We start from the raw sequence: 55824 nt of genomic DNA, 5'->3' as shown, positions 1-55824 counted from the left end.
GGCGCTCAAGGCCGATGCCGACGCGATGCTCGACCAGTTGATCGCGGAAAAATGGCTGACCGCGCGCGGCGTCTGCGCCTTGTGGCCCTGCGCGCGCGACGGCGACAGCGTGACGATCCATATCGCCGAGGAAGAGCGCCATGTGACGCTCCCCTTCCTGCGCCAGCAGATCAAGAAGAGCCGCGACCGCGCCAATATGTGCCTCGCCGACTTCATCGATCCGGCGGGCGACTGGATGGGCGGCTTCGCGGTCGGCATCCACGGCATCGAGCCTTTTTCGGAACGCTTCCGCGCCGACAAGGACGATTATTCGGACATATTGCTCAAGGCCCTCGCCGACCGCTTCGCCGAAGCTTTCGCCGAGCGGCTGCACCAGCATGTCCGCACGACGCTGTGGGGCTATGCCCCCGGCGAGCAGCTGACCAACGAGGCGCTGATCAAGGAGGAATATCGCGGCATCCGTCCGGCGCCCGGCTATCCGGCGTGCCCCGACCACAGCCTGAAGCCGATCCTGTTCGAGCTGCTCGCGGCCGGCGACAATGCCGGGCTGATCCTGACCGAAAGCTTTGCGATGCTGCCCACCGCGGCGGTCAGCGGCTTCTATTTCGGGCACCCCGAGAGCCAATATTTCGGGGTCGCGCGGATCGGCAGCGACCAGCTTGCCGACTATGCAGAGCGGCGCGGGGTCGATATCGAGACCGCGACGCGCTGGTTGCGCCCCAACCTCGACTGACGAAAGTTCTTCCATGGCCGAAATGCCCGACGTCGCCTGCCTCGAGGAATATTGGGCGTCGCATACGGGGAACGGCCCGCCGCTCGACGAGATGGTCGGCAAGCTGCTGCTCGACACGCTGGGGCTGGGCAACCAGCAGGTGTTCGAGCAGCTCTATCTGGTGAAGCCCGATTTCGCGGGCTTCGTCCGGTGGATCCTCGACACCGCGGGGCCGCCCGACCCGCGCCTGCTCGACCGCTATCACGCCTGGCTCTACGAAATACCGCCGGGCGCGGAGGCGCAAGCGCAGCTCGATGCGATCGCGGCGATGCCCGACGTGCTCGATGCCGACGCGCTCGCCCATTGGGGCGCGCAGGGCTATGTCATCCTGCCCGACGCGATTCCCCCCGCGGAGATTGCGGCGGTGAAGACGCTATTGTGGGACGTGATCGGCGCTTCACCCGCAGATCCCGAAAGCTGGTACAGCGCCAAGACCAGCGGCATCATGGTGCCGCATTTCCAGCATCCCGCGCTCGAAGCCGCGCGCCGCGGCCCCCGCGTGCACAAGGCCTTCGCACAGCTGTGGGGCAGCGAGAATCTGTGGGTCACGATCGACCGCATGGGCTTCAACCCGCCCGAACGCGAAGAGCATAAATTCAGCGGGTCGGACATCCATTGGGACGCGAGCCTGGTCCAGCCGATCCCCTTCGGCACCCAGGCCGTGCTCTATCTGTCGGATACCGAAGCCGATCAGGGGGCGTTCCGCTGCGTCCCGGGCTTCCATCGCCGGATCGATGGCTGGCTCGCGGGACTGAACGGTGCCGACCCGCGAAAGGTCGACCATTCCGCCGAGGTCAAGCATGTCGCAGGCAAGGCCGGCGACCTGGTCATCTGGCGGCAGGACCTGCCCCATGCGGCGAGCCCCAACCGGTCGCACAAGCCGCGACTCGCGCAATATCTGACCTATTATTCGCCCGACATGGTGATCCGCCGCTGGCGTTGACGGGCTGACTTCGGGCGGTTGCGGACATAAAGGTCCTCCCCGCTCGCGGGGAGGGGGACCGCCCGCGAAGCGGGTGGTGGAGGGGGCTATCGGCCTGACGCGCCGCTTGAGGGCGAGAGCCCCCTCCGTCAGCGCTGCGCGCTGCCACCTCCCCACAAGCGGGGAGGATCGTCTTGTTCCCACCCCAAGGCTGTCATCCGCAAACGCGGCTCAGATCAGGCCGCGGCCCCGCCGCGCGCCGATCCCGCGACCAGCCGCGCGACCAGTCCGGGCAGGCCGTCGTAATTCGCGCCATGATATTGCGAATCCGCGGGCAGCGCGTCCTTCAAGCGGCGGTGCGCCTCGGCGAGCGCGTGGTACGGCACGCCGGGCAGCAGATGGTGCAGCGCATGGTAGCGCAGCCCGACCGGCGCCCATAGCTCGGGCAGCAACCCCGGCGGCGGCACGTTGACGCTGTCGAGGAACTGCGCGGTGACCGTCAGTTCGCCGCCGTCATTTTCCCACAGATGCGCGACGAGGGTGCGGATCTGGTTGAGCACCACGCTCGCCGACGCGATGGCGCCGAAGATCAGCAGCGCACGCAGCGGCACCCAGCCGAAGACGCCCGCGGCGACGAGCAAGGTCGACCAGGCCCAGGCGCCGCCCTCCTGCCACGCCCATTGACGGCGAAACTCGCCCTCGGGCGCGCGGCGGCGGTACAGCGGGTTGATGATCAGCCCCGAATAGCGCGCGACCACCAGCCCCCGCAGCGACGGGATCGCCAGCGACAGCGGGGTCAGCACCGCGAAGCGGAAGATGAGGGCGAGCGGCGCGAACGCGGCGACGATCACGAACAACGGCACCGTCCACGGCTTCATCAGCGCCAGCGGCAGATATTCGGGGTCCTCGACCGTGCCATATTTGGTGCGGTTGTGATGGGTGCTGTGGATGCCCTCGTACATGAAGGACGGGATCAGCATCGGCACGCCGATCAGCACATTCCACGCGAGGCGGAAGCCCGGCAGCGCGTTCTTGCGGATATGCGTGAGCTCATGGATGAAGCTGCCCGCGCGATAGAGCGCGAGCACCGCGACCAGCGCCGCGGCGAGCATCAGGGGCAGCGACGGCGCCAGGATCGCCCCGGCGACGCCGGCATAGCCGAGGAAAGCCGACGCGAGGAAATCGGTCCAGTAGATGCGCGCGCTGGGGTTGACGAGGTCGCGCGTCAGCTCCGACGCCGCGCGCAGCATCGCCTTGTCGTCCGCTATGGACGACTTTGCATTCTTGCCGGCGTCCGCCGACGGGGCATTCTTGCCGGCGTCCGCCGACGGGGGTGCCTTGGCCGCGGCCGGCGCAAAGGGGGTCGTGAGCCGATCGGCGGGGGGATTGATCGTCGTCATATCCATGTCTTCACCATGATTTCATGGCAGCAAAATGGCTAAATGCGGGTCGCCAGCGCCACAGCTATGCCCTAATGCCTCGCCAGTTATATAGGCATCATCACTCGGGAAACCACCATGGCCGCACATCACGAAGGCGCCGTCACCGTCCATCCGGTCAAGACCAAGGCCGACACGCGCGAATTCGTCGAGCTTGCTTACCGCCTCAACCGCGGCGATCCGGCGTGGGTGCCACCGCTGAAGGGCGAGGTCTATGCACTGCTGACGCCGGGCAAAAATCCCTGGTTCGAACATGGCAAGGCGCAGCTATTCACCGCGCGCCGCGACGGGCGGACGGTCGGGCGCATATCGGCGCATATTGACACCCTCGCGCTCGAACAACCCGTCGAGCAGGGCATGGGTCCGGGCACGGGCAATTGGGGGCTGCTCGAGGCCGAGGATGCCAATGCAACCCGCGCGCTACTGGTCGCCGCCGAGGACTGGCTGCGCAGCCAGGGCATGCACCGCGCGCTCGGACCGCTGTCGATTTCGATCTGGGACGAACCGGGCCTCCTGATCGAAGGATTCGAAAATCCGCCGACGGTGATGATGGGGCATAACAGCCCGCTGTATCAGGCGTGGATCGAGGCCGCGGACTATCGCCCGGTCAAAAAATTGATCAACTACGACCTGCCCGTCGAAGAAGGCTTCCCGCCGCTGATCAACCGGATCGTCGCGGCGGGCGAGAAGAATGAGCGCATCCGTGTCCGCCGCGTCGACAAGAAGAAATTCGACGCCGAGGCGGCGCTAATCATGGGACTGCTCAACGAAGCCTGGTCGGAGAATTGGGGCTTTGTTCCGCTCACCGACAGCGAGATCGCCTTTGTCGGCAAAAAGCTCAAGACACTCGTTTTCGAGGATTTCGTCCGCGTCGCCGAACTCGACGGCGAAGCCGTCGCCTTCATTATCGTGCTACCCAACATCAACGAGCTGCTGATCGACATGGAGGGCTCGCTGCTGCCCTTCAACTGGGCACGGCTGCTGTGGTGGCTCAGGAAACCCAAGAGCCGGACGCTGCGCGTGCCGTTGATGGGAGTGGCGAAAAGCCTGCACAACAGCCGCATGGCGAGCCAGCTCGCCTTCATGATGATCGAGTTCATCCGCCGCGACGCGGTCACGCATTATGGCACGAAGCGCGGCGACCTCGGCTGGGTGCTCGACGACAATCAGGGGATGAATGCGGTCGCCAAGGCGATCGATGCCAGGGTCAACCGCGTCTATCAAATCTATGACAAGCCGCTCGGCTGAGACGAACCGAGGCCAGGCGCGTCCCTTCTTCGTCATTCCGGCGAAGGCCGGAATCTCTCCGCCGCGCCATGACGCGCCGTCGAGATCCCGGCCTCCGCCGGGATGACGGGTTCATCGGTACGTGGAGCGCTTGGGACGGTTTTGCGACAAAAGGGACCGATAATGCGTTTCTGACGGGAGAGGCATAGCCATGGCGATCCAATATCTTGCCGCCAACCGCTTCGGCCTCGGGCGCCGCTGGGACGATCCCGCGATCGATGATCCCGAGGCGTGGCTGGTACGCCAGCTTGCCGAATTCGACCCCGCGCCCGCGCCGATCGCGACGCTCGAAGGTCGCGCGGCGATCGCCGCCGCCTATATCGACTATCGCGAGGATCGGCAGGCGATGCGCCGCGAGGCCGCCGAAGCCGCGCCGATGAGCGAGGAGGAAAAGGGCATGGACCCCGAACTCCGCCGCCTGTCGCGCTCGGCAATCCGCCGCCATTATGTCGATGGCGCCGCGGCGCGCCTCGCGACCGCAGTTGCCTCGTCCACCCCTTTCGCCGAGCGGCTGACCTATTTCTGGGCCAATCATTTCGCGGTTTCGGCCGACAAGCTCGTCGCCATCGGCTTCGCCGGCAATTACGAATTCGAGGCGATCCGCCCGAACATCATGGGCAAATTCGCCGACCTGCTGATCGCCGCGGTGCGCCACCCCGCGATGCTGCTCTACCTCGACCAAGCACAGAGCTTCGGCCCCGACAGCCCGGTCGCGGCGCGCGTCCGGCGGCGGCAGAATCGCCCCGGCCCCGGGCTCAACGAGAATCTGGCGCGCGAGATATTGGAGCTGCACACGCTCGGCGTGCGCACCGGCTACACCCAGGCCGACGTCACCGCCTTCGCCAAGGCACTGACCGGCCTCACCGTGGCCGGGCTCGGGCGCGGCGCAGGGCAGCGGCTGATGCCCGCGGGAGCGGAGCCCGGCGAGACCGTCTTCATTGCGCAGCTTCACCAGCCGGGCGAGCAAATGATCCTCGGCAAGCGCTACTCCGATAACGGCGCGAAGCAGGCCGAAGCGGTTCTCCGCGACTTGGCGGTCCATCCCGCGACCGCACGGCATGTCGCCACCAAGCTTGCGCGCCATTTCACCGCCGACGATCCGCCGCCCGCGCTCGTCGAGCGGCTGTCGGCCGATTTCCTCAAGACCGGCGGCGATCTCCCGTCGCTCTATCACACGCTCATCGCCTCGCCCGAGCCGTGGCGGGCGGCCCCCGCGATGTTCAAGTCGCCATGGGACTGGACGGTGTCGCTGATGCGCGGGCTCAAGCTCCCTGCGCTCGGCGAGCGGCAGAATATTCCCGCGCTCTTCACCCAGCTCGGCCAGCCGGTGTGGCGGCCTGGATTGCCCGCGGGTTACGACGACAAGGTCGCGACCTGGGCGGGGTCGGCGGCGCTGATGCAACGCGTCGAGCTCGCGAGCCGCATCGCGGGGCGGATCGGCGACCGCACCGACGCGCGCTGCCTCGCGCCCTTGCTCCTCGCCGACGCGCTCGATCCCGGCACGAGCGAGGCGATTGCGCGCGCCGACAGCCCGGGCCAGGGTCTCGCGATGCTGCTCGCCAGCCCGGCCTTCCTGCGGAGATAGACGATGATCCTCACCCGCCGCACCGCCCTCGCCGCCGGCCTCGGCACCCTCGCCGTCGGGGCCTTCCCCGCGATGGCCTTCGGAGCCGCGCCGACCAGTCGCCGCCTGCTCTTCATCATCCAGCGCGGCGCCGCCGACGGGCTGGCGATCGCCGCGCCGACCGGCGACCCCGCCTTCGCCGCGGCGCGCCGCGCGCTCGCCGACGAAGCGACGACCGGCACGAAGCTCGACGACATGTTCACCCTGCACCCGGCGCTGACGGGCGCAGCGACCCTCTTCGCCGCACGCGAGGCGCATGTCGCGCACGCCGTCGCGACCGCATACAGGGACCGCTCGCACTTCGACGGGCAGAATATGCTCGAGGGCGGCGGCACGCGCCCCTATGGCCGCGACGACGGCTGGCTCAACCGGCTGCTCACCCTGCTCCCCGCCAGCGAACGCGACGCGCTCGCCATCGCCCCCGCGGTGCCGCTCGCGCTGCGCGGCGCGCTCCCCGTCGGCACCTATGCGCCGAGCCGGTTGCCGCAGGCCGACGCCGACCTGATCGCGCGGCTGTCGGCGCTCTATGCGAAGGACGAGCTGCTCCATCCCTTGTGGGACAGCGCGATCAGGACGCAGGAGCTGGCGGGCGATATCGGCGGCAACAACGGCCGCAACGGCGCCGAGCTCGGCGCGCTCGCCGCCTCGCTGATGGCGCCGGCCGACGGCGCGCGCGTGATGATGGTCGAAACCGGCGGCTGGGACACGCACAGTGGCCAGCGCGGGCGCCTTGCGGCGCAGCTGCGCGGGCTCGACCAGCTCGTCGGCGCAGTCAAGGCGGGGCTAGGCGCCGAGTGGGCTAGCACGCTGGTGATCGTCGCGACCGAGTTTGGGCGGACGGCCCTGGTCAACGGCACCGGCGGCACCGACCATGGCACCGGCTCGGCAGCATTACTGTTCGGCGGCGCGCTGGCCGCGGGCGGAAAGGTTTCGGCCGACTGGCCGGGGCTGGGCGCGGGCGCGCTGCTCGACGGCCGCGACCTCAAACCGACACGCAGCCTCGAGGCGGTGATCGCCGATGCCGTCGCGCATCATTATGGGCTCGACCCGGCGCGCGCGAAGAAGGCGCTCTATCCGGAGGTTCTGGCCTAAGCCCCGCGCCTCGTGTAGCCTCGCGGCGTGGGCCATGACGGGGACCGAAGATGTGCCGGGCGATGATGTATCTGGGCGAGCGCGTCACGCTCGACGACCTCTTGTTCAAGCCCGATAGCAGCCTGGTCAATCAGGCCTATATGCCCAAGATGCTGCACATGCTGAACCTCGCGGGGTTCGGGATGATGGCGTGGGATTCGGCCTCGCACGAGGCGCATGAGCCGCACCGCTATCGCTCGCCATCGCTGCCGATCTTCGACAGTAACCTCAAGTCGCTGGCGACCAAGACCCGCGCCGAATGCGTGATCGCGCACGTTCGCGGCGTTGCTTACTCGACGACGGTCAAGGTCAGCGAGCAGAATACCCACCCCTTCCATTTCCCCGGCGCCGCGGTCGCGATGGCGCATAATGGCGACATCTATCGCATCGGCGAGATGAAGGGCACGCTGATGCCCGACATCGCGCCCGAACTGCTCGCGCAGATTTCGGGATCGACCGACAGCGAATGGGTCTATGCGCTGCTGCTGTCGCAGCTGCCCGACTGGCGCGCCGAGCCCGAGGGCGAGGAATTGCTCGCCGCGGTGCAGGCGACCGTCGACATCCTCGAACGCGCGCGGCGCCATCACGGCATCGCCATCTCGTCGAGCTGCAACCTCTTCCTCACCACCGGTCGCCAGATCCTGGGGCTGCGCCATTGCTTCGACTTCGGCCACTACCGCACCGGATCGCCCGAGCAGGTGCACGAGGCGAACATGAATTTCCTGTCGATGTGGTTCACCACCGGCCGCGATTACGGCCTCCACGACGGCGAGTGGCAGATGGTCGGCGGCCAGGAGGAACCCCGCGCTATCATCGTCGCGTCGGAGCCCTTGTCGTCGAACAGCGCGACATGGATGCCGGTCCCCGAATATGCGATGGTGCACGCCGAGATGACGGGCGACCGGCCGAAGTTCCGCGTGGTGCCGCTGGCGCGGTAGGCCGCGTGCTAGCGTCGAATGTCCTCATTGGGGTGGGGAACTGCCGTTGCCCTGTCCAAAGTTCAGGAAAGTTCAGCCCTGTGCACCTCCCAACAGGACCTCGGCAATCACTTCTGTCGACCGAGCGAAAGAGCCGGATCGACGCTTGCATAGCCGGATAATGTAGGAAAGCCTTTTTTGAAGACGACGGCGGTTTTGGGGTGGGGAGCAGACATTCTTAATCCTCCCTGCGGCGAAGCCGTGGGGAGGGGGACCGCCGAAGGCGGTGGAGGGGTCGAGGCCTTGAGCCTCGGTCTCAGGCCGCCACCCCTCCACCATGCTTCGCATGGTCCCCCTCCCCATCGCTTCGCGACAGGGAGGTTTAGGATGTCCGCTTCCGCCCGATACCGGACAACCAGCCCGCTACGCCCTAAAAATGAAAATCCGGCAATTCCGCCAGCGCAATCCCCAGCGCCTCGGCCCAGCCGTCGGCGACGCTCTGGAAATAGGGGTCTCCGCGTTCGAAGCGGCGTTCATGGATGCCCACATAATCGTCGCGCTCGTGGATCTTGAGATCGATCGGCAGATCGACCCCGGCGTTGGCGCGGATCGTCGAATCGAACGAGACGCAGAGCAGCTTCACCGCATCCTCGAACGACATGGCGGGGTCGTAGGAACGCACGATGATCGGCCGGCCATATTTGGTCTCACCGATCTGGAAGAAGGGATTGTCCTCGCCCGCCTCGATGAAATTGCCCTCGGGATAGATCAAGAACAACCGCGGTTCGGCGCCCTTGATCTGGCCGCCGACGATCAGCGAGGCGCGAAAGGGCGACGCTGCGGCGGGCCCCTCGGCGCTGTGGCGCATCACGATCTGGCGCAGCGTCTCGCCGACGATCGTTGCGATCGCGAACATCGACGGGGCCGCCAGGATCGACGGGTGGCGCTCCTCGGGCGCCTTGGTCCGCTCGTCGAGCAGGCTCACCACCGCCTGCGTCGTCGCGAGGTTGCCCGCCGACATCAGGGTGATGACGCGCTCGCCGGGGACGTGCCAGCTGCGCATCTTGCGGACCTGCGCGATGTCGTCGACCCCCGCATTGGTGCGGGTGTCCGACATGAACACCAGTCCCTTGTTCAAACGCATGCCGACGCAATAGGTCATTATCTTCTTCCGGCCCCCCAACCCTGCCCGCTTGTCGCCCGTCTCGCTTAGCGCTTATTGCTGGACCTGCAACTGGACAACCATATTCTCTTGCGCCGCACCATAACGCATGCCGCGGACCGGCGCCGCATCGTGATAATCGAGCCCCGTCGCGACGCGGATATAGCGCTGGTCGGGCGAATAGCCGTTCGACACGTCGAACCCGACCCAGCCGATCGCGTCGAAATGCGCCTCGGCCCAACCGTGGGTCGCATCCTGTTGGGTCCGGTCGTTCATCATCAGATAGCCCGACACATAGCGCGCGGGATGCCCCAGGTAGCGCATCGCCGCGATGAAAATATGCGCATGGTCCTGGCACACCCCGCCGGTGCCGCCGAGCGCCTGTTCGGCGGTCGTCTCCGCTAGGGTCACCCCGACAAGGTACGGCAGTTTCTGGAGAATCAGCGCCGACATGGCATGCGCGCGCTCGATGTCCGATGCGAAATCGCGGCCCAGCTCGGCCGCCAGCGCGCGGACGTGCCGCCCCGCGCGGGTGAGCGCGGTCGGACGAAGGAAGGTCCACAGCGGCATCGCGCCGCGATGGACACCGATCACCCCGTCCCAACTGATCAGCTCGACCTCGCCGGTGCAGTGGATCACCAGGTCCTGCGCGCCGCCGTCGACCGCGACCAGATCGACGCCATTGCCGTGATGGTCGGTATAATGAAGCTGTTGCACTCCGCCCGCGATATCGATCGTCCAGTCATGAATCAGTTGCTGCCCCGGCCGCTCCTTCGGCGTCAGCTTCAATTGCTGAAGCGCATAGGCGACGGGGGCATCATAATGATAGCGGGTGGTATGTTCGACACGCAGTTTCATGTCAGGGTCCGTACTCAGTTCCAGCGCCGTCGAGGCGCCCAAATGGCGAACAGGTCGGGCCGAAAGACGCGCCGGGAAGGCTGGTTGCCTTTCCAAGCGGCTTTCGGGCCGAGATGGAAGCCATTTGGGTGTCCCGAAGGGATTTGATCAAAATGGCCCATTGCTTCGTCGAGAAGTCTCGAAATATCGACATATGTCTTCGCCTTCTCTCCTCGCACTGGGCCATTTTGCTTCAAACCTCGACGGCGCTGGAACTGAGTACGGACCCTTATTCTACAAAACGGTAATCGCGCTCGATCTGCCGCGCGAGCGCGGCGTTGGCGCGAAGGAAGGCGTTGATATATTCGTGCAGCCCGCCGTCGAAGATCGACTGGATCGGGCGCGACAGCCGGTCACGGCAGATCGCCGTCGCCATCCGCCCCGCCTCGGTCTCCTCGCCGTACGCGTGTTGGAGCCAGCCGAGATTTTCGAGCATATTGTCGCAGCAAAAGGCCAGGCTGCGCGGCATCTGTTTGTAGAGGATCAGGAATTCGGCGATCTTGAGCGCGCTGATCTCGGTTCCGTAGAGCCAGCGATAGGCGCGGTGCGCCGACACCGACCGCAGGATCGTCTCCCACTGCACATTGTCGATCGAGCTGCCGATATGCGCGACCGAGGGCAGCAGCAGGAAATATTTGACGTCGAGGATGCGCGCGGTGTTGTCGGCGCGTTCGAGGAAGGTTCCGAGCCGCGCGAAATTATAGCCGTCGTTGCGCAGCATCGTGCCGGTCCACGCGCCGCGCACCTGCGCGCTCTGCTGGCGAATCGCGGCGAGCACGTCGGGCAGGTCGTCCTCGCGCACCTGCCGCCGCAGCAGCCCGCCCAAGGTCATCCAGCTCGTGTTGACCGCTTCCCAAACCTCGCGGGTCAAATAGGTGCGCGCCGTCCGCGCATTGTCGCGCGCCTGCTTGACCACCGAGATGATGCTCGACGGATTGGCCGGATCGCGCAGCAGGAAATCGACGACGCGCGAGGAGTTGTAGTCGTCATGCGCTTCCTTGAAACGCCGGTCGGACCCCGCGGTCACCAGTACCGAGCGCCATTCGGCCTGCGCGGTGTTCGATCGCGTCAGCGCGATGCGGAACCCCGCCTCGATCAGGCGCGCATTATTCTCGCTGCGCTCGAGGTAACGCGCCATCCAGTAGAGCGAGCCTGCGGTCTTGCCTAGCATCTTAAAGCCCCTCCCCTTCAGGGGAGGGGTTGGGGTGGGGCCCCGCGAGATAGCGCGAGGCCGCTGGCCCCCACCCCGCTGCGACTAGCGAACAAGTTCGCAAGTCTCGCTGCCCCTCCCCTGAAGGGGAGGGGTTTAAGAAATGAAGAGGCAAGGTAGAACCCACCATCAATCCTCCAGCACCCAGGTGTCCTTGGTGCCGCCTCCCTGGCTCGAATTGACCACCAGCGACCCCTTGGTCATCGCGACGCGCGTCAACCCGCCCGGCGTGATCGTGATCCCCGCGGGCGACATCAGCACAAAGGGGCGGAGGTCGACGTGCCGCGGGGCGAGGCCGCTGCGCGTGAAGATCGGCACGGTCGACAGCGACAGCGTCGGCTGCGCGATATAGCCGCGCGGGTTCGCCTCCAGCTTGGCGCGGAACGCCGAGATCTCCTTCTTGCTCGCCGCGGGGCCGACGAGCATGCCATAGCCGCCCGACCCGTGGACCTCCTTGACCACCAGCTCGGGCAGGCGGTCGAGCACCTCCTTCAGATGCTCGGGCTCGCTGCAGCGCCACGTCGGCACATTGGGCAGCAGCGCCTTTTCGCCGGTATAGAATTCGATGATGTCGGGCATGTAGGAATATAACGCCTTATCGTCGGCGATCCCCGTCCCCGGCGCATTGGCGATGGTGATCCCGCCGGCGCGATAGACGTCCCAGATCCCCGGCACGCCCAATACCGAATCGGGCCGGAAATTGAGCGGGTCGAGGAAATCGTCGTCGACGCGGCGATAGAGCACGTCGATCGGCCGATAGCCCTGCGTCGTGCGCATCGCGACGCGGCCGTTCACGACGCGCAAATCATGCCCCTCGACCAGCTCGGCGCCCATCTGGTCGGCGAGGAAGCTGTGCTCGAAATAAGCGCTGTTGTGGATGCCCGGGGTCAGCACCGCGACCGTCGGCGTGCCGCCGCACATCGGCGGCGCGCAGGCCGACAGCGAGCGCAGCAGGTTGATCGGATAGTCGCCGACCTCGCGCACCGGCACCTTCGCGAACAGCTCGGGGAACATCTGGAGCATCGTCTCGCGATTCTCGAGCATGTAGGACACGCCCGACGGGGTGCGCGCATTGTCCTCGAGCACGTAGAATTCGCTCGCGCCGGTGCGCACGATGTCGATGCCGCTGATATGCGTATAGACGCCGCCGGGCGGGTCCAAGCCCATCATCATCGGCAGGAACGCCTCATTGCGCGCGATCAGCTCGGTCGGCACGCGCCCCGCGCGCAGGATTTCCTGGCGGTGATAAATGTCGTGGAGGAAAGCGTTGAGTGCACGCACGCGCTGCTCGATGCCGCGCGACAGCCGCCGCCACTCGCTCGCCGAAATGATCCGCGGCACGACGTCGAAGGGGATCAGCCGCTCGTCGGCCTCGTCCTGGCCATAGACGGCGAAGGTGATGCCCGTGGTGCGAAAAAAAGCTTCGGCCTGCTGCGCCTTGCGATGGATGCGCGCGGGCTCCTCGGCGTCGAACCACTCGCAAAACTCGCGATAGGGCGCCCGCGTCTCACCCCCCTGGCCTTGCATCTCGTCGAAGAATTGAATGGAGCCGGCCCTTTCCACGCAACATGCCTTAACCGCCGCGAGGCTGCGGCGCCCGATCGTTCCAGCTGCTGCGCGCCTGCCGGCTACGCGGCCGTCAGACTTGTGGGAGCGATGCTAGCACTCCGGCGCGGGAAGGCAAGATGGGTAGCGCATTGATAAGCCCCTCCTCTTCAGAGGAGGGGGTGCGAGACTTACGAACTTGTTCGTTAGTCGCAGCGGGGTGGTGGTCTCGGCTGGGCGTGTGCCGCTGAACACCACCCCGCTGCGACTAAGGCCCGGCTGCGCCGGACCAAGTCTCACTGCCCCTCCTCTGAACAGGAGGGGAGGAAATTTCTCCTGTTCAAAAGCCGAACAGCAGCCGCACCGCGACGAACCCCACCAGCAGCGCCGTCAGCCGCCGGATCAGCACTGCCGGCCCGGTCTTGACCGCGATCTGCGTGCCGATCGCGCCGCCGACCAGCACCGCGACCAGCAGCGGCCAGTGATCGACGACGGCGTGCGCCATCTCCAGCCCCTTGCCCTTGATCAGCTGGCCGGTGAGCCCGAACAGGCTGTTGACGAGGATGAACAGGCTCGCGGTCGCCGCGACCGCGCGCGCCTCGGCCCAGCGGACGAGGTGGAGGATCGGCGCGAGGAAGATGCCGCCACCGATGCCGACGACTCCGGCCAGATAACCCAGCCCCGCGGCGATCGGCAGCAGCAGCTTCGGCGACAGCTCGACCGGTTTCGCGGTCTGCGGCTGCACCAGCAATGCGATCGCCGAGGCGAGCAGCGACACGCCGAGCAGGATGACGAGCACGCCCTGCTTCACCGGCGTGAGCCCGCCGAGGAAGGCGAGCGGCGCCGCCACGGCGATCAGCGGCAGCGCCTTGGCCCAGGGCATCACCCCCGAGCGCGCGAAGCGGATCGTGCCGCCGGTGACGACGATGACGTTGCACGCGAGGCTGATCGCCGGGACCAGCCCGACCGCGACCCCGCCGAGGATCAGCAACGCGGTATAGGTCGACCCGCCGCCGAACCCGACCGCGGCATAAAGCAAGGCGGTCAATCCGAAAGCCAGCGCCAACCCCGTCATGCTTCCCATCGTGTCATCCCCCTTGCTCGATCGGCCAAGCCATATACAGGAGAATATAGATTTGCCAATTCGAAGGAAACGCACCGCCATGATGGCCCGCCTCGCCGCCACCGCCCTGCCGCTGATCGCCGCGCTGCCCGCGTCGGCCGCCGACTCCGCCACCTGCGCCGCGCCCGCCGACCTTTCGGCGACGCCCTATGCGGCCTGGACCGGCGCCGATGGCGATGCCGCCGTGCTGGTCGCGGGCACCCCCGTCACGCTGGCGATGGCCGATGGCGCGGCCTCGCGCGACCTCAATATCGCGCAAGCGGGCAAATATGGCGTCGCCGCCGATGGCAAGGTGTGGATCGACGTCGTCGCGAACGGCAAGCCCCTCGTCTCGGTCGACCACGGTCATGGGCCGGAATGTTCGGGCATCCGGAAGGTGGTGTGGTTCGACCTGGCGGCGGGGGTGTATCGGCTGGCGCTGACGAAGGCGGTGGCGGACAAGGTAAGGTTGCTGGTGGTGAAGGCGCCGTAACGAGCGAGACGGCTGCTTTGGTGGTGGGGAGCGGACAAAATAATCCTCCCTGCGGCGCAGCCGTGGGGAGGGGGACCATGCGAAGCATGGTGGAGGGGTCGAGGCCTTGGGCGTCGGCTTCAGCCCGCCACCCCTCCACCACCGCTTCGCGGCGGTCCCCCTCCCCATCGCTTCGCGACAGGGAGGATTAAGGACGTCCGCAACCGCCCGATACCGGCCCCAACCCAGCCTACGGCTTCAGCCCCACCACCACCGGCGCCAACGCCTTGACCGCGGCTTCCTCCGCGGCAGCCTCAGCCGCGCGATACGCCGCCAGCACGGCCCGCGCCGCGTCGCTCAGGACCGCCCCCGCACCCGGCCTTGTCTCGACCAGTGGCACCGCGAAACAGCTGTTCATTTCCTCGACCAGCAGCCACGCGCGGCGGTAGCTCATACCGATCGACCGCGCCGCGGCCGAGATCGAGCCGTGCGCGTCGATCGCCTCGAGCAGCGCGGCCTTGCCCGGCCCCATCGCGATCGCGTCGCCGCGCCGGATACGCAGCCTGAGCTGCACCCGGCCAGCGTCGCCCATCACAGCGCGCCGTGGCAATGCTTATATTTGCGGCCCGACCCGCACGGGCACGGCGCGTTGCGGCTGATCTCCAGCTCGGCATAGGGGTTTTCGCCCTGTGGCAGGTCCGGCCGCGGGATCTGCATCGGCGGCAGCGTGTTCGCGATCACCCCCAGCGAGCCGCCGTCGATATCGGCGCTGTTGTCGTCGCCGCTGAACGGGTCGATGTGCGTCGTCAGGAAATCGGGCAGGTCGGGGAGCGGCATCGGTTCGGGCTCCTCGAAGCGCAGGTCGAGCCGCGCGACGGTGCGCGTCACATCCTCGCGGATGGTCGACAGCATGCGCTCGAACAGGCCGAACGCCTCCTGCTTATATTCGTTGATCGGCTGCTTCTGCGCATAGGCGCGCAGGAAGACGACCTGGCGCAGCGCGTCGAGCGTCGAGAGATGCTCTTTCCAATGATGGTCGAGCGTCTGGAGCAGCACCGATTTCTCGATGCTCTTCCACGTCTCGCCATCGACCAGCGCGGCCTTTTCGGTCGCGAGCGCGTCGGCGCGTTCCTGGATGCGCTCCTCGAAGATTTCGGGGTCGACCGCATCCTCCTGCATCCAGTCGTCGATCGGCAGGTCGAGGTCGAGGATATTGGCGACGCGCGCCTTCATGCCCTCGACGTCCCACTGCTCGGGATAGCTGCCCGGGGGGCAGGCGTCGGCGACGATCGCATTCACCGTCTCGGCGCGCATCGCGTACATCACCTCGTCGACGGTCTCGCTGTCGATGATCTCGCCGCGCTGTTCGTAGATCACCTTGCGCTGATCGTTCATGACGTTGTCGTACTCGACGACCTGCTTGCGGATGTCGTAGTTGCGCGCCTCGACCTTCTTCTGCGCGGTCTCGATCGCCTTCGACAGCCATTTCGAGCCGATCGCCTCGCCATCCTCCAGATTCTTGTTCATCATCTTGGAGAAGAGCGTGTCGGGGCCGAAGATGCGCAGCAGATCGTCGTCGAGGCAGAGGTAGAATTTCGACAGGCCGGGGTCGCCCTGGCGCCCCGAACGGCCGCGCAGCTGGTTGTCGATGCGGCGGCTTTCGTGGCGCTCGGTCGCGAGCACGAACAGCCCGCCCGCGGCCAGCACCGCCTCGCGCTCGGCGGCGACCTCGTCGCGGACGCGCTGCACGGCGGCGTCGCGTTCGGGGCCTTCGGGCAGGTCCTTGAGCTCATCCTCGATACGGAACTCCTCGTTACCGCCCAGCTTGATGTCGGTGCCGCGGCCCGCCATGTTGGTCGCGATGGTGACCGCACCGGTACGCCCCGCCTGCGCGACGATATGCGCCTCGCTCTCGTGGAAACGCGCGTTCAAGACGCTGTGCGGCACGCCTTCCTTTTCGAGGTACGACGAGAGCAGTTCCGACTTCTCGATCGACACGGTGCCGACCAGCACCGGCTGGCCGCGCTCGTTCGCCTCGCGGATCGTCTTGGCGATCGCGCCGAACTTGTCGGTGATATTCTTGTAGAACTCGTCCTCGTCGTCCAGCCTCGTGATCGGGCGGTTGGTCGGGATGGTGACGCAGTTCATCTTGTAGATGTCGAAGAATTCGGCTGCCTCGGTCGCCGCGGTGCCGGTCATGCCGCTGAGCTTCGGGTACATGCGGAAATAATTCTGGAAGGTGATCGACGCGAGCGTCTGGTTCTCAGGCTCGATCTGGACGCCTTCCTTGGCCTCGACCGCCTGGTGCAGACCGTCGGACCAGCGGCGTCCGTCCATCATGCGCCCAGTGAACTCGTCGATGATCACGACCTTGCCGTCCTTGACGATATAGTCGGTGTCGAGCTTGAACATGATGATCGCCTTCAGCGCCTGATTGACGTGATGGACGACCTGGGTGTTCTCGATGTCGTAGAGGTTGCTGCCCTGGAGCAGCCCCGCGGCCTCGAGCAGCCGCTCGACATGCTCGGTGCCATCCTCGGTCAGGCTGATCGACTTGGACTTTTCGTCCTTCTCATAATCATCCTCGACCAGCTGGTGCACGACCTCGTTGACGCGGATGTACAGTTCGGACTTGTCGTCGGTCGGGCCCGAGATGATCAGCGGGGTGCGCGCCTCGTCGATCAGGATCGAATCGACCTCGTCGACGATGCCGAAGTTGAAGCTGCGGTGGACCATCTGCTGGCGGTCGAACTTCATATTGTCGCGCAGATAATCGAAACCGAGCTCGTTGTTCGTCGCATAGGTGATGTCGGCATTATAGGCGTCGCGGCGCTGCGCCTCGTTGAGGTTCGGGATGATCACGCCCGTGGTCAGGCCCAGATAATTATAGATGGTGCCCATCCAGTCGGCGTCGCGGCGCGCGAGATAGTCGTTGACGGTCACCACATGCACGCCCTTGCCCTCGAGCGCGTTGAGATAGCAGGGCAAGGTCGCCATCAGCGTCTTGCCCTCGCCCGTCGCCATTTCGGCGATCTCGCCGCGGTGAAGCACGACGCCGCCGATCAGCTGGACGTCGAAATGGCGCATGCCGAGCGTGCGGACCGCCGCCTCGCGCACCGTCGCAAAAGCCTCGGGCAATATGTCGTCGAGCGTCTCGCCGGCTTCGAGCCGCGCGCGAAGCTTGGGGGTCTGCGCCTGAAGCCCGGCTTCGTCCAGCGCCTGCATCGCGGGTTCGAAGGCGTTGATCTTGTCGACGATCTTGCGGATCGACTGGACGTAACGGTCGTTGGACGAGCCGAACAGGCTCTTGGCAATGCTGCCGAACATGGCGAATTTCCTTGGGATATGAAGAGAGAAGAAACCGCATTTGCGGTCGTGCGGCGGCGCACGGGGCGTCGCCGCGAAATCAGGGAGTCAGGCGCGATGCGCCCGGCTATGCGGCGCTATTCGAGCGCGCGGTCGCTGCCGATGAGCAGGCCGGGCAGGTGCGGCGGCGCGCTCTTGCGCGGCTTGCGGCCCGATGTGGCGGTACGGCGCGTCGGCGTCGTGGCGACGGGGCGGCGTTCGGCGTCGGTGCTTTCGGCCTGCCCGCTCGTTTCGGCGAGCATGATCAGCGACCCCATGGCGGCCGGCGTCGCCGGCGCCGCCATGGCGCGATCCGCGCCGGCGAGTCCGGTGAGCAAAGCCAACAGGGTCAGCAGCAAACGCAAAGAAAATGCCCCTCTTTCGTTCAACATGCCATTTATAGCACGCTGGATGCTGAACATAGGGTGAAAGCGGCGCGTCGTCCAGAGGGACGACACGATGGCGGGGCTGGGTGGCCTCCAGACCATCAAGCCCCTCCTCTTCAGAGGAGGGGCCTGGGTATGTCCACTCACGCCCGCTACCCGCCGTTACCTATCCCAGCTGCGCATTCAACCCCTTCACTTCCAAAAGAAAACTCTTGGGCTTCTTGAAAAATTTGCTCTTCCTATTGACCTTCAGCCCGACCACCTCGGCCAGTTCCATGACGAAATGCACGCAATTGCCCTTGCCCAGGCTATAGCTCGGCTGCTTGCGGTCCTGCCACTGCTGTACCTTCGCCAGCACGCGCGCATAGGTCGCGTCGTCGACCGTCACGCTGAACTGGCGGTCGCTCTTGCCGATATAGGGGGCATCCTTGGTCTGGACATGGCCCTTGACCGGCCCCCACAGGATCGCGGGGCTCACCGCGGTCGCGGTGAAACCGTAATTGAGGTCGACCGCCTGCCCCGTCGCGTCGATCGTCCCCTGCAGCGTGACGAAGGCGTGCGGGAAGCGGTCGCCGAAATCATGGCTGTAGAAGCTGACGGTCACCGCCGCCCCCGCCGGCGCAGCGACGCCGAGGCAAAAGGCCAGCAGGGTCAGGAGCATGAGGCCGAGGCGGGTCATCACCCCCTGATAGCCAGCCGCCGCGGGGCTTGCCAAGCCGCGATTGCCGCTTGACGGCGATGACCGCTTCGCATCATCTGTCACTGACAAGAATGTAAGGAGAGGGCGCGGATGACGAGGAAGGCGATTTTCATCACCGGCGGCGGATCGGGGATCGGCCGCGCGACCGCGCGCCATTTCGCGGCGCAGGGCTGGTTCGTCGGCATCGCCGACGTCAACGCACAGGGGATCGACGAGACCGTAGCGCTGCTGCCCGAGGGCGCCTCGTCGCGCCATGTCATGGACGTGCGCGACCGCGACCAGTGGAAAGCGGCGCTCGCCGATTTCGCCAAGGCGAGCGGCGGACGGCTCGACGTGCTGTTCAACAACGCCGGCATCGGGTCGGGCGGGCAATATATGGACATGGCGCCGGAGGAAGCCGACCGGCTGATCGCGATAAATTTTGGCGGCGTCGTCAACGGCATCTATATGGCGCTGCCGCTGCTCAAGGCGACCCCGGGATCGACGATCCTCAACACCGGCTCGGCGTCGGGCTTCTACGGCGTCGCTGGGCTCGCGGTTTATTCGGCGACCAAATTCGCTGTGCGCGGGCTGACCGAGGCGCTCGAGATCGAATTCGCCAAGCATGGCATCAAGGTCCGCTCGCTGATGCCGGGCTTCATCGACACCCCGCTGCTCGACCAGGTCAGCGCCGACAGCAACGAACCCGCGCGCAACCGCCTGTCGGCAAGCGGCTTCGAGATCGTGCCGGTCGAGCGCGTCGGCGAAGCGGCGTGGAACGCGGTGCACGGCACCAGCGTGCACGTCACAGTCGGCAAGATGGCCAAGCGCCTGTCGCGCCTCGCGCGCTGGTTTCCTGGACTGATCGTGCGCCAGTCGAAAAAGATCGACGCGCTGGGAGCGGCCGGCGGGCATTGATCAGGCTGGCGGTTTGCGGGTGCCGGTTTGGGGTGGTTTAAGACACTAAAACCCCTCCTCTTCAGAGGAGGGGCAGAGAGACTTGGACCGGCGCAGCCGGGCCTCTAGTCGAACGGGGTGGTGCGGGAAGCTTAGCGCTTTCCTTCGACCACCACCCCGCTGCGACTAACGCGCAAGCGCGTAAGTCTCGCACCCCCTCCTCTGAAGAGGAGGGGCTGGGAAACGTCCGCTAACGCCCGAAACCTTCCCCCTATTTCGCCGCCCCGCACTGCACCGAACCGCTGCCGCGATTGCGCACCGTGCACACCGGCTTGCCCAGCACCACGACCTTGCCGAGCCCGCGCGTCGTCACCGCAGCGCTCTTGACCGCGCGAAAGACATGGTCGCCCGCGCCCTCGCTGTCGCTGACCAGCGCGTCGATCGTAAGCGCGCCCGCGTCGACCGCGCCCGCGCCCGACAGCGTCATCTGCGCGTCCTTCGCGCGGCCGCCGAGCGTCATCGTGCCGTTGCCGATCATCGCGACCGCCAGCCGGTCGGTCGTCACCGCCCCGACGACCAGCTTGCCCGGCCCGCGCAGCCCGATCGAAACGCGCGTGCCGTTGAGCTGGTCGATCTGCAGCGATCCCGCCCCGATCAGCGTCGCCGACCGCAGGTTCGCGGCGTTGATCCGCACCGTCACCGTGCCGAGCGGGGTGCGGCGCTTGTCGTCGCCCGCGAATTGCCGCTGCCCGATCACCAGCTTGCCGTTCTGCGCCTCGACGGTCAGCCGGTCGAGCGCGTCGGCAGGACCGGTCGCAACCGCGCTGACCGGGCTTTTGGCGACGACCTCGACGATCACGTCCGCGGTCACCTCAACCGCCTCGAAGCTGGTCAGGCCATAGCGTTTCTCCGCCGCTGCAGCAGGCGCGGCGGCGAGGAGCATCGCGGCGCCCAGCACCGCGTATCGGATCAGCGAAGTCATGGTGCCACCCTAGCCCGCGGGGCCGGGCGGCGCCAGCGGCGCGTCATTTGCAGGTCGCGGTGCCCGATCCCATCGTCTTGGTCGAACAGGTGCCGCCGCCCGTGATGTCGACGTCGCCCGATCCCAGGATGCCGATATCGGCCGTACCCGTCGCCTGCGCCGCGACATTGCCCGACCCGGTCACCGACACGTCGAGCGTCGTCGCGGCGAGCCCGCCGGCGTCGACGTCACCCGAGCCGGTGACGCTGACGTCGCCCGACCCGATGGTGCCGCCCGCGATCTCGATGTCGCCCGATCCCGACACGGTCAGCTTCGCGCTCTTGCCCGTCATCTTCGCGACCTTGAGGTCGCCCGACCCGGTCAGCACCGCCTCGACCGCGTCGCCGTCGACGGTGTCGGCGTCGACCGTGCCCGACCCGGTGAGCCGCACGCCGTTCAGCTTGGGCAGCGTGATCACGATCGCGACATCGTCATGGTCGCGGCGCGAGAAGCTGAAGCCCTCGCGCTTGCGCCCGATCGACAGCGTCGTGCCGTCGAGCTCGATCTCGAGGTCGTCGATCTCGGCCTTCGGGCCCTTGGCGGTGATCGAGAATTTCTCGCCCTGCCGGATCGTCACATCGTCGGGACCCGCGACCTCGACCGCGGTGAAGCCGGTCAGCGCGAAATCCTGCGTCGTCGTCGGCCCCGCGTCGGCGGACCGCGTCTCGCCCTTGGCATCCTTGTCGCCGACGGTGACTTTGCCGTCGCACGCCGTCAGCGTCATCGCGAGAGCCAGCGGCAACGCCGCGATCGTCCATTTCCGCATAACCCATCTCCTTCGTGTATTGTTTGCATAACACACGGCGAGCGCGCCTGTCCACCCCGGCCTGCCATCTTGTCGCCACCTTCACGCGCCACAGACGGCCTCCCCCTCACCGAAAGCAGAGACGATGAGCGTAGCCTTTCGCCGCGAAAGCGACGACGAGCATATGGAACCCGCGTTCGAATGGCCGATCCCGATCGGCCCGAACCTGGTCACCCCGCGCGGGCTGCGGCTGCTCGGCGAAGAGGGTGCGCGGATGGCCGAAGCGATCGCGAACGCGGCCGACGAAGAGGCGCGCAAGAAGCTCCAACGCCGCCAGCGCTATATCCACACGCGCCAGTCGACCGCCGAGGTGCAGGCCGCGCCCGGCGCCGATACTGTCGGCATCGGGAGCAAGGTGACTTTCACGCTGAACGGCGCCGAGCGGACCCTCACCATCGTCGGCCACGACGAGGCCGACCCCGCGCAGGGGACGATCGCCTTTTCGGCCCCGCTCGCCCGCGCGATGATGGGTGCCGAGGCGGGCGAAGCATTGGAATATCAGGGCCGCGAGGATGCCATAGAAATCCTCGCCGCCGCCACCGACCCGGAGACGCAGGCATGAAGGACAAGTTCGAGCGCCACAAACAGCCGTGGACCGCGGCAGAGATCGACAAGCTGCACACGCTGGCCAAGAAGGGCATGGCGCTCAAAGTCATCGCCAAGGCGCTGACGCGCAGCGAGGAATCGGTGAAGACCCGCGCCAAGGCCGACGGCCTGTCGATCGCCAAGCTGCACTGATCCGTCATGTCCGCCGCCGATTATGACGCCATCGTGCTGGGCGCCGGCGCGGCCGGGCTGATGTGCGCCGCCGTCGCGGGGCAGCGCGGCCGGCGCGTGCTGCTGCTCGACCACGCCGATCAGGTGGGCAAGAAGATCTTCATCTCGGGCGGCGGCCGGTGCAATTTCACCAACATCCATGCGCGCCCCGAAGCCTATATCTCGGCGAACCCGCATTTCGCCAAATCGGCGCTCGCGCGCTATACGCCTCCCGACTTCATCGCGCTCGTCGACCGATACGGGATCGCGCATCATGAAAAGACGCTCGGCCAGCTCTTCTGCGACGGGTCGGCAAAGCAGATCGTCGCGCTACTGCTCGAGGAGTGCGCCAAGGGCCAAGTCGATGTGCGCGTCGGCCAGCCGGTCGGCGCGGTGTCGCATGCCGACGGGCGCTTCACCGTTCGCTTCGGCGATCAGGATTTTACCGCTCCTGCCCTTGTCATCGCGACCGGCGGTCCCTCGATCCCCAAGATGGGCGCCACCGGCTTCGCTTACGACCTCGCGCGCCAGTTCGGGCTGAAGGTCGTCGAACCGCGCCCCGCGCTGGTGCCGCTGACGCTCGGCGGCGACGATGTGCTGTTCCGCGACCTGTCCGGCATCGCGGCGCCGGTCGAGGCGCGGGCGGGCAAGACCGCTTTTCGCGAGGCCGCGCTTTTCACCCACAAGGGGCTTTCGGGTCCCGCAATCCTGCAGGTCAGCAGTTACTGGCGCCACGGCGAGCCGGTGACGATCGACTTCCTCCCCGATGTCGCCCAAGGCTGGCTGACCGAAGCCAAACGGAGCCGCCCGCGTGCCAGCTTGCGCGCCGCGCTCGCCGCGCATTTTCCGGATCGGCTCGCCGAAACCCTCGCCGACCGCCTGGCGCTGCCCGGCGAGCTGGGCGCTTTGACCGACCGCAAGCTCGCCGATGCGGAGGCACAGCTGGCGCGCTGGACCTTCCGTCCCAACGGCACCGAAGGTTTCGCCAAGGCCGAGGTCACCATCGGCGGAATCGCCACCGCCGGCCTGTCCTCGCAAACAATGATGGCCAAAAGCGTCGCAAACCTCTATGCGGTCGGCGAGGCCGTAGATGTCACAGGGTGGTTAGGCGGCTATAATTTTCAATGGGCCTGGGCCAGCGGACACGCTGCCGGACAGGTGATTTAAGCCCATTGAGCCCCTTTTCCGTCGGCCCGCCACCGCACCGGTGGCCGCCTATATTATTGAGATAAAAATGTCTTTCGAGAATCTTTCCCCCGTCCTTTCGGACGCCCTTACCGCGCGCGGCTATGAAGCGCTGACCCCCGTCCAGACGCATGTCGTCGAACCCGAAGCGATCGGGCGCGACCTGCTCGTCTCGGCGCAGACCGGGTCGGGCAAGACCGTCGCCTTCGGCCTCGCGATGGCCGACCAGCTCATCGAAGACGGGCGCCTGCCCTTCGCGACCTCGCCGCTCGCGCTGATCATCGCACCGACGCGCGAGCTGGCGATGCAGGTCAGCCGCGAACTCGGCTGGCTCTACGCCAAGGCCGGCGCGCGCATCGCGACCTGCGTCGGCGGCATGGACGCCAGCAAGGAGCGCCGCGCGCTGAACCAGGGCGTGCAGATCGTCGTCGGCACCCCCGGGCGCCTGCGCGATCATCTCGAACGCGGCGCGCTCGACCTCACCGCGCTGCGCGTCGCGGTGCTCGACGAGGCCGACGAGATGCTCGACATGGGCTTTCGCGAAGATCTGGAAGAAATCCTCGACGCGACCCCCGAGACGCGCCGCACTTTGATGTTCTCGGCAACGATCCCCAAGCCGATCGCGAACATGGCCAAGCGTTACCAGCGCGACGCGCTGCGCATCTCGACCGTCGGCGAGGATCGCGGCCATGGCGACATCAGCTATCAGGCGGTGACCGTCGCTCCCGCCGACATCGAAGGCGCGGTAATCAACCTGCTGCGCCTGCACGATGCCGAGACCGCGATGCTGTTCTGCGCGACGCGCGACAATGTCCGCCGCCTCCACGCCAGCCTGACCGACCGCGGTTTCGCCGCCGTCGCGCTGTCGGGCGAGCATAGCCAGAACGAGCGCAATTCGGCGCTGCAGGCGCTGCGCGACCGCCGCGCCAAGGTGTGCGTTGCGACCGACGTCGCCGCGCGCGGCATCGACCTGCCCAGCCTGTCGCTCGTGATCCATGTCGAAATCCCGCGCGATGCCGAAACGCTCCAGCACCGCTCGGGCCGCACCGGGCGCGCGGGCAAGAAGGGCACCGCGGTCATCATCGTCCCCTATCCGCGCCGCCGCCGCGTCGACGGCATGCTGCGCGGCGCGCGGATCAACGCCGAATGGATGGACGCACCGACCGCCGCCGATGTCCGCGTGAAGGATCAGGAACGGCTGATCGAGAAATTGCTCGCCCCCGTCGAGCATGAGCCCGAGGATATCGAGCTGGCGCAGCGGCTGATGGCCGAGCGCAGCGCCGAGGATATCGCCGCGTCGCTCGTCCGTGCGCACCGCGCCCTGATGCCCGCGCCCGAGGATCTGATCGACAACAGCGCCCGCGGCCGCGACGCCGCGGGCCGCCCCGAACGCGGCGAGCGATTCGAGCGTCCCGAGCGCGGCGAACGCCGCGAAGGCTTCGACGACAGTGTCTGGTTCAAGCTCAACATCGGCCGCCGCCAGAACGCCGACCCGCGCTGGATCCTGCCCCTGCTCTGCCGCCGCGGGCATGTGACCAAGCAGGAGATCGGTGCGATCCGCATCGGGCCGAGCGAGACGATGTTCAACATACCGCGCGGCATAGCCGACCGCTTCGCCGAAGCCGTGGTGCGCAGCGCCAACGAGGATGGCGAGGACGACAGCGGTGTGGCGATCACGCCGGCGCCCGACGGCCCGACCTATCCGCCGCGCCGCGAAAAGGGATCGGGCGACCGGGCACCGCGCGCGATGCTGGGCCGTGCGCCGGGCGGCGACCGTGCCGGCCCGCGCGGGCCGCGGGGCCCTGGTGGTCCGGGCGGCAACACCGAACGCTACAAGCCCAAGCCCTACGGCCAGCGCAGCCCGCGCAAGACCGGGAAATAAGCCTGAGCCCCTCCTCTTCAGAGGAGGGGCTTTCATCGCACGACCCTTGCGCCACCGTCCCTGCCGTCCCAGATGGGCCGGACAGCAGGAGAGAGCGCCATGCAAGCAGTCCAGGCCTTTATCGAAACCCAGGGCGGCCCCGAGGTCATCGACTGGCGCGAGGTGACGCTCGGCGAACCCGGCCCCGGCGAAGTGCTGCTGCGCCAGACCGCGGTCGGCCTCAACTATCTCGACACCTACCACCGCGACGGCACCTACAAGATTCCGCTGCCGACCGGGCTCGGCGTCGAATCGGCGGGCGAGGTGCTCGCGGTCGGCGAAGGCGTGCACGGCTTCCAGCCCGGCGACCGCGCCGCGACCTTCGGTCCGGCGATGGGCGCCTATGCCAGCGCGCGCCTGCTGCCCGCATCGTCGCTGTTCAAGCTCCCCGCCGCAATCGACGACGAGACCGCGGCCGCGGCCCTGCTCAAGGCCTGCACCGTCGAAATGCTCGTCGAGCGCTGCGCCAAGGTCGAGGCGGGCTGGCCGGTGCTCGTCCACGCCGCCGCGGGCGGGGTCGGGCTGATCCTCGTGCAATGGCTGAAAGCGATCGGCGCGACGGTGATCGGTACGGTCAGCACCGAAGCCAAGGCCGAGGCCGCGCGCGAGGCGGGCGCCGATCATGTGCTGCTCTACAAGAGCGACGATGTCGCGGCGCATGTCCGCAGCCTGACCGATGGGCAGGGCGTGCCGGTCACCTTCGACGGCATCGGCATGGCGACGTGGGAGGTCTCGCTCAAGGCCACCGCGCGCCGCGGGCTGATCGTCAGCTACGGCAATGCGGGCGGGCCGGTGAACGGCATCAACCTCGGCGTGCTCGCGCAAAACGGGTCGCAGTTCGTCACGCGGCCGACGCTGTTCGACTATTATCTCCACCCCGGCGAACGCGCCGCGGGCGCGGCGCGGGTATTCGAGATGATCGAAAGCGGCGCGGTGAAGATCAGCATAGGGCAGCGTTATGGATTGCAGGATGTCGCGCGGGCGCACGCAGACTTGCAGGCCGGACGGACGATGGGATCGACGTTGCTGATTCCTTAGAACCTCCCCTCCCGCAGGCGGGAGAGGTTGGGGGTGGGCGCGAGCGTAGCGAGCAGTGCAACGTCGCGATGCCCACCCCGCTGCGACTAGCGGACAAGTCCGCAAGTCTCGCTGCCCCTCCCGCTTGCGGGAGGGAAGGACTTATGCTTTCAACCTTTCCGCATGCCACGCCACATGCTCGGCCAAAAAGGTCGAGATGAAATAATAGCTATGGTCATAGCCCGGCTGCATCCGGATCTCGGCCTTCTGCCCATTGCGCTCGCATGCCTCGACCAGCAGCTCGGTCTTGAGCTGCTCGGCAAGGAAATTGTCGGCATCGCCCTGATCGACCAGCAGGTCGGGCACGCGCAGCCCTTGGTCGAGCAGCGCGCATGCGTCATAGGCGTGCCAAACCTCGCGCTCGTCCCCCAGATAATTCGACAGCGCCTTCTCGCCCCACGGACATTGCAGCGGCGCGACGATCGGCGAGAAGGCCGAGACCGAGCGGAAGCGATCCTGATTGCGGAGGCCAATGGTCAGCGCGCCGTGCCCGCCCATCGAATGGCCGGTGATCGCCTGCCGCGTCAGGTCGGCGCTCGCGAAATTGCGCAGCACCAGCGACGGCAATTCGTCCTCGATATAGGAGCGCATACGGTAGTGCTTCGCCCAGGGCTCCTCGGTCGCATCGACATAGAAGCCGGCGCCCAGCCCGAAGTCCCACGCCCCCTCGGGATCGTCGGGCACGCCTTCGCCGCGCGGGCTGGTATCGGGAGCGATGAAGATCACGCCATGCTCGGCGCAGGCGGCGCGATATTCGCCCTTTTCCATCACATTGGCGTGGGTGCAGGTCAGCCCCGACAGATACCAGAGCACCGGCAGACGCGCGCCCTTCTCATGGTCGGGCACAAACACCGCGAAGGTCATGTCGGTGCCGGTCGTCGTGCTGGCATGCCTGTACACGCCTTGCGTGCCGCCGTGGCTGCGGGTGGTGGAGAGGGTTTCGATCGGCATCACTTCGTCCTGCTTGTGTTTTCACACTGCTACGCCATGCTCGCGTCAAATTCAAAAGGGAGAAGGCGCCGCATGTTCGATACTGTTATCCACGGAACATGTCAGGACCGCTTCGCTGCCGTACGCCTCGGCATGGCAGCGAGCCTCGCGAGCGGGGCGGACGTCGGCCTCTCCTTTTGCGCGACGATCGCGGGCGAGACGGTGGTCGACCTGTGGGGCGGCCATGCCGACGAAGCGAAGACGCGGCCGTGGCAGGCCGACACGATCGTCAACGTCTATTCGACGACCAAGACGATGACCGCGCTCACCGCCTTGCTCGTCGCCGACCGCGGCGAACTCGATTTTGCGGCGCCGGTCGCGCACTACTGGCCCGAATTCGCCGCCAACGGCAAAGCCGATGTCACGGTGGCGCAGCTGATGAGCCACAGCGCGGGCCTGTCGGGCTGGGATGCCCTGATGACGACCGAGGATTTCTACGACTGGGAGAAAGCAACCACGCTGCTCGCGGCGCAAGCGCCCTGGTGGCGGCCGGGCAGCGCGCCCGGCTATCATGCGGTCACCCAGGGCTATCTGGTCGGCGAGGTCGTGCGCCGCATCACCGGCAAGTCGCTCGGCACCGTGTTTCGCGAGCAGATCGCGGAGCCGCTCGGCGCCGATTTCCACATCGGCCTGCCCGCGTCGGAGGACCACCGCGTCGCCGACCTGATTCCGCCGCCCGAAACGCTGAGCGCCTTCACCACCGATATCCAGCGCAAAACCTTCACCAACCCCGGCGTCGACGTGTCCGCCACGCGCACCCGCGCCTGGCGCGGCGCCGAAATCCCGGCGGCGGGCGGCACCGGCAACGCGCGCAGCGTCGCTGAAATCCACGCGCTGCTCGCCAATGGCGGGGTCGCCAAGGGCAAGCGCCTGCTCTCCGAAGCCGGGTGCCGCAAGGCGCTCGAGCTGCAATGCGCGGGCACCGACCTGATCCTCGGCATCCCGATCCGTTACGGCATGGGTTTCGGCCTGCCCGGCGAGCTGGTGCCGCTGCCCAACCCCAACACCATCTATTGGGGCGGTTATGGCGGGTCGCTGATCATCATCGACATGGATGCCCGCGCGACCTTCAGCTACGTGATGAACAAGATGAACAGCGGGCTGACCGGCGACCCGCGCTCGTTCACGCTGATCGGCGCGATGTGGATGGCGATGGCGGCGCGCTAGGCCTGCACCGGGATCGCCGCCACGAGCGGCTTGTGCCCCCAATGACGCAGCAGATCGAGGATCGCCGCGCCGGACAGCCCCAGCGTGCTGGTGTTGCGCAGCGGATGGACGTTGACTGTCTCCGCCGCCGCCAGCCCTTCGCCGATCACCACGGCGATGCTGCCCGGCGCGGCATTGATCGCGGCGAGCGGGGTCACCGAGCCCGGCGTGATGCCCAGCAGGCGTTCCATATCCTCGGCCTTGCCGAAGCTCACGCGCTTGCTGCCGATCGCCGCGGGGAGCGCCTTGAGGTCGACGCGCGCTTCGCCCGGGACCGTGACGAGCCAATAGGCGCCGCCATTGTCCTTCAGGAACAGGTTCTTGGTATGCGCACCCGGTATCGCGGCGTTCACCGCGTCGCTCTCGGCGACGGTGAACACCGCGACATGGTCATAGGAGGCGAAGGGGATGGAAAGCGCGTCCAGATCCGCCAGCAACCCCGCTTCGCCCCGCATGCTCAGACCATCCGGTGCAGCGCGCAGAGCTTGTTGCCGCACGGATCGCGCAGATAGGCGAGATACATCGCGCCGAACCCGCCTTCGCGCACGCCCGGCGGGTCTTCGATCGAAGTGCCGCCATTGGCGACGCCGGCATCGTGCCACGCCTTCGCCTGCTCGGGCCCGTCCATCGCGAAGCCGATGGTGCAGCCGTTGCCGACCGTTGCCGGCTGGCCGTCGATCGGTGCGGTGACCAGGAACAGCCCGCCATTGTGCATATAGATCAGGCGCCCCTTGTCGTCCTGGATCGCGGGCTTGCCGCCGATCGCCTGAAAGGTCGCGTCATAGAATTTTCGCGCCGCTTCGAGGTCGTTCGACCCGACCATATTGTGACTGTACATCGCTCTTGGCTCCTCCTGATTATGGTTGCGATTCGATACCTACCCTGCCTGCCCGGTCAGGACCAGCCACGATAATGGTCCCGGTTCACCGAAAATGCCGAACTAGCGGAAGACCACCGTCTTGCGCCCGTCGATCAGCACGCGCTGCTCGGCGACCCAGCGCACCGCGCGCGCGAGCACCTGCGCCTCGACGTCGCGGCCGATGCGGATCAGGTCTTCGACCCCGTCGCGGTGGTCGACGCGTTCGACCGCCTGTTCGATGATCGGCCCCTCGTCGAGGTCGCCGGTGACGAAATGCGCGGTCGCGCCGATCAGCTTGACCCCGCGCTCGTGCGCGCGGTGATAGGGCCGCGCGCCCTTGAACCCCGGCAGGAAGCTATGGTGGATATTGATGCAGCGCCCCGCAAGCCGTGCCGACAGGTCGCTCGACAAGATCTGCATATAGCGCGCGAGGACCAGATACTCCGCCCCGCCGCGCGCCATGACGTCGAGAATCGCCGCTTCCTGCTCGGCGCGGTTCGCGTCGCCGACGGGCAGGTAATGGAAGGGCACGCCGTGCCATTCGGACAGCCGCCGCTGCGCCTCATGGTTCGACACCACGCCGACGATGTCGATCGCGAGATTGCCGGTCGACCAGCGGTGGAGCAGGTCGTTGAGGCAATGGCTGCCCTGCGACACCGCGATGACGAAGCGCGGCTTCGCGGCCCGGTCACTGATCCGCGCGTCCATCGCGAAACGGGTGACGATCGGTGCGAACGCCGCCTGCACCGCTGCCAGACCCTCGGGAAAGCGCGGGCCTTCGCCGCGGAATTCGACGCGCATGAAAAAGCGGCCGGTGTCGAGGTCGGCATATTGCTGGCTGTCGAGGATGAAGCCGTCGTGGTCGGCGAGCAGCCCGGTCACCGCCGCGACGATACCCACCGCGTCGCCGCAGCTGAAGGTCAGGACATAGGGGCCGGTCAAATCTTCACTCCCCAAACCCGTTCGCCCTGAGCTGGTCGAAGGGCCGTTCTTCCGTCCTCCCGCTCCGAAGAAGAGGACAGTGCTTCGACAAGCTCAGGGCGAACGGAAAATCGGGAGTCGCTCAGAACACCACCACCGAGCGGATGCTTTCCCCCGCGTGCATCAGGTCGAAGCCCTTGTTGATCTCGTCGAGCCCCATGACGTGGGTGATCATCGGGTCGATCTCGATCTTGCCGGTCATGTACATGTCGACGATCTTGGGCACATCGGTGCGGCCCTTGGCGCCGCCGAACGCGGTGCCGCGCCAGTTGCGCCCGGTCACGAGCTGGAACGGGCGCGTCGCGATCTCCTTGCCCGCCTCGGCCACGCCGATGATGATCGAGGTGCCCCAGCCGCGGTGGCAGGCTTCGAGCGCGGTGCGCATCACCTCGGTGTTGCCGGTGGCGTCGAACGTATAGTCGGCGCCGCCGTCGGTCAGCTGCACGATCGCGGCGACTATGTCTTCACGGCTCATGCCTTTCGAGTTCAGGAAGTCGGTCATGCCGAACTTGCGGCCCCATGCCTCGCGCGCGGGGTTGATGTCGACGCCGATGATCCTGTCGGCGCCGGCAAGGCGCGCGCCCTGGATGACGTTCAATCCGATGCCGCCGAGGCCGAAGACGACGACATTGTCGCCGACCTGCACCTTGGCGGTGTTGATCACCGCGCCGACGCCGGTGGTGACGCCGCAGCCGATGTAGCAGCTCGACTGAAACGGCGCGTCCTGGCGGATCTTGGCGACCGCGATCTCCGGCAGCACGGTGAAGTTCGCGAAGGTCGAGCAGCCCATATAATGGAAGACGGACATGCCCTTGTACGAAAAGCGCGTCGTGCCGTCGGGCATCAGCCCCTTTCCTTGCGTCGCGCGGATCGCGGTGCAGAGGTTGGTCTTGCCCGACAGGCAGCTTTTGCACTGGCGGCATTCGGGGGTGTAGAGCGGGATCACATGGTCGCCGGGCTTCACCGACGTCACGCCCGCGCCGACCTCGCGCACCACGCCCGCGCCCTCATGCCCCAGCACGCTCGGGAAGATGCCCTCGCTGTCCAACCCGTCGAGCGTATAGGCGTCGGTGTGGCAGATGCCCGTCGCCATGATCTCGACCAGCACCTCGCCCGCCTTCGGGCCTTCGAGGTCGAGTTCGACGATTTCGAGCGGTTTCTTGGCTTCGAACGCAACGGCGGCGCGGGTCTTCATGGGCGGTCTCCTTCTTGGCGGCCCCAATCAGGCAAATGGGGCGGCAATGCAAGATGCTCGAATCCTCCCTGCGGCGAAGCCATGGGGAGGTGGCAGCGCGGAGCGCTGACGGAGGGGCTTTGGCGCAACCGGTGCCGCCCCTCCACCACCGCCTGCGGCGGCGGTTCCCCTCCCCATCGGTGCGCGACAGGGAGGATTAAGGACCGCGCTTCGCCTTAAAGCCACAAAAGCCCCGCATGAGCGCATCGAATTTGTGCCCTTTGTGGCTTTAAGCCGACGCGGCGCCGGCCCTTAAGGAGACAAAAGATACGCACAGACAGCGGGAAGCTGTCTCCTTTGTCGCCTTAGGCGAAGGCGCCAATATCGACGGGGTCAAAGAGCTGAAACAAAGGCTGGCACAGCGAAATAATGTAGGAAAGCACTATTCTGCGGCGCCTGCCTTGGCCCCGAGGCAACGCCACACCCATCGAAATTCGTCATGCTGAACTTGTTTCAGCATCCATGGTCGGCGCTAACCCGCGACGCAGGCGCCATGTGTTTTTCGCACAAAGCCACAAAGAGGAAGGCTGGGACCGACCGGTCCATTTCCCGGGCAACGGCGCGGCTGGTCGCACGGTCGCAATGAAAAGCGACTTCGCGGCCGCCGCGACATCTTCGTGGCTTTGTGGCTTTGTGCGAAACAAAAAAGCGCAGCACTGAAGGCCGCGGCGGGCCATGAACCCCGAAACAAGTTCAGGGTGACGAAGGTGGAGCTTCCCGCAACGCTTGGCCCACATGAGCTGGACTCGAACCCGCCAAACAAAACTTCGATCAGCGAAACCTGCCCACGCCGACCGTGTCAGGGGCAAAAGTTTTTACCCGCTTTCCAGATTCATCACAACCCTTCGCTAGCCGAGGCTCAACACTCCACCACGCTAACCGCCAGCCCGCCCTTCGACGTTTCCTTATATTTGTCGCGCATGTCGCGGCCCGTTTGCAGCATCGTCGCGATCACCGTGTCGAGGCTCACCACATGCGTGCCGTCGCCGATCATCGCGATGCGGCTAGCATCAATGGCCTTGATCGCGCCCATCGCGTTGCGCTCGATGCACGGGATCTGCACGAGCCCGCCGATCGGATCGCAGGTGAGGCCGAGGTTGTGCTCCATGCCGATCTCGGCGGCATTCTCGACCTGCGCATTGGTACCGCCGAGCGCCGCAGTCAGCCCCGCCGCCGCCATCGAGCAGGCGACCCCGACCTCGCCCTGACAGCCGACCTCGGCACCCGAGATGCTGGCGTTGCGTTTATACAATGCCCCGACCGCGCCCGCGGCGAGCAGGAAGGTGCGGACCCCCGCATCGTCGCCGCGATAACCGCGCCGGTAGAAGCGGATCACCGCGGGGATGATCCCCGCCGCGCCGTTGGTCGGCGCAGTAACGACCTTGCCGCCCGCGGCATTTTCCTCGTTCACCGCCATCGCCCACAGGTTGATCCAGTCCATCATCGCGAGCGGATCGGTCAGATTCGCCTCGTGGCGGTTGCGGATGTCGGTCGCGATCTGCGGCGCGCGGCGCTTGACCTTGAGCCCGCCCGGCAAAATCCCGGTGCTGCAGCAGCCGGATTCGATCGAGGCGTCCATCGCGCCCGCGATCGCGTCGAGCCCGGCGTTCACTTCGTCGAGGCTGCGGTGCACCAGCTCGTTTTCGAGCATCATCTCGGCAAAGCTCTTGCCCGACGCCGCGCCCATCTCCAGCAAATCGGCGCCCGAGGTGAAGGCGAAGGGCAGGCTCACCTCGTCCTCGGCGCCGCGGCTGTTGCGCCCCGCCTCCTCCTCATCGACGACGAAGCCGCCGCCGATCGAGAAATACATGCGCTTGGCGAGGATTTCGCCCGCCGCATCGCGCGCGGTGAAGCTCAGCGCATTGCTGTGGAACGGCTGGCGCTGACGCATCTGGAAATGCAGGTCGATTGCGGGCTGGAAGCGGACGCGCTGGCGGCCGAGCAGGTAGAGAAAGCCCTCGCCCGTCGCGCGGTCCCAATGCGCCTTGATCGCGGCGAGGCTGGTGCTCGCGGGGATTTCGCCGGCAAGCCCCGCAACGATCGCGGTGTCAGCGGCATGGCCCTTGCCCGTCAGCGCGAGCGAGCCATAGAGATCGGCCTCGACATGCGCGGTCTTCGTGAGCAGGCCCTGCTCGTCGAGCCAGACGGTGAAGCGCCGCGCCGCGACCATCGGGCCGACGGTGTGCGAACTCGACGGGCCAACGCCGATCTTGAACAATTCGAACAGGCTGATGGTCATGGCCGGTATTCTTCGGAAAGGGTGGGGCTAATCGCTTCGAGCGGCAGTTTCGCGACGATCTGCCGCGACGCGGGCAGCGTATAATGGCCATAGTCGAAATGGAAAGGCGAACCGTCCGACGCGAAGAGCGGGCAGACGCCTTTCGGGCATTCGATATCCTGCATCGACACATAGGTTGCCCCCGCGGCGCGGACGCGCGGCGCCATGCGGCGGTCGAGCGCGAGCGGCTCCTGCGCGCGCCCCGCCCGCGCCACTGCCAGGTCGCCGCGCGCGACCGCGCGCGCGAGCAGGCGCGGCAGCGGCTCGTCATATTCGACCGAGGGGCCGAGCACGGTGACCGCGACGCCGCGCTCGCGGAAATGGCGCACCGCGCGCAGCAGCCCCTCGATATCCTCGTCGTGCCAGCGCCCTGACAGGATCACGCGGCCGAGTTCGCCCTCGCCCGGCAGCGTGCCGAAACCGATGTCCATCACCTCGGTACAGCGCTTCTCGCCCGTCGTCGGCCAGACCGGGCGGCAACCCGATCCGGTGACCTGCAACACATGCGCTCCATCCAGCCGCTCGGCGATCGCCTGCACGACCTGCCCGGCGTGGCTGTCGCCGAGGACCATCACATTGGGCCGATCGGGGCGCAACGTCGCGCAGCGGTTCGCGTCGAAATGCGGGTTGATGCTGTCGGCCATGCAGACGCCGCTCTTGAACTGCAATTCGCCCTCGGGCGAGAAATCATAGTCGAGATAGGTCAGGATGCGCTCGATCCGCGGGTCGCCGATGCGCGCGCTCGCCGCCTGCAGCGCGAGCACCGCCGCGACGCCGGCGACCGCGACCATCGCGGCGAGCGCGCCCCACAGCACGCGCGGGGTCGCCAACGCCTTGCCGCGCTCGAGGAAGGGCCGCTCGACCAGCCGGTAACTCAGGATCGCCAGCACGAAGGAAATCGCGATCGTCGCGGCCATCTCGCCGGCGTCGAGCGTCAGCCCGCGCTCGAAGCGCCAGAAGGCCATCACCGGCCAGTGCCACAGATAGAGCGAGTAACTGATATCGCCGACAAAGCGCATCGGCGCGAGCGACAGCAGCCGCGCGGTACCCCCGCTCTCGCCATAAGCGATCAGCAGCGCGGTGCCGACGCACGGCAACAGCGCCCAAGGCGCGGGAAAGGCGCTTTCCTCGGTGATCACGAACAGCCCGGCGATCACCAGCGCGAGGCCCGCCCACGCCGCCACCGGCTTCGCGCGCGCGCCGAGCTTGGGGAAACCGCCGGTCGCGACGAGCGCCCCCAGCCCCAGCTCCCACGCGCGCGCAGGCAGCAGGTAAAAGGCCGCCGCGGCCTTGTTCACCGCGATCAGCGCGAAACCCGCGGCGAGCGACACCGCGACGATGACGCACAGCGCGGGCACGATATGCTTCGGCAGCCAGCGGTGCAGCGCGATCAGCAGCAGCGGATAGAAGATATAGAATTGCTCCTCGACCCCCAGCGACCAGGTGTGGAGCAGGGGCGTGAGCTCGGCATCGCCGAAATAATTGACCGTCCGCCAGAACCAGATGTTCGACCCCGACAAAGCGGTCGCCGCGGCGCTCCACGACAGGTCGCGCATGTCCTGCGGGAACAGCCGCCACCAACCCACCGCGAGCACGAAGACGAGCATGACGAGCAGCGCGGGCAGGATGCGCAGCGCGCGGCGGCGATAGAAACCCGCCAGCGTGAAGCGATCGCCCGCCATCTCCTTCAGGATGATCCGGCTGATCAGATAGCCCGAGATGACGAAGAAGATGTCGACGCCGATGAAGCCGCCGGGGATCGCGGTGAGCCCGGCGTGAACGAGCAGGATCGGCAGGACGGCAATTGCGCGCAGCCCGGCGATGTCGTTGCGATACTGCATGGTCCCCCGAAAGCTGGCCGGCGCGAGCGCTCTAGCCCTTTGGGGTCATTTGGGAAAGGGGGGCAATATCCTTCCCCCTTGATGGGGGAAGGATACGAAGCCTTGCGCCTTTGGCGCTAGGCGAAGTTGGATGAGGGTGAGGGTGCGTCCTTGCACCCTTCGGTTCGGACCGAGAGCGCACCCCACCGCTGCGACCAAACCCCGGAACAAGTCCGGGGCAAGTCTCGCTGCCCCCCCCCATCGAGGGGGAGAAGCGAAGAGATGGTCAGGGATAGGTCCAGGTGCCCTCGCGCGCAAAATTCTCCGCGGCGAAATCCCAGTTCAGCAGATGGTCGACCGCCGCGTTGACATAGTCGGGTCGCACATTCTTGCGGTCGATATAATAGGCATGTTCCCACACGTCGACGACGAGCAAGGGCTTGATGCCCGCGACCAGCTCGGTCCCCGCGTCGTGGGTGTCGGTGACCGACAGCGTGCCGTCGCGCGAGACGAGCCAGGCCCAGCCCGACGCGAAATGGTTGATCGCGGTTTCCTTCAATTTCTTCTTGAGCTCGTCGAGCGAGCCGAAATCGCGGTCGATCGCGGCGGCGAGGTCGCCCTCAGGCGCGGTCGCGTCGGGGGTCAGGCTGTTCCAGTAGAAGCCATGGTTCCACGCCTGGGCGGCGTTGTTGAACAGGCCCTTGTTGCCCGAACCCTCGGCGTGGTGGATGATTTCCTCGAGCGGCTTGTCGGCGAGCTCGGTGCCCTCGATCGCGGCGTTGAGCTTGTCGACATAGGTCTTGTGATGCTTGCCATGGTGCGTCTGCAGCGTTTCGGCCGAGATATGCGGTTCGAGCGCGTCCTCGGCATAGGGCAGGACGGTGAGAGCGATCGTCATGGCAGTCTCCATATTATTGGGGGAGGTTTTGAGGTTCCTAACTCGGTATCGGGCCATGCGGTTGCAAGGTTTGGAGGGGCAAATTTTCCGGCCCGAGCCAACCCCTCCTCTGAAGAGGAGGGTGTCCGATTAGGTCGCCATCGCCAGCAGGGTCGCGATCCGGTCGGCTTCCTCCGCCGGCTTGTCGCGGCGGATGCGCGAGATGCGCGGAAAGCGCATCGCGAGCCCCGACTTGTGGCGCTTTGACGCGTGGATCGAATCGAAGGCCACTTCGAGTACCAGCGACTTCTCGACCTCGCGCACCGGGCCGAAGCGATTGAGGGTATTGTCGCGGACGAATTTGTCGAGCCATTTCAGCTCCTCGTCGGTGAAGCCCGAATAGGCCTTGCCGACCGGCAGCAACTCGCCCGCCTCACTCCAGCAGCCGAAGGTGTAATCCGAATAGAAGCTCGCGCGGCGCCCGTTGCCGCGCTGCGCGTACATCATCACGCAATCGGCGGTCAGCGGATCGCGCTTCCACTTATACCACAGCCCGGCGCGGCGACCCGCGACATAGGGCGCGTCGCGGCGCTTGAGCATCACCCCCTCGATCGCGGCGTCGCGCGCACCCGCGCGGCGTTCGGCTAGGTCGTCGAAGTCGCTCGCGTCGATGACCTGCGACAGGTCGAAATGGCTGTCGGCGAGACGCGGGACAAAGACTTCGAGTTGTCGCCGCCGTTCGGTCCATGGCAGCGCGCGCAGATCGGCACCATCGACCGCGAGCAGGTCGTAGACGCGCACGAAAGCCGGATAATCGGCGAGTATCTTCTTCGAGACGACCTTCCGCCCCAAGCGTTGCTGGAGCGCATTGAAGCTCGCCGCCCCTCCCTGATTTTCCGGGCCGCCCTGCGCCTCGCCGCGCACCAGCAGTTCGCCGTCGATCACCGCATCCTGGTCGAAGGCTGTCACCAGTTCGGGGAACGCCCCGCTGATCTCCTCGCCGCCGCGGCTGTAGATGCGCGTCTCGCCGCCACCCCCCTTCCCACCGCGCACGATCTGGACGCGGATTCCGTCCCATTTCCACTCCGCCGCATAGTCGGCGAGGTCGACGCTTTCTTCCTCCAGCGGATGCGCGAGCATGAAGGGGCGGAAGAAGGCGACGTCGGCGAGGTCGGGCCGTTCGGCCCGCCCCTCTCCCCAGGCGAACAGCGAGGCGTAGGGCGGCGGGATCGCGTGCCACAGCTCCTCGACATCGTCGACCGGCACGTCGAACGCCTGCGCAAAGGCCTGTTTCGCCAGTCGCGCCGACACCCCGACGCGCATCCCGCCGAGCGCGAGCTTGAGCAGCGCATAACGCCCGTCGGCATCGAGCCGGTCGAGCAGCGAGGCGACGATCGCGGGGGCATCGCTGCGGGTCGCGGACGAGAGCGCGTCGACCGCCTGCGACACGCTGAGGTCGTCCTTCGCCCCCCGCGCATCGGGCCACAGCAGCGCCGCAGTCTCCGCCGTATCGCCGACGAAGTGCCGCGACAGGCGGAACAATTCCTCATCCACCCGCGTCGCGAGCAACGTGCGCACCGTCCCCGCCTTCACCGCGGGAAAATCGAGGCTCTCGGTCAGTGCTGCGATCGCCCAGCCGCGGTCGGGATCGGGCGTATGCTTCAGATAATCGACGATCAGCGCCAGCTTCGAATTGCGCGATCGCGTGTAGATCAGCCGGTCGATCAGGGCCGCGAAGCGCTTCACGCCTCCTCCTCCAGGTCGCGGCCCACCAGATGCAGCGCGCGCGCCTTGCGCTGATGCAATTCGCACCAGCGCAGCAGGCCGTCCTCGCTGCCATGGGTGATCCACGCCTCCTTGGGGTTCACGTCGATAATCGTCGTCGTCAGCTCGTCCCAGTCGGCATGGTCCGAAATCACCAGCGGCAGTTCGACCATCCGCTGCCGCGCGCGCTGGCGCACGCGCATCCAGCCCGACGCCATCGCGGTCACCGGATCGGGCAGCCGCCGCGATCAGCGATCATTGAGCGCCGACGGCGGCGCGAGGACGATCTGCCCCGCCATCTCGGCTTTCTCGCTCTCCGAAACCAGCCGCAGTTCACCCAGATCGACCCCATGCACCGCATAAAGCTGGCACATCTTCTCGAGCGCGCCGTGGATGTAGATCGGCGCGTCCCATCCCGCGCCGCGCAGTTCGGCGATCACGCGCTGCGCCTTGCCCAGCGCATAGGCGCCGACGAGCACCGAGCGGTCGGGCTCGGCACGCACCGCGCCGATCAGCTTGACGATCTCGTCCGACGTCGGCGGGTGGCGGAACACCGGCAGCCCGAAGGTCGCCTCGGTGACGAAGATGTCGCACGGCACCACCTCGAACGCCGCGCAGGTCGGGTCGGCGCGGCGCTTGTAATCGCCGGTGACGACGATCCTCTCGCCCGCATATTCCATCAGGATCTGCGCGCTGCCGAGCACATGGCCCGCGGGGTGGAAGCTGAAGCGCACCCCACCGCGCGCAAACCCCTCGCCATAGGGAAAGGCCGCATTATGGCTCGCCTCGGCATCGACGCCATAGCGCAGCGCCATGATCGCCAGCGTCTCGGGCGTCGCGAACACCGATCCGTGCCCGCTGCGTGCATGGTCGGCATGGCCGTGGGTGACGGCAGCGCGCTCGACCGGGCGCGACGGGTCGATCCACACATCGGCGGGTTTCACATAGATGCCGCCCGGATGCGGCTCGATCCAGGCCTTCGCGCGTCCCATCAGGCAGCAAGCTTCCGCGCCCGGGCAAGGTCGGGCTGCACCAGCGCGCGTTCCTGGAGAATCGTCTTGCTGCTCATGCCGGCCGGTATAGCATATGGAACAAATAATGAACAAACACGGGTTAATGCAAAGATCACCCCCGCCCCAGCCGCATCCGGAAGGCGTCGAGGTGAAAATAGCTCGGGTCGAAATCGCACATCGCGGCCAGCGCATCCGCGTCGAGGAAACGGATCCACTGGCGGTTCGTTTCGATATAACCCTCGCGCACCAGCCGCCGCAGCACGCGGTTGGTGTGGATCGGGGTCAGCCCAAGCGTGTCGGCGATCTGCGTCTGCGTCATCGGCAGACGCAGCGTGTCCTCGCCCGCGAGATTGACGATCTGCGCGCGGCGGTGGAGTTCGAGCAGCAGATGGCCGATCCGTTCTTGCGCGCTCTGGCGCCCGTTGCGGACGATCTGTTCGCGCAGAAAGGCTTCTTCCTGCACCTGCGTCCACCAGAAGGCCATGGTCAGCGACCCGGACCCCGCGAGCAGGTCCCGCACCGCGCCCGGCGCGATCGCATAGGCCGATCCCCCGGTCAGCGCAACGACGCCATGGTCGGCCTCCGCCGCGACGAGCACCTGCAGGTCGAAGATGTCGCCGGGGAGCAGGATGTTGAGGATCTGGCGCCGCCCGTCCTCGAGCGCCTTGAAGCGCGCCGCCCAGCCCTCGCGCATCGCCAGCACGGCATCCATCGGTTCGCCCGCGCTGACGATTTCCTGCCCCGCGGCAAAGCTGCGCACCTTGCTGCCGAGCGCGAGCAGCTTCGCCCGCTCCGCTTCGCCGATTTCGCTGTAGAAGGACAGGCGCGCGACCAGCGCTTCCAATGTCATGTTCCGGTCCCCGCCCTCGCCGTCATGCCTCGCGCCACTTCGCGGGAAGCGTGATCGTGCAGACCAGACCGCCCGGCTCCCACCGCCGCCCGATCGTTCCGCCCAGATTGTTACGCACGCTGCGCTCCATCAGCAAGGTGCCAAAGCTGGTGCGCTCGGGCGCCGCGACCGCTGCGTCGCCGCCGCTCTCGGTCCAGGTCAGGCGGAAGCGGCGGTCGTCGCCTTCGCTGTCCTGCGTCCATGCGACATCGACTTGCCCCTCGCGGCCGGCCAGCGCGCCATGCTTGACCGCGTTGGTCGCGAGTTCGTTGAACAGCAGCGCCATCGCCACCAGCGCATTTTCGGGCAGCTCGAGGTCGGGACCCGACCAGTGGATGCGCGGAAAGGCCGCCTCGACCTCGCGCATCAGCGCGTGCATCGACCCGGTCAGGAAATTGGCGCCGAGCAGCACATTCTGGGCGCGGTTGAGCGCGTCGAGGCGGCTGCTGATCCGCTCGACATAATCGTCGACATCGGTCGCGGCGTGGCGCGTCAGCGAAATGATCGCGCCGACCGTCGCGAACAGGTTGCGCATGCGATGGTGCAGCTCGCGCATCAGCACCGCGTCATTTTCCTGTCGGCTCTTCTGCTCGGTGATGTCGATGCTGATGCCGGTCAGCACCGCATCGTTGCTGCGCACGTCCCAGTCGGCGCGCGCCGCCATCCAGCGCACCCCCTTTTCGGGATGCACGATGCGATATTCGGTCGCATAAGGCGTGCCGTTCGCGACCGCCTCGTCGAGCGTCACGCGCACCGCGTCGCGGTCGGGCGGATAAAGGCGGTCGAAAAAACCTTCGCCGGTCGACAGCGCGGTTTCATAATCGGCGCCCCACAGTTCAGCGACCGCGCCGCGCCAGTGCAGTGCGTCGGTCTGCGGATCGAACTGCCAGGTCGCGATGCGCGAGAAATCCATCGCGCGTTCGAGCATGTGCCGCGCCTCGTCGCGCTCGATCACGGTGCGGCGCAGGTCCGCCTCGGCCATGATGATCGCTGCGAAATCCTCGAGCCGTTCGATTTCCTTGGGCGTCGGCGCCGGGCGCGGCTTGCGGTCGATCACGCACAAGGTGCCGAGGACGACGCCATTATAGGCATGGAGCGGCACGCCTGCATAAAAGCGGATGTCGGGCGCGCCGGTGACCAGCGGATTGTCGCGAAAGCGCGGATCGGCCGACGCGTCGGGGACCACCAGCGGCTTGCCCTCGGCGACGACGAACTGGCAGAAACTGATGTCGCGCGGCGTCTCCGCTACGTCGAGGCCGACCGCCGATTTGAACCATTGCCGGCAATCGTCGATCAGCGACACCAGCACGATCGGCGCGTCGAACAGGTCGGCGACGAGCTTTGTGACCCGGTCGAACGCCGGTTCGGGCGCGGTGTCCAATATGCGATATTCGCGCAATGTGCGCAGCCTGTGCGCTTCGTCATGCGCGCGGTCCCGGTCCCCACCGTCGGCCAATGCCTGCCCCCTGTCCTCCAGCGTCATCCCGCCGCCGTCCTGCCCCCGGGTCGCTTTGCCATGATATAAGGTCCTCAAAAACAAATGGCGAGCCGGCGGCAAGGCCGAAATTCCGGCCTTTCCCGTCGCAACCCGTTCGCGTCCCATCCGTTTCTACGCACGTCGGACCGACAAGTTGCGCAAAATCCGACTCTTGGCGGGAACCGCTCTGCGCGCGGGCGCGTATGACCGACACCAAGAGGGAGGATATGATGAGTCTGGGTGAAGAAATCCGCGGCCACTTGCCCTTCCTGCGCCGCTACGCACGCGCGCTGACTGGCAGCCAGCAGCATGGCGACAATTTCGTCCACACGATGCTCGAGGTGATCGTCGCGGCGCCGCAGGAGTTCCGCAGCGACGACGGCATCCGCATCGACCTCTACCGCACCTTCCACCGCATCTGGGAAAGCGCCTTCATCGAGGATGGCGAAGGCAACGACGAGGACGCCTTCGTCCGCGCCGCCACCCGCCGCCTGTCGCGCCTCACCCCGCTCGGCCGCCAGATTTTGCTGCTCACCGCGCTCGAGGGCTTTTCGACCGAGGAAGCCGCGCTGATCACTGGGGCCGATGAACCAACGGTCGAAACGCTGCTCGCCGAAGCGGTCGACGATCTCGACCGCGAGGCGCGCACCTCGGTGCTGATCATCGAGGACGAGCCGCTGATCGCGATGGACCTCGAACAGATCGTCCGCGATCTGGGACACGAAGTCGCGGGCGTTGCGACCAACCACGCGGATGCGGTCGCGGCTTTCGCGAACAGCGACGCCGGGCTGGTGCTCGCCGACATCCAGCTCGCCGACGGCTCGTCGGGGATCGACGCGGTGCAGGACATCCTCGCGATCGCGCCGGTACCGGCGATCTTCATCACCGCCTTCCCCGAACGGCTGCTCACCGGCCACCGCGTCGAGCCGACCTTCCTGATCTCGAAGCCGTTCCGCGAAAACACGGTGCGCGCCGCGATCAGCCAGAGCCTGCTCTTCACCCCGCAGCTGGCGGCGTGACCGCAAATAGAAAACCATAGCCCTGAGCCTGTCGAACGGCGCTTCTCGGTGAGGCGCCCTTCGACAGGCTCAGGGCTATGGTGTATTCATCCCCCGCTCGGGCCGTTCGCCGTCAGTTCGTCGACATCGTCCATGATGCTGCGAAACGCTTCGTTCGCGGGCAATATATCCTCGCTGCGCAGCGGCATCTGGCCGCCCTCGAGGATCGCGTGCAGCGCGGTGCGTGCGCGCGACACGCGGCTCTTCATCGTTCCGACCGCGCAGCCGCAGATCGCCGCGGCCTCCTCATAGCTCAGCTGCCCCGCGCCGATCAGCACCAGCGCCTCGCGCTGGTCGACGGGCAGCAGCATCAGTCCGCGCTGGACGTCGGCCAGATGCAGGCTGTCGTCCTGGTCGTCAGGCGCGACGAGCAGGCGTTCGGCGGCGAGCTCGTCATAATCGGCGGTGAACTTCTTGCGCCGCATCTGCGACAGGAAACAGTTGCGCAGGATGACGAAGGCCCAGCTCTTCATGCTCGACGGGCCGGGTATATATTGTTCGCGCGCCTTCCACGCTTTCAGCATGGTTTCCTGGACAAGGTCGTCGGCCAGGTCGGCATTGCCGCACAGGCTGCGGCCGAAGGCGCGCAGGTGCGGCAGCATCGCGGCCAGTTCGCGCTTGAAGGTCGCGTCGTCGAGCGGCCGGGCGATGTCGCTGGTCATGTCGGGCGTCGTTCCGGACGCTGGGGCACTGCCATCGGGATAACTATCATCTTTGCGGAGCTTAGCCCGTTCGGTCGGCGATGCAAACCCATATGGGTTCCCCGCGCGATCACCCCGCGCCGCCGTGCCGGCCGAGCGCGAGAAAATTGGCGATCAGCCGCTCGTCCTGCGGATCGAGCGCGCCATGCGCGGCGAGCCGCGACAGATCCTTGTCATGCTCGCGGAACAACGGGCTGTACAGCATCGAAAAGGCGGCGAACTCGCGTTCGGTCACCAGCCGCCGGCGGATCTCGATCATCCCGTTGTGCCGCCGGTCGGCGCGAATGCGCGCGAGGCACGCCTCGACCTTCACGACCGGCCCTTCGAGCAGCTGCATGAAATTCTGGCCGTTATAGATCAGCGCGCCGGTCAGCGCGTCGCGCGCGTTGCGCGCCTGCGCATCGGCGACCAGCGAAGCGATATCGTCCAGCGCCAAACCGGGGTCGGCGACGCTTACATAAATGACCGACAGCAAGTTCGCGCCCTCCCCCGCCGCCACGCGCGGCGGTCTTGGGCATTTCTAGCAACCCCGTCGCAACCGCGGCTTAACATGGATTAGCGACCGGAAAACGGGATGTCGCCCCTCGACCCGTCGCAAAAAACAACGGGCCGGGGAACCGGACGGCTCTTTTTTCGTTCCTCGGGCATGGCAACCCACGGCGATCATAGGATGAAAGGCAGCGAGATGCCTCGATCGGTGAGCAATGGCGGCCGCTTGCCGCGGGGCAGCTTTCCCGGCACCGGCGGTGACCAATGGCATCGCGCGCTGACCGGTCGTCAGGCGCCCGAGCCGGTGAGCACCAAGCTGAAGATCATCTATGGCAATATCGTCGCCGAGCCGCTTCCCGACGATATGCTCGACCTGCTGTTCAAGATCGACCAGAAAGCGCCCGGACACGAATGACCCAGGCCAATGCCGTTTCGCAACGGGAGGAAGGCGGGCAGCTTTCCGACCGGGAGTTCAAGACTCTGCTCGCCGGGGTCATCCCCCATCTTCGCGCCTATGGCCGCAGCCTGTCGGGTAACCCCGACCTTGCCGACGATCTGACGCAGGACACGATGGTCAAGGCCTGGGCCTCGCGCGACCGCTTCGAGGCGGGGACGTCGATCAAGGCGTGGACCTTCGTCATCCTGCGCAACACCTTCCTGTCGCAGATGCGCCGCAACAAATTCGTCGGCGACTATGACGAGAGTGCGGTCGAACGCACGCTGTCGACGCCCGCGAGCCAGGAGGAATCGGGCGAGATGGCCGACCTGCAGCGCGGCCTCATGGAATTGCCGCAGGACCAGCGCGAGGCGCTGATCCTCGTCGGCGCCGGCGGCATGTCGTACGAGGAAGCGGCGAGCATCTGCGGCTGCGCGCTCGGCACGATGAAGAGCCGCGTGTCGCGCGCGCGGCACGCGCTCGAGGACATCATGAACAGCGGCCATTTCAGCCAGAAGCGCGCCGACGCCGCGCCCGCGAGCGAAGCGATCGACGCGATCATGGACAGCGTCGAAACCATCGCCGCGCGCCACGGCGCCGAGGGCCGCTAGGCCGACCTTAATCTTTTCCCGTTCGTGCTGAGCCTGTCGAAGCACCGTCCTTTTCTTTGGCGACGTTGGACAGAAAGAACGGCCCTTCGACAAGCTCAGGGCAAACGGACGATGGGTCGGTCTCGACATTACGCCAAAGCGACGCCAGATTGCGCCTTCGATCCCCCCAGCGAAACGAGTCAAATCCATGAAGACCCTCCCCAATTTCGCCATCGCCGCGGCGATGCTCGTCGGCGCCTGCTCGTCGGGCGCGACGCAGAGCGAAGCCGCCCCCGCCGACACCGCCGCGATCGACGCCAATGGCGCCCAGCCCGCGACCCCGCTGGCGCAGGCGCCCTTCACCGTCCAGGAAGTCGCGAACTTCAACGAGCCCTGGGCGATGACCTTCCTCCCCGGCGGCAAGCAAGCGCTGGTCACCGAGAAATCGGGCAAGCTCAAATTGTGGCAGGAGGGTGGCTCGACGCTCAACATCGCGGGCGCGCCGACGGTGGCCTATGGCGGCCAGGGCGGTTTCGGCGACGTGACCCTCGCCCCAGATTTTGCAAGCAGCGGCACCATTTACTTGAGCTGGGTCGAGCCCGGCGAGGGCGGCACCTTCGGCGCGGTGGTCGGCACGGCGAAGCTGGTGCAGGGCGCCTCGCCGCGGATCGAGGGGCTGAAAACGATCTGGACCCAGTCGCCCAAGGTCAGCGGCCGCGGCCATTTCTCGCACCGCCTCGCCTTTTCGCCCGACGGCAAATATCTGTTCATCGGATCGGGCGAGCGCCAGAAATTCGATCCCGCACAGGACATGAAGGCCAATCTCGGCAAGATCTTGCGCCTCAATCCCGACGGCAGCGTGCCCGCCGACAATCCGTTCGCAGCGCAAGGCGGGGTCACCGCGCAGATCTGGTCGCTCGGCCACCGCAACATTCTGGGGCTCGCCTTCGACGGCACCGGCAAGCTGTGGAACCAGGAAATGGGCCCCAAGGGCGGCGACGAGGTCAACCTCGTCGCGGCGAAAGCCAATTACGGCTATCCGACCGTGTCGAACGGCGACCATTATGACGGCAAGGACATCCCCGACCACCCGGCGCGCCCCGAATTCGCCGCGCCGAAGCTGTGGTGGAATCCCTCGGTCTCGCCCGCCGGCCTCGCCTGGTATAATGGTGACCTTTATCCCGGCTGGAAGAACAGCCTGCTGATGGGCGCGCTGTCGGGCGAGGGGCTGATCCGCATGAGCGTGGACGACGACACGCTGCACAAGTCCGACCGCTGGGACTTCGGCCAGCGCATCCGCGAGGTCGAGGTGCGCGAGGACGGCACGGTCTGGCTGCTCACCGACGGTAGCGGCGGCAAGCTGCTCAAGCTGGTTCCGAAAGGGTAAAATCCGAACCGTAGCCCTGAGCCTGTCGAAGGGCGCTTCTCGGATAGGCGCCCTTCCACAGGCTCAGGGCTACGGTGATGGTTCGCCCGGCTTTCGCCGGCGATCGGCAATGACTATATGGCCCCATGATCCGCGGCTTCCTCTCCCGGCGCGCCGAATGGCCCGCGCGCATTCCCGATCCCGACGCGCCACCGTCGCTCGGACTCCTGTGGCGCGAGGTGACGGGGCTCGTGCGCGCTTTGTGGGGCCGCATCCGCGCGATGCCGCCCGAGCCCAATCCCGACAGCGACCATCCGCCGGTGATGGTGCTCCCCGGCTTCCTGTCGGGCGACTGGGCGACCAAGGCGCTGCGCGCCGACCTGCGCCGCGCGGGCTTTCGCTGCTACGCCTGGGGCCTCGGCTTCAACCGCGGCGCGACCCCCGACATCATCGAGCGCATCGACGGCCGCGTGCAGTGGATCATCGAGCGCACCGGCCACGCCCCGGCACTGGTCGGCTGGAGCCTCGGCGGCATCTATGCGCGCGAATATGCCAAACATCATCCGGACAAGGTCGCGCGCGTCGTGACCCTCGGCTCGCCCTTTTCGGGCAGCCGCCGCGCCAACCGCGCGTGGCGCCTCTATCATCTGATCGCGCGCCACCCGGTCGACAATCCGCCGATCGACTTCCACCCCGCGCCGCGCCCCGAAATGCCGACCTTCGCGCTCTGGTCGGCCTATGACGGCGTCGTCGCGGTCAACAGCGCGCGCGGCGCCCCGCACGAAAGCGACCGCCAGGTCGAGGTCGACTGCGGCCATATGGGCTTCGCCTATGCGCCAACGTCCGTAGCGGCGATCGTCAAGGCGCTGCAGGAAGAGGTGAGCCAGCCGGGCTGATCAGCATACGTCGATCCCCGATCCCGGACGCCATTTCATCAGCGTCCGTCCGGGCCGCCGCCCCGCCTGCCCCGTCGCGAGGAACCCGATGCGCCGCAGCAGCGCGCGCGAACGTTCGTTGTCGGGATGGCATTCGGCGACGATCGCCGCGCCCGGCCGCGACGCCGCGATCTCGCGCACCACCGCGTTCACCGCCTCGGTCGCGAGCCCCTGCCCGCGCGCCGATGCCGCGAACCAGTATCCGACCTCGACCTCGCGCGCGTCGCGCCGGTGCACGCCGATCACGCCCTGCAGCCGCCCGTCGGCGCGGCCCCGCACCGCGTGGAACACATCGCCGCCGCCGGAGCCGGCGATGAGCGCACGCGCGTCGGCCTCGGTGAAGGGCGCGGGCAGGAAATGCACCTGGGTCGTCACCGATTCGTCGGTGATCGCCGCGAGCGATACGGCGTCGTCGGCGTGCAGCGGCGCGATACGGCACCGGTCGGTCGAGAGGGCAAGCAAGCTATCGGTCATGTCGCGTCTTCCAGGATGCGCGCGCCGTGACCGGATGGGGGAAAGATGGGATAACCATTCGCCTGTCCGAACACGGCGGCGATGGTCACAGGTGATGCCATGCCGCTCCTATGTAAAGGAGCGCCAATACGCCTTGAATCGGGTGGATCGGTCGTTGGTCATCGCCGGTGTGGCTAATCGCTCCGCGACCGTCGGTCAATCCCGCGTCTTGACGATCGCGTTTCACGTCGCTTCCTTGCCTGCACGCCTCCGAATCCTCCCCGCTCGCGGGGAGGGGGACCGCGCCCGAAGGGCGTGGTGGAGGGGGCCATCGGCTCGAAGCGGCGCTGCGTAAGGACGCGCGCGCCCTCCGTCAGCGCTTCGCGCTGCCACCTCCCCACAAGTGGGGAGGATTTAGATCACCCCGACCCCGCGCCCGCCTGCCGTCAACTGCATCTCGAGCATGGTGAGCCCGCGCGCGAGCCTCGCGTGGTCGATCGCGCCGCCGAGCGACACGCGCAGCGCCGCCACCTCGCTGTCGCCCGCGGCGAACATGTCCGACGCGATCGCGGTCAGGCCCTCGGCACGTAGCGTCGCCGCCACCTGACCCCGGTTGATCGCGGCGGGAAGCGGGACCCATAGATGATAGCCGCATTCGTGCGCGGCATAGCTGCCCGGCGGCAGCACCGCCGCCGCGACCGCCTGCCGCGCCTTGGCCTCGGCACGCGTTTCGGCGGCGAGCCGGGCGTAACTGCCGTCCTCGATCCAGCGCGTCACCAGCGCACTGTCGAGCGGCGGCGCCATCACCGTCGAGGCGTGCACCTCGGCCGCAAGCGCCAGCGCGTCGCGGACCGTCGGCGCACGCACATGCGCAACACGCAGCGCGGGCGACAAGATTTTCGACACGCTCGCCACATAGAAACCGAGCTCGGGGGCGAAGCTGGTCACCGGCGCGAGCGGGCGGTCGGGGAGCTGGCCATAGGCGTCGTCCTCGATCAGCCGCACGCCGTGGCGGCGCAGCGTCTCGCCAAGCGCGGCGCGTTCAGCGAGATCGAGCGTGCGCGTGGTCGGATTGTCGTTGGTCGGGACGAGATACAGCGCGGCGACCTTCGTCCGGCTGCACAGCGCGTCGAGGCTGCCCGCATCAACGCGGGCGAGCGGCGCGAGACGGAGGCCGAAGCGCCGCGCGAGCGCGAGGAAGACCGAATAGACGTGCGCCCCGCACGCGACGATATCGCCGGGCTTCAGCGTCGCCGAAACGATCGCGTGCAGCGCATTTTGCGCGCCCGCCGCGACGATCAGCTGGTCGGGCTCGCTGCCCAGCCCCAACCGTGCGAAGAGCGCCGCCCCGGCCTCGCGGTCGGCGGCGCGCCCGCCCGCGGGGGTATAATGCAACCGCCCGCCGGCGCCCTCGGCGCGCAGCAAAGCGCTCGCGGTGCGCTCCCATGTCGCGAGCAGCGACCCGCCCGCAACCTCGGGGGGCATGTTCATCCCGGTATCGCGCGGCGGCGGGCCCGCCGCGATTACGTCCTGCGGCAGGATGAAGCTGCCTGCGCGCCCGCGCGCGCCGATCAGCCCGCGCCCGCGCGCCTGGTCATAGGCCTTGGTCACCGTGGTCAGGTCGACACCGAGCCGCGCGGCAAGGTCGCGCTGCGGCAGCAGCCGATCGCCCGCGCGCAGCCGCCCGCTTTCGACCGCCGCCTGCATCGCATCTGCGATCGCCAGATATTTGGCGCCCGTCGTCCGCGCCAGGTCGGGAACCCATGGCTCAGGCATCCGTCTCCAACGCCTCTCCCTTCGCCCGGGCGTTGAGCTCGGCCCACAGCGCGCCGGTGCCCGCTTCCTGCGCCTTGTTCACATATTGCGACGCGACGAGCCAGCCCTTGATCGGGTGGAGCACCGCAAGGCACGGCACGATCATCAGCGGCACCGAGGTCAGGAGATGCACCCACCAGGGCGGATTCACCGCGACCTCGAACCACACGACGAGGAAGAGCAGCGGAAAGGCGACGAAGCAGAGCGAGAAAAAGGCCGGCCCGTCGTCGGGCGCCGCGAACTCATAATCGAGCCCGCAGACCTCGCAGCGATCGGACACTTTCAGCCAGCGGCGGAACATCTTGCCCTCGCCGCAGCGCGGGCAATGGCCGTGCAGCCCCGTCCGGTAGATCCAGCGCCATTTGTCGCGCCCTTCGAGCTCGGTCATTTCCATACCCTGCATGATAGCGTGTATAAACCATACACAATACCATACATAATATCGATGCGCACGAATGTCGAGTCCGCGCGCTTGCGGGGCGCGGGCGGCGCGATTAGGTCCGAGCCATGGGCGACGAGAAAATCTTCATCGATGCGAATCACCTGCTCGCCGACTCGCTGCGGCTGGGCATGCAGGTGATCGACAGCGGCTTCAAACCGACGCATCTCGTCGGAATCTGGCGCGGCGGCGCGCCGGTCGGCATCGCGGTGCAGGAACTGCTCGACTATCACGGCCAGCATTGCGACCATATCGCGATCCGCACTTCCTCCTACCACGGCATCGACCGGCAGGACCCCGAGGTGAAGGTGTTCGCGCTGGGCTATCTGATCGACACGCTCGATCCCGAGGACCGGCTGCTGATCATCGACGATGTGTTCGACAGCGGGCGCAGTATCCGCGCCTTCATCGCCGAGCTGAAGGCGCGCTGCCGCCACAATATGCCGCGCGACATCCGCATCGCGACCGTGTGGTACAAGCCGCGCCGCAACCGCACCGACCTGAAGCCCGATTATTATATCCACGAAACCGACCGCTGGCTGATCTTCCCGCATGAGATCGACGGTCTGAGCCCAGAGGAAATCCGTCGCCACAAGCCCGAGGCGGCGATCATATTGCGCGAGGGGGAGGTGCCCGATGCCTAAGGCTTTTGGATCGCGCGACGAACGCGCGGCCTTCATCGCCGGCCTGCCCAAGGCCGAGCTGCATTTGCATATCGAGGGCTCGCTCGAACCCGAGCTGATGTTCGAGCTGGCGCAGCGCAACAATGTCGCGATCCCCTTCGCGAGCGTCGATGAGGTGCGCGCGGCCTATGCCTTCTCGAACCTCCAGGATTTCCTCGACATCTATTATCAGGGCATGGGCGTCCTGATTACCGAGCAGGACTTCTACGACCTCACCGCCGCCTATCTCGCCCGCGCGCGCGCCGACGCTGTCCGCCACGTCGAAATCTTCTTCGACCCGCAGGGGCACACCGAGCGCGGGGTCGCGTTCGAAACCGTCATCACCGGCATCGCGCGCGCGCTCGACGATGCGCAGGCGCAGCATGGGATCAGCTCGAAACTGATCATGTGCTTCCTCCGCCACCTCAGCGAAGCCGAGGCGGAGGCGACGCTCGACGAGGCCCTGCCCTGGCTCGATCGCATCGACGGCGTGGGGCTCGATTCCTCAGAGGTCGGCCACCCGCCATCGAAGTTCGAACGCGTCTTCGCACGCGCCCGCGGGCTGGGGCTGAAGATCGTCGCGCACGCCGGCGAGGAAGGGCCGCCCGAATATGTCCATGAGGCGCTCGACCTCCTCAAGGTCGAGCGCATCGACCATGGCAACCGCAGCCTCGAGGACCCCGCGCTCGTCGCGCGGCTCGCCGCCGAGGGGGTGACGCTCACCGTCTGCCCGCTGTCGAACCTCAAGCTCTGCGTCGTGGACGAGATCGCGGCGCATCCGCTCAAGACGATGCTCGACGCGGGGCTCAAGGCCACGGTGAACAGCGACGATCCAAGCTATTTCGGCGGCTATGTCGGCGCCAATTACCAGGCGGTCGCCGACGCGCTTGAGCTCTCGCGCGCCGACCTCGTCACGCTCGCGCGCAACAGCTTCACCGGGTCGTTCCTGGACGACGCCGACAAAGCGCGGCACCTCGCCGCGATCGACGCCTACGCCTGAGCGGAGGCACAAATCCTCCCCGCTTGTGGGGAGGGGGAGTGCGGGGTTGGATTGCCCCCGGCAATCCAAGTCCAGTCCGGGGGACTGGACGGCCCAGCACTCCGAAGGCGGTGGAGGGGGCTATCGGCCTGAAGCAGCGCCGCGCGAGGACGCGACCCCCCTCCGTCAGCGCTTCGCGCTGCCACCTCCCCACAAGTGGGGAGGATTTCGAAATAGCTCACTCTGCTTCAGGGAGCAGAAGCTTCAGCCCCTGCAATTTCACCACCGCGTCGCCGATACACACCGGCGCCGCGATCAGCCGCATCCAGCGCGGCGCGCCTGTCGCGGGCCGGATCTCGGCGTCGAGGGTGAAACCGCGCCGGTGGCGGATCGCATAGGCGCGCAGCTTCTCCATCGCCGCGCGCGACGGCTCGCCATAGAGCGCCACCGCCTCGCCGCGCGACACTTGCGCGCCGTCGGGAAGCCCGAAAATCTCATAGACTTCGCGCGACCAGCTGAGCCGGTTGTCGGCAAGGTCGCATGACCATTGGCCGATATTCTGCAGGCGCGGCGACGCCGCCGCGATCAGCGGTTCGGCATCGAGCGAATCATAATCGAGCAATTGCCCGAGCTCGAAATGGCGCGCGCTTTCGTACAGCGCCCAGCTGTGATGGATCGGCAGGGGATGTCTGTGCTTCAACGCCGCGCCCTTCCGCTACGCCCCCTCAGGCTAGCGGCGCGCGCCTAACAATTGATGAGCGGAATGTCGATACAAGCTAATGCGCGGCGCCCATCGACACCTGCTTGGGCAACGGCGCGCACCACACCGCGATCGCGGCGATGACGAACACTACCCCTGCGGCGAGGAAGAGGTGGAGCACGCCGATCGTCGCCGCTTGGACGTCGACCAGCCGCTCGATCGCCGCGCGCGCCTGTTCGAGTGTCAGCCCCGCGCGCTGGAGCAGGTCCATCGTCTCGGCGGTGCCGTTCATATGGCCGACGAGTTCGGAGCGCGCGACGCGGTTCTGGCTGTCCCACGCCGAGGTCGCGATCGCGGTGCCCATCGCGCCCGACAAGGTCCGCAGGAAACTCATCAGCCCCGCGGCCGAGGTCTGCTTGTCGGGGGGCACGCTCGACAGCGCGAGCGCGGTCAGCCCGACGAAGAAGAAGGGCATGCCCATGCCCTGCAACAGGTGGGGCAGCGCGAGCGTCCAATAATCGACGTCGGCGTTCCAGCTCGCGCGCAGGATCGAGATGAAGGCCATCCAGAGGATGCCCGCGCTGATCGAGATGCGGATGTCGATCTTGCCGATCAGCCCCGCGGCGACCGGCGACATCAGCACCGCGAAGACGCCGATCCACGCGACGATATAGCCGGTCTCGGTCGCGGTATAACCCGCCACCTGCTGCAGCCAGAGCGGGGTGAGCACGATCTGCGCGAAGAAGGCGCCGAAGCCGAGCGAGATCGCGATGGTCGCGAAGCTGAAGCCGCGGAAGCGGAAGACGCGGAGGTCGACGACCGGATTTTCGTCGGTCAGCTCCCAGATCACAAAGGCGGCGAAGGCGATCGCCGCGACGATCGCGAGGGCGACGATCCAGGTCGATTCGAACCAGTCATGCTCGCGCCCGGTGTCGAGCATCAGCTGGAAGGTGCCGACCGAGAGCACGAGCAGGATGAGGCCGATGGTGTCGATGCGCGCCTTGGCCTTCCTGGTCTCGAACGGCCGCAACAAGCTCGCGACGCCGAAGAAGCATAGCGCCACGACGGGCAGGTTGATGAAGAAGATCCACGGCCAGCTCCAATTGTCGCTGATCAGCCCGCCGAGGATAGGCCCCAGGATCGGCGCGGTCGTGGTCGTCATCGCCCAGATCGCGAGCCCGATCCCCGCCTTCTCGCGCGGGAAGATGCGCAGCAACAGGATCTGCGACAGCGGCATCAGCGGGCCACCGGAGAGCCCCTGCAGGATGCGGAAGACGATCAGCCCGTCGAGGGTCTGCGAAATCCCGCAGAGGAAGGAGAAGATGCCGAAACCGACGATCGAATAGAGGAACCAGCGCACCGTGCCGAAGCGCATCGCGAGCCAGCCGGTGAGCGGTACGCTGATCGCGTCGGCGACCGCATAGCTGGTGATCACCCACGTTCCCTGGGTGGGCGACACCGCGAGCCCGCCGGCGATGTGGGGGACCGAGACATTGGCGATCGTCGTGTCGAGCACGACGACGAAATTGGCGAGCGCCAGCGCAAAGGCCGCGGCGATCAGCCGAACGCCGGTGAGCGGCGCGGGTTCGTCGGGAACGATCGCGGTGGCGGCACTGGCCATGGCTCAGCTCATTTCCCGCGCGTGTCGATCGTGGCTTCCATCGACAGGCCGACGCGCAGCGGATGCGCCTTCAGCTCCTTCGGATCGAGCGCGATGCGCACCGGCAGGCGCTGGACGACCTTCACCCAATTGCCCGTCGCATTTTGCGCGGGGATCAGCGAGAAGGCCGCGCCGGTGCCGCCGGCGATGCCGGTAACCTTGCCGTGAAAGACGACATCGTCGCCATAATAGTCCGACACCAGCTCGACCGGCTGGCCGATGCGGATGTCCTCGAACTGGCTTTCCTTGTAATTGGCGTCGACATAGGCGGTCGAAATCGGGACGATCGTCATGATCGGCGCGCCCGCCGCGATGCGCTGGCCGACCTGCACCTGCTTGTTGGTGACGATGCCGTCAACCGGCGCGCGGATGATCGTACGTGCGAGGTCGAGCTCGGCCTTTTCGAGCCGCGCCTGCGCCGCCGCAACGTCGGGGGCGGAGTCGATCGTCGTGCCGCGCACCAGCGCCTCGGCCGCGCCGAGGTCGCCGCTCGCCGAACCCTGCGTCGCCTGCGCCGAAGCGATGCCCGCCGCCGCAAGATCGCGCGCCGCACTCGCCGACTGGAGCGCGGCGCGCGCGGTGGTGATTTCCTCGGCCGACACCGCCCCGGTGCCCGCGATGCTCTCGCGCCGCGCCAGTTCGGCGCGCGCCTTCTCGACCGCGGCATTGGCGTCGCGCAACCGCGCGCGCGACTGGTTCACATCGGCGCCGCGCGCCACGACGCGCGCGCGCGCGGCATCGGCATTGGCACCCGCCTGGCCATAGCGCTGGCGCGCGAGCCGCAGCGCGGCCTCGGCATCGGCGACCGCCAGCTTCGCATCGCTGTCGTCGAGGATGACGAGCACATCGCCCTTCTTCACCGCCTGCGTGCCCGCGACGCGCACCTCCTGCACCGGCCCCGCGACGAGCGCGGTCACCACGGCCGAATCGGCGCCGACATAGGCGTTGTCGGTGTGCACGCGCCCCGCCTGCGTCAGATAATACCAGGCGGCCCAGATCAGCGCCGCGGTCACGACGACGAGGGCGAGGATGCGCAGGAACTTCCGGCGCTTGGCGCCATTGCTTTCGGCGGCGGGAGAGGTCTCGGCGGGGGTCGCAGCCGTTTCGTCGGCCATCACAGGTCTCCTGTTGAGGTCTTGGTCTGATAACCGCCGCCGAGCGCGCGGATCAGGCTGATGTCGAGCGCGAGCTGACGCGCCTCGAGGTCGGCGACCGCACGCGCGAGCGCCACGGCGCTGTCCTCGGCGGTGAGCGCTACGATCTGGTTCGACAGCCCGGCGCGGTAGCGGAGGCCCGCGAGCTTCGATGCTTCCTCGGCCGCCGCCAGCGCCGCGCGCCGCTCGGTCAGCTGGCGCGCATTGGCCTCGCGGCTGCGCACGACATCGGCGACGTCGCGCAGCGCCGCGACCAGCGTGCGGTCATAGGTCGCGACCGCGACGTCATAGTCGGCGCGCGCGCCGCGATAGCGCCCCTGCAGGCGCCCGCTGTCGAAGATCGGCAGGCTCAGCGCAACCCCGCCATTGCCATATTCGGAGCCCTTGTCGAACAGGTTCGACAGCCCGAGCGACTGCAGCCCGACGAGCGCCGACAGGCTGATGTTC

General features: G+C 67.0%; 53 protein-coding genes and 1 pseudogene (2 of these 54 only partly in view). 21 read left to right on the top strand and 33 right to left on the bottom strand.

Annotated elements, in window-relative coordinates; all coding sequences use genetic code 11:
• Positions 1-733, top strand: partial view of a methionine synthase gene (gene metH, locus AC1RNQ_RS15550; protein ID WP_493172423.1) — the final stretch only. The gene continues 1895 nt to the left of window position 1, outside the view; only the last 733 of its 2628 coding nucleotides appear in the window; its start codon lies off the left edge, out of view; its stop codon occupies positions 731-733.
• Positions 734-746: 13 nt separating this feature from the next.
• Complete coding sequence (locus AC1RNQ_RS15545) at positions 747-1715, top strand: phytanoyl-CoA dioxygenase family protein (protein ID WP_493172421.1); 969 nt, start codon at positions 747-749, stop codon at positions 1713-1715.
• A gap of 215 nt (positions 1716-1930) precedes the next feature.
• On the opposite strand, the gene AC1RNQ_RS15540 is transcribed toward AC1RNQ_RS15545, so the two are convergent.
• The gene (locus AC1RNQ_RS15540; RefSeq protein WP_493172613.1) at positions 1931-3094 is read right to left on the bottom strand and encodes a fatty acid desaturase family protein; all 1164 of its coding nucleotides are present in this window, start codon (positions 3092-3094) and stop codon (positions 1931-1933) included.
• Positions 3095-3211: 117 nt separating this feature from the next.
• Between AC1RNQ_RS15540 and AC1RNQ_RS15535 the strand changes: the two genes are divergently transcribed.
• The 4 genes from AC1RNQ_RS15535 (at position 3212) to AC1RNQ_RS15520 (ending at position 8113) form a co-directional block, all read left to right on the top strand.
• Complete coding sequence (locus tag AC1RNQ_RS15535; protein WP_493172420.1) at positions 3212-4381, top strand: N-acetyltransferase; 1170 nt, start codon at positions 3212-3214, stop codon at positions 4379-4381.
• Between the two features lie 190 nt (positions 4382-4571).
• Positions 4572-6005 carry a DUF1800 domain-containing protein gene (locus AC1RNQ_RS15530; protein WP_493172418.1) on the top strand — a complete coding sequence of 478 codons (1434 nt, stop codon included), beginning with the start codon at positions 4572-4574 and terminating at the stop codon, positions 6003-6005.
• A gap of 3 nt (positions 6006-6008) precedes the next feature.
• Positions 6009-7136 (top strand): DUF1501 domain-containing protein, encoded by a 1128-nt coding sequence (locus tag AC1RNQ_RS15525; protein WP_493172415.1) that lies wholly within the window; start codon positions 6009-6011, stop codon positions 7134-7136.
• Between the two features lie 50 nt (positions 7137-7186).
• Entirely contained in the window at positions 7187-8113 is a 927-nt protein-coding gene (locus AC1RNQ_RS15520) for a class II glutamine amidotransferase (protein WP_493172414.1), read from the top strand.
• A 409-nt stretch (positions 8114-8522) separates the two neighbouring features.
• Here the strand turns inward: AC1RNQ_RS15520 and AC1RNQ_RS15515 are convergent, their stop codons facing one another.
• The 5 genes from AC1RNQ_RS15515 to AC1RNQ_RS15495 form a co-directional block, all read right to left on the bottom strand.
• Entirely contained in the window at positions 8523-9254 is a 732-nt protein-coding gene (locus AC1RNQ_RS15515; protein ID WP_493172413.1) for a proteasome-type protease, read from the bottom strand.
• A 54-nt stretch (positions 9255-9308) separates the two neighbouring features.
• Positions 9309-10112, bottom strand: a complete 804-nt coding sequence (locus tag AC1RNQ_RS15510; protein WP_493172412.1) for a transglutaminase family protein — start codon at positions 10110-10112, stop codon at positions 9309-9311.
• Positions 10113-10380: 268 nt separating this feature from the next.
• Positions 10381-11322 (bottom strand): alpha-E domain-containing protein, encoded by a 942-nt coding sequence (locus tag AC1RNQ_RS15505; RefSeq protein WP_493172411.1) that lies wholly within the window; start codon positions 11320-11322, stop codon positions 10381-10383.
• A 168-nt stretch (positions 11323-11490) separates the two neighbouring features.
• Complete coding sequence (locus AC1RNQ_RS15500; protein ID WP_493172409.1) at positions 11491-12888, bottom strand: circularly permuted type 2 ATP-grasp protein; 1398 nt, start codon at positions 12886-12888, stop codon at positions 11491-11493.
• A 358-nt stretch (positions 12889-13246) separates the two neighbouring features.
• Complete coding sequence (locus AC1RNQ_RS15495; RefSeq protein ID WP_493172407.1) at positions 13247-13990, bottom strand: TSUP family transporter; 744 nt, start codon at positions 13988-13990, stop codon at positions 13247-13249.
• 79 nt (positions 13991-14069) lie between these two features.
• Here AC1RNQ_RS15495 and AC1RNQ_RS15490 point away from each other — a divergent pair, with 79 nt between their 5' ends.
• The gene (locus tag AC1RNQ_RS15490; protein ID WP_493172405.1) at positions 14070-14501 is read left to right on the top strand and encodes a hypothetical protein; all 432 of its coding nucleotides are present in this window, start codon (positions 14070-14072) and stop codon (positions 14499-14501) included.
• 229 nt (positions 14502-14730) lie between these two features.
• Here the strand turns inward: AC1RNQ_RS15490 and AC1RNQ_RS15485 are convergent, their stop codons facing one another.
• The 4 genes from AC1RNQ_RS15485 to AC1RNQ_RS15470 form a co-directional block, all read right to left on the bottom strand.
• Entirely contained in the window at positions 14731-15072 is a 342-nt protein-coding gene (locus tag AC1RNQ_RS15485) for a winged helix-turn-helix domain-containing protein (RefSeq protein WP_493172403.1), read from the bottom strand.
• Entirely contained in the window at positions 15072-17807 is a 2736-nt protein-coding gene (gene secA / locus AC1RNQ_RS15480; protein ID WP_493172402.1) for a preprotein translocase subunit SecA, read from the bottom strand. The genes AC1RNQ_RS15485 and secA overlap by 1 nt, the downstream gene beginning before the upstream one ends.
• Before the next feature lie 116 nt (positions 17808-17923).
• A complete protein-coding gene (locus AC1RNQ_RS15475) occupies positions 17924-18190 on the bottom strand; it encodes a hypothetical protein (RefSeq protein ID WP_493172400.1) in 267 nt (88 codons plus the stop codon).
• 187 nt (positions 18191-18377) lie between these two features.
• Complete coding sequence (locus AC1RNQ_RS15470) at positions 18378-18890, bottom strand: hypothetical protein (RefSeq protein WP_493172398.1); 513 nt, start codon at positions 18888-18890, stop codon at positions 18378-18380.
• 111 nt (positions 18891-19001) lie between these two features.
• Here AC1RNQ_RS15470 and AC1RNQ_RS15465 point away from each other — a divergent pair, with 111 nt between their 5' ends.
• Entirely contained in the window at positions 19002-19808 is an 807-nt protein-coding gene (locus tag AC1RNQ_RS15465; protein ID WP_493172396.1) for an SDR family oxidoreductase, read from the top strand.
• Between the two features lie 250 nt (positions 19809-20058).
• On the opposite strand, the gene AC1RNQ_RS15460 is transcribed toward AC1RNQ_RS15465, so the two are convergent.
• Positions 20059-20769: a head GIN domain-containing protein gene (locus tag AC1RNQ_RS15460; protein WP_493172394.1), complete on the bottom strand. Its 711-nt coding sequence runs from the start codon at positions 20767-20769 to the stop codon at positions 20059-20061.
• A 43-nt stretch (positions 20770-20812) separates the two neighbouring features.
• The gene (locus tag AC1RNQ_RS15455) at positions 20813-21574 is read right to left on the bottom strand and encodes a head GIN domain-containing protein (RefSeq protein WP_493172393.1); all 762 of its coding nucleotides are present in this window, start codon (positions 21572-21574) and stop codon (positions 20813-20815) included.
• Between the two features lie 124 nt (positions 21575-21698).
• Between AC1RNQ_RS15455 and AC1RNQ_RS15450 the strand changes: the two genes are divergently transcribed.
• The 5 genes from AC1RNQ_RS15450 to AC1RNQ_RS15430 all read left to right on the top strand — a co-directional run bounded on the left by AC1RNQ_RS15450 (position 21699) and on the right by AC1RNQ_RS15430 (position 26513).
• Entirely contained in the window at positions 21699-22175 is a 477-nt protein-coding gene (locus tag AC1RNQ_RS15450; protein WP_493172392.1) for a GreA/GreB family elongation factor, read from the top strand.
• The gene (locus tag AC1RNQ_RS15445; RefSeq protein ID WP_493172389.1) at positions 22172-22351 is read left to right on the top strand and encodes a hypothetical protein; all 180 of its coding nucleotides are present in this window, start codon (positions 22172-22174) and stop codon (positions 22349-22351) included. The genes AC1RNQ_RS15450 and AC1RNQ_RS15445 overlap by 4 nt, the downstream gene beginning before the upstream one ends.
• A gap of 6 nt (positions 22352-22357) precedes the next feature.
• The gene (locus AC1RNQ_RS15440; protein WP_493172386.1) at positions 22358-23536 is read left to right on the top strand and encodes a BaiN/RdsA family NAD(P)/FAD-dependent oxidoreductase; all 1179 of its coding nucleotides are present in this window, start codon (positions 22358-22360) and stop codon (positions 23534-23536) included.
• Positions 23537-23603: 67 nt separating this feature from the next.
• The gene (locus tag AC1RNQ_RS15435) at positions 23604-25436 is read left to right on the top strand and encodes a DEAD/DEAH box helicase (RefSeq protein WP_493172384.1); all 1833 of its coding nucleotides are present in this window, start codon (positions 23604-23606) and stop codon (positions 25434-25436) included.
• A 99-nt stretch (positions 25437-25535) separates the two neighbouring features.
• The gene (locus AC1RNQ_RS15430) at positions 25536-26513 is read left to right on the top strand and encodes a quinone oxidoreductase family protein (RefSeq protein WP_493172382.1); all 978 of its coding nucleotides are present in this window, start codon (positions 25536-25538) and stop codon (positions 26511-26513) included.
• Positions 26514-26654: 141 nt separating this feature from the next.
• On the opposite strand, the gene fghA is transcribed toward AC1RNQ_RS15430, so the two are convergent.
• Complete coding sequence (fghA, locus tag AC1RNQ_RS15425; protein ID WP_493172380.1) at positions 26655-27503, bottom strand: S-formylglutathione hydrolase; 849 nt, start codon at positions 27501-27503, stop codon at positions 26655-26657.
• Between the two features lie 72 nt (positions 27504-27575).
• Between fghA and AC1RNQ_RS15420 the strand changes: the two genes are divergently transcribed.
• On the top strand, positions 27576-28709 hold the full coding sequence (locus tag AC1RNQ_RS15420; protein ID WP_493172379.1) for a serine hydrolase domain-containing protein: 1134 nt from the start codon (positions 27576-27578) through the stop codon (positions 28707-28709).
• Here AC1RNQ_RS15420 and AC1RNQ_RS15415 read toward each other — a convergent pair.
• From AC1RNQ_RS15415 to AC1RNQ_RS15365, 11 genes and pseudogenes are all read right to left on the bottom strand, one after another.
• Positions 28706-29203, bottom strand: a complete 498-nt coding sequence (locus AC1RNQ_RS15415) for a prolyl-tRNA synthetase associated domain-containing protein (protein WP_493172377.1) — start codon at positions 29201-29203, stop codon at positions 28706-28708. The genes AC1RNQ_RS15420 and AC1RNQ_RS15415 overlap by 4 nt on opposite strands.
• Positions 29204-29205: 2 nt before the next feature.
• Entirely contained in the window at positions 29206-29586 is a 381-nt protein-coding gene (locus tag AC1RNQ_RS15410; protein WP_493172375.1) for a VOC family protein, read from the bottom strand.
• Positions 29587-29688: 102 nt separating this feature from the next.
• Positions 29689-30549, bottom strand: a complete 861-nt coding sequence (gene purU / locus AC1RNQ_RS15405; RefSeq protein WP_493172373.1) for a formyltetrahydrofolate deformylase — start codon at positions 30547-30549, stop codon at positions 29689-29691.
• Positions 30550-30670: 121 nt separating this feature from the next.
• The gene (locus AC1RNQ_RS15400) at positions 30671-31783 is read right to left on the bottom strand and encodes an S-(hydroxymethyl)glutathione dehydrogenase/class III alcohol dehydrogenase (RefSeq protein ID WP_493172371.1); all 1113 of its coding nucleotides are present in this window, start codon (positions 31781-31783) and stop codon (positions 30671-30673) included.
• Positions 31784-32681: 898 nt separating this feature from the next.
• The gene (locus tag AC1RNQ_RS15395; protein WP_493172369.1) at positions 32682-34061 is read right to left on the bottom strand and encodes an L-serine ammonia-lyase; all 1380 of its coding nucleotides are present in this window, start codon (positions 34059-34061) and stop codon (positions 32682-32684) included.
• Positions 34058-35941: an acyltransferase family protein gene (locus AC1RNQ_RS15390; protein ID WP_493172367.1), complete on the bottom strand. Its 1884-nt coding sequence runs from the start codon at positions 35939-35941 to the stop codon at positions 34058-34060. Before AC1RNQ_RS15390 ends, AC1RNQ_RS15395 begins: the two co-directional genes overlap by 4 nt.
• A 265-nt stretch (positions 35942-36206) precedes the next feature.
• A complete protein-coding gene (locus tag AC1RNQ_RS15385; RefSeq protein WP_493172366.1) occupies positions 36207-36818 on the bottom strand; it encodes a superoxide dismutase in 612 nt (203 codons plus the stop codon).
• Between the two features lie 129 nt (positions 36819-36947).
• Entirely contained in the window at positions 36948-38543 is a 1596-nt protein-coding gene (locus AC1RNQ_RS15380; protein ID WP_493172365.1) for a cisplatin damage response ATP-dependent DNA ligase, read from the bottom strand.
• Positions 38540-39553: pseudogene (locus tag AC1RNQ_RS15375) on the bottom strand (ligase-associated DNA damage response exonuclease). The gene AC1RNQ_RS15380 and the pseudogene AC1RNQ_RS15375 overlap by 4 nt, the downstream one beginning before the upstream one ends.
• 133 nt (positions 39554-39686) lie before the next feature.
• Positions 39687-40424 carry a Crp/Fnr family transcriptional regulator gene (locus AC1RNQ_RS15370; protein ID WP_493172363.1) on the bottom strand — a complete coding sequence of 246 codons (738 nt, stop codon included), beginning with the start codon at positions 40422-40424 and terminating at the stop codon, positions 39687-39689.
• A gap of 22 nt (positions 40425-40446) precedes the next feature.
• A complete protein-coding gene (locus AC1RNQ_RS15365) occupies positions 40447-41946 on the bottom strand; it encodes a sensor histidine kinase (protein WP_493172362.1) in 1500 nt (499 codons plus the stop codon).
• Positions 41947-42170: 224 nt separating this feature from the next.
• Between AC1RNQ_RS15365 and AC1RNQ_RS15360 the strand changes: the two genes are divergently transcribed.
• On the top strand, positions 42171-42959 hold the full coding sequence (locus AC1RNQ_RS15360) for a response regulator (protein WP_493172361.1): 789 nt from the start codon (positions 42171-42173) through the stop codon (positions 42957-42959).
• Between the two features lie 86 nt (positions 42960-43045).
• Here AC1RNQ_RS15360 and AC1RNQ_RS15355 read toward each other — a convergent pair whose 3' ends face one another.
• Together AC1RNQ_RS15355 and AC1RNQ_RS15350 are read right to left on the bottom strand one after the other, a co-directional pair.
• Entirely contained in the window at positions 43046-43660 is a 615-nt protein-coding gene (locus tag AC1RNQ_RS15355; protein ID WP_493172359.1) for a sigma-70 family RNA polymerase sigma factor, read from the bottom strand.
• Positions 43661-43769: 109 nt separating this feature from the next.
• Positions 43770-44174, bottom strand: coding sequence for a BLUF domain-containing protein (locus AC1RNQ_RS15350; RefSeq protein WP_493172357.1), 405 nt, complete (start codon positions 44172-44174; stop codon positions 43770-43772).
• Between the two features lie 210 nt (positions 44175-44384).
• Here AC1RNQ_RS15350 and AC1RNQ_RS15345 point away from each other — a divergent pair, with 210 nt between their 5' ends.
• The 4 genes from AC1RNQ_RS15345 to AC1RNQ_RS15330 all read left to right on the top strand — a co-directional run bounded on the left by AC1RNQ_RS15345 (position 44385) and on the right by AC1RNQ_RS15330 (position 47476).
• Positions 44385-44603, top strand: coding sequence for a hypothetical protein (locus tag AC1RNQ_RS15345; RefSeq protein WP_493172355.1), 219 nt, complete (start codon positions 44385-44387; stop codon positions 44601-44603).
• Positions 44600-45235, top strand: a complete 636-nt coding sequence (locus AC1RNQ_RS15340; protein WP_493172353.1) for a sigma-70 family RNA polymerase sigma factor — start codon at positions 44600-44602, stop codon at positions 45233-45235. The genes AC1RNQ_RS15345 and AC1RNQ_RS15340 overlap by 4 nt, the downstream gene beginning before the upstream one ends.
• A 187-nt stretch (positions 45236-45422) precedes the next feature.
• Complete coding sequence (locus AC1RNQ_RS15335; protein ID WP_493172351.1) at positions 45423-46601, top strand: PQQ-dependent sugar dehydrogenase; 1179 nt, start codon at positions 45423-45425, stop codon at positions 46599-46601.
• Positions 46602-46726: 125 nt separating this feature from the next.
• Positions 46727-47476, top strand: a complete 750-nt coding sequence (locus AC1RNQ_RS15330) for an esterase/lipase family protein (protein ID WP_493172349.1) — start codon at positions 46727-46729, stop codon at positions 47474-47476.
• Here the strand turns inward: AC1RNQ_RS15330 and AC1RNQ_RS15325 are convergent, their stop codons facing one another.
• The 3 genes from AC1RNQ_RS15325 to AC1RNQ_RS15315 all read right to left on the bottom strand — a co-directional run bounded on the left by AC1RNQ_RS15325 (position 47477) and on the right by AC1RNQ_RS15315 (position 50177).
• A complete protein-coding gene (locus tag AC1RNQ_RS15325; protein ID WP_493172347.1) occupies positions 47477-47989 on the bottom strand; it encodes a GNAT family N-acetyltransferase in 513 nt (170 codons plus the stop codon). It lies immediately after the preceding gene.
• 393 nt (positions 47990-48382) lie between these two features.
• Positions 48383-49744, bottom strand: coding sequence for an aminotransferase-like domain-containing protein (locus AC1RNQ_RS15320; RefSeq protein ID WP_493172345.1), 1362 nt, complete (start codon positions 49742-49744; stop codon positions 48383-48385).
• Positions 49737-50177 carry a DUF983 domain-containing protein gene (locus tag AC1RNQ_RS15315; RefSeq protein ID WP_493172611.1) on the bottom strand — a complete coding sequence of 147 codons (441 nt, stop codon included), beginning with the start codon at positions 50175-50177 and terminating at the stop codon, positions 49737-49739. The genes AC1RNQ_RS15320 and AC1RNQ_RS15315 overlap by 8 nt, the downstream gene beginning before the upstream one ends.
• Positions 50178-50290: 113 nt before the next feature.
• On the opposite strand from AC1RNQ_RS15315, the gene AC1RNQ_RS15310 reads away from it, so the two are divergent.
• Both AC1RNQ_RS15310 and AC1RNQ_RS15305 read left to right on the top strand, forming a co-directional pair.
• Positions 50291-50866, top strand: coding sequence for a phosphoribosyltransferase (locus AC1RNQ_RS15310; RefSeq protein WP_493172343.1), 576 nt, complete (start codon positions 50291-50293; stop codon positions 50864-50866).
• Positions 50859-51884 carry an adenosine deaminase gene (locus AC1RNQ_RS15305; protein ID WP_493172341.1) on the top strand — a complete coding sequence of 342 codons (1026 nt, stop codon included), beginning with the start codon at positions 50859-50861 and terminating at the stop codon, positions 51882-51884. The genes AC1RNQ_RS15310 and AC1RNQ_RS15305 overlap by 8 nt, the downstream gene beginning before the upstream one ends.
• 217 nt (positions 51885-52101) lie before the next feature.
• Here AC1RNQ_RS15305 and AC1RNQ_RS15300 read toward each other — a convergent pair whose 3' ends face one another.
• The 4 genes from AC1RNQ_RS15300 to AC1RNQ_RS15285 all read right to left on the bottom strand — a co-directional run.
• Entirely contained in the window at positions 52102-52563 is a 462-nt protein-coding gene (locus AC1RNQ_RS15300) for a hypothetical protein (RefSeq protein ID WP_493172339.1), read from the bottom strand.
• 76 nt (positions 52564-52639) lie between these two features.
• On the bottom strand, positions 52640-54184 hold the full coding sequence (locus tag AC1RNQ_RS15295) for a DHA2 family efflux MFS transporter permease subunit (protein ID WP_493172337.1): 1545 nt from the start codon (positions 54182-54184) through the stop codon (positions 52640-52642).
• A gap of 8 nt (positions 54185-54192) precedes the next feature.
• Complete coding sequence (locus AC1RNQ_RS15290; RefSeq protein WP_493172335.1) at positions 54193-55338, bottom strand: HlyD family secretion protein; 1146 nt, start codon at positions 55336-55338, stop codon at positions 54193-54195.
• On the bottom strand, positions 55338-55824 hold the 3' portion of the coding sequence (locus tag AC1RNQ_RS15285; RefSeq protein ID WP_493172333.1) for an efflux transporter outer membrane subunit. 941 nt of this gene lie beyond the right edge of the window; the window shows 487 of its 1428 coding nt (coding positions 942-1428); its start codon lies off the right edge, out of view; it ends in the stop codon at positions 55338-55340. Before AC1RNQ_RS15285 ends, AC1RNQ_RS15290 begins: the two co-directional genes overlap by 1 nt.

This window comes from Sphingopyxis sp. GW821-FHT12F08 (assembly GCF_058806755.1).
Note: the sequence above shows the minus strand (reverse complement) of the source record. Positions and strands in the feature narration are given on the sequence as shown.

Bases quoted from the DNA above. Each gene is read 5' to 3' on its own strand.
- AC1RNQ_RS15505 (WP_493172411.1), bottom strand. From the start codon at position 11,322: ATGCTAGGCAAGACCGCAGGCTCGCTCTACTGGATGGCGCGTTACCTC.
- AC1RNQ_RS15355 (WP_493172359.1), bottom strand. From the start codon at position 43,660: ATGACCAGCGACATCGCCCGGCCGCTCGACGACGCGACCTTCAAGCGC.
- AC1RNQ_RS15320 (WP_493172345.1), bottom strand. From the start codon at position 49,744: ATGCCTGAGCCATGGGTTCCCGACCTGGCGCGGACGACGGGCGCCAAA.
- AC1RNQ_RS15385 (WP_493172366.1), bottom strand. From the start codon at position 36,818: ATGACGATCGCTCTCACCGTCCTGCCCTATGCCGAGGACGCGCTCGAA.
- AC1RNQ_RS15310 (WP_493172343.1), top strand. From the start codon at position 50,291: ATGGGCGACGAGAAAATCTTCATCGATGCGAATCACCTGCTCGCCGAC.
- AC1RNQ_RS15340 (WP_493172353.1), top strand. From the start codon at position 44,600: ATGACCCAGGCCAATGCCGTTTCGCAACGGGAGGAAGGCGGGCAGCTT.
- AC1RNQ_RS15470 (WP_493172398.1), bottom strand. From the start codon at position 18,890: ATGACCCGCCTCGGCCTCATGCTCCTGACCCTGCTGGCCTTTTGCCTC.
- AC1RNQ_RS15455 (WP_493172393.1), bottom strand. From the start codon at position 21,574: ATGCGGAAATGGACGATCGCGGCGTTGCCGCTGGCTCTCGCGATGACG.
- AC1RNQ_RS15295 (WP_493172337.1), bottom strand. From the start codon at position 54,184: ATGGCCAGTGCCGCCACCGCGATCGTTCCCGACGAACCCGCGCCGCTC.
- AC1RNQ_RS15305 (WP_493172341.1), top strand. From the start codon at position 50,859: ATGCCTAAGGCTTTTGGATCGCGCGACGAACGCGCGGCCTTCATCGCC.
- AC1RNQ_RS15400 (WP_493172371.1), bottom strand. From the start codon at position 31,783: ATGAAGACCCGCGCCGCCGTTGCGTTCGAAGCCAAGAAACCGCTCGAA.
- AC1RNQ_RS15440 (WP_493172386.1), top strand. From the start codon at position 22,358: ATGTCCGCCGCCGATTATGACGCCATCGTGCTGGGCGCCGGCGCGGCC.
- AC1RNQ_RS15290 (WP_493172335.1), bottom strand. From the start codon at position 55,338: ATGGCCGACGAAACGGCTGCGACCCCCGCCGAGACCTCTCCCGCCGCC.
- AC1RNQ_RS15390 (WP_493172367.1), bottom strand. From the start codon at position 35,941: ATGCAGTATCGCAACGACATCGCCGGGCTGCGCGCAATTGCCGTCCTG.
- AC1RNQ_RS15525 (WP_493172415.1), top strand. From the start codon at position 6,009: ATGATCCTCACCCGCCGCACCGCCCTCGCCGCCGGCCTCGGCACCCTC.
- AC1RNQ_RS15315 (WP_493172611.1), bottom strand. From the start codon at position 50,177: ATGGAAATGACCGAGCTCGAAGGGCGCGACAAATGGCGCTGGATCTAC.
- AC1RNQ_RS15520 (WP_493172414.1), top strand. From the start codon at position 7,187: ATGTGCCGGGCGATGATGTATCTGGGCGAGCGCGTCACGCTCGACGAC.
- AC1RNQ_RS15410 (WP_493172375.1), bottom strand. From the start codon at position 29,586: ATGTACAGTCACAATATGGTCGGGTCGAACGACCTCGAAGCGGCGCGA.
- AC1RNQ_RS15330 (WP_493172349.1), top strand. From the start codon at position 46,727: ATGATCCGCGGCTTCCTCTCCCGGCGCGCCGAATGGCCCGCGCGCATT.
- AC1RNQ_RS15545 (WP_493172421.1), top strand. From the start codon at position 747: ATGGCCGAAATGCCCGACGTCGCCTGCCTCGAGGAATATTGGGCGTCG.
- AC1RNQ_RS15460 (WP_493172394.1), bottom strand. From the start codon at position 20,769: ATGACTTCGCTGATCCGATACGCGGTGCTGGGCGCCGCGATGCTCCTC.
- AC1RNQ_RS15370 (WP_493172363.1), bottom strand. From the start codon at position 40,424: ATGACATTGGAAGCGCTGGTCGCGCGCCTGTCCTTCTACAGCGAAATC.
- AC1RNQ_RS15535 (WP_493172420.1), top strand. From the start codon at position 3,212: ATGGCCGCACATCACGAAGGCGCCGTCACCGTCCATCCGGTCAAGACC.
- secA (WP_493172402.1), bottom strand. From the start codon at position 17,807: ATGTTCGGCAGCATTGCCAAGAGCCTGTTCGGCTCGTCCAACGACCGT.
- AC1RNQ_RS15465 (WP_493172396.1), top strand. From the start codon at position 19,002: ATGACGAGGAAGGCGATTTTCATCACCGGCGGCGGATCGGGGATCGGC.
- AC1RNQ_RS15345 (WP_493172355.1), top strand. From the start codon at position 44,385: ATGCCTCGATCGGTGAGCAATGGCGGCCGCTTGCCGCGGGGCAGCTTT.
- AC1RNQ_RS15485 (WP_493172403.1), bottom strand. From the start codon at position 15,072: ATGGGCGACGCTGGCCGGGTGCAGCTCAGGCTGCGTATCCGGCGCGGC.
- AC1RNQ_RS15435 (WP_493172384.1), top strand. From the start codon at position 23,604: ATGTCTTTCGAGAATCTTTCCCCCGTCCTTTCGGACGCCCTTACCGCG.
- AC1RNQ_RS15335 (WP_493172351.1), top strand. From the start codon at position 45,423: ATGAAGACCCTCCCCAATTTCGCCATCGCCGCGGCGATGCTCGTCGGC.
- AC1RNQ_RS15500 (WP_493172409.1), bottom strand. From the start codon at position 12,888: ATGCAAGGCCAGGGGGGTGAGACGCGGGCGCCCTATCGCGAGTTTTGC.
- AC1RNQ_RS15515 (WP_493172413.1), bottom strand. From the start codon at position 9,254: ATGACCTATTGCGTCGGCATGCGTTTGAACAAGGGACTGGTGTTCATG.
- AC1RNQ_RS15395 (WP_493172369.1), bottom strand. From the start codon at position 34,061: ATGACCATCAGCCTGTTCGAATTGTTCAAGATCGGCGTTGGCCCGTCG.
- AC1RNQ_RS15450 (WP_493172392.1), top strand. From the start codon at position 21,699: ATGAGCGTAGCCTTTCGCCGCGAAAGCGACGACGAGCATATGGAACCC.
- fghA (WP_493172380.1), bottom strand. From the start codon at position 27,503: ATGCCGATCGAAACCCTCTCCACCACCCGCAGCCACGGCGGCACGCAA.
- AC1RNQ_RS15490 (WP_493172405.1), top strand. From the start codon at position 14,070: ATGATGGCCCGCCTCGCCGCCACCGCCCTGCCGCTGATCGCCGCGCTG.
- AC1RNQ_RS15360 (WP_493172361.1), top strand. From the start codon at position 42,171: ATGAGTCTGGGTGAAGAAATCCGCGGCCACTTGCCCTTCCTGCGCCGC.
- AC1RNQ_RS15415 (WP_493172377.1), bottom strand. From the start codon at position 29,203: ATGCGGGGCGAAGCGGGGTTGCTGGCGGATCTGGACGCGCTTTCCATC.
- AC1RNQ_RS15365 (WP_493172362.1), bottom strand. From the start codon at position 41,946: ATGACGCTGGAGGACAGGGGGCAGGCATTGGCCGACGGTGGGGACCGG.
- AC1RNQ_RS15510 (WP_493172412.1), bottom strand. From the start codon at position 10,112: ATGAAACTGCGTGTCGAACATACCACCCGCTATCATTATGATGCCCCC.
- AC1RNQ_RS15420 (WP_493172379.1), top strand. From the start codon at position 27,576: ATGTTCGATACTGTTATCCACGGAACATGTCAGGACCGCTTCGCTGCC.
- AC1RNQ_RS15495 (WP_493172407.1), bottom strand. From the start codon at position 13,990: ATGGGAAGCATGACGGGGTTGGCGCTGGCTTTCGGATTGACCGCCTTG.
- AC1RNQ_RS15430 (WP_493172382.1), top strand. From the start codon at position 25,536: ATGCAAGCAGTCCAGGCCTTTATCGAAACCCAGGGCGGCCCCGAGGTC.
- AC1RNQ_RS15445 (WP_493172389.1), top strand. From the start codon at position 22,172: ATGAAGGACAAGTTCGAGCGCCACAAACAGCCGTGGACCGCGGCAGAG.
- AC1RNQ_RS15530 (WP_493172418.1), top strand. From the start codon at position 4,572: ATGGCGATCCAATATCTTGCCGCCAACCGCTTCGGCCTCGGGCGCCGC.
- AC1RNQ_RS15325 (WP_493172347.1), bottom strand. From the start codon at position 47,989: ATGACCGATAGCTTGCTTGCCCTCTCGACCGACCGGTGCCGTATCGCG.
- AC1RNQ_RS15540 (WP_493172613.1), bottom strand. From the start codon at position 3,094: ATGACGACGATCAATCCCCCCGCCGATCGGCTCACGACCCCCTTTGCG.